The sequence below is a fragment of the Streptomyces sp. NPDC050264 genome (assembly GCF_040655895.1).
In the GTDB taxonomy this organism is placed as follows: domain Bacteria; phylum Actinomycetota; class Actinomycetes; order Streptomycetales; family Streptomycetaceae; genus Streptomyces.
Window position 1 is genome coordinate 1 of sequence record NZ_JBFAKV010000018.1, and the last position, 52,991, is coordinate 52,991.

The 52,991-nt window shown below is 71.8% G+C and carries 63 protein-coding genes and 1 pseudogene (1 of these 64 running past the window's edge); 22 read left to right on the forward strand and 42 right to left on the reverse strand.

Annotated elements, in window-relative coordinates:
- Positions 1-120 precede the first annotated feature (120 nt).
- From AB0J02_RS28130 to AB0J02_RS28150, 5 genes are all read right to left on the reverse strand, one after another.
- Entirely contained in the window at positions 121-339 is a 219-nt protein-coding gene (locus AB0J02_RS28130) for a DUF6479 family protein (RefSeq protein WP_363196575.1), read from the reverse strand.
- Between the two features lie 125 nt (positions 340-464).
- Complete coding sequence (locus AB0J02_RS28135; protein WP_363196576.1) at positions 465-782, reverse strand: hypothetical protein; 318 nt, start codon at positions 780-782, stop codon at positions 465-467.
- A 31-nt stretch (positions 783-813) separates the two neighbouring features.
- Positions 814-1,368, reverse strand: a complete 555-nt coding sequence (locus AB0J02_RS28140; RefSeq protein ID WP_363196577.1) for a DoxX family protein — start codon at positions 1,366-1,368, stop codon at positions 814-816.
- A gap of 58 nt (positions 1,369-1,426) precedes the next feature.
- Positions 1,427-1,813, reverse strand: a complete 387-nt coding sequence (locus AB0J02_RS28145; RefSeq protein WP_363196578.1) for an ATP-binding protein — start codon at positions 1,811-1,813, stop codon at positions 1,427-1,429.
- 81 nt (positions 1,814-1,894) lie between these two features.
- A complete protein-coding gene (locus AB0J02_RS28150; protein ID WP_363196579.1) occupies positions 1,895-2,059 on the reverse strand; it encodes a hypothetical protein in 165 nt (54 codons plus the stop codon).
- Between the two features lie 312 nt (positions 2,060-2,371).
- Between AB0J02_RS28150 and AB0J02_RS28155 the strand changes: the two genes are divergently transcribed.
- The 4 genes from AB0J02_RS28155 (at position 2,372) to AB0J02_RS28170 (ending at position 5,113) form a co-directional block, all read left to right on the forward strand.
- Complete coding sequence (locus AB0J02_RS28155) at positions 2,372-2,665, forward strand: hypothetical protein (protein ID WP_363196580.1); 294 nt, start codon at positions 2,372-2,374, stop codon at positions 2,663-2,665.
- A 152-nt stretch (positions 2,666-2,817) separates the two neighbouring features.
- Positions 2,818-3,642: an aldo/keto reductase gene (locus AB0J02_RS28160; RefSeq protein WP_363196581.1), complete on the forward strand. Its 825-nt coding sequence runs from the start codon at positions 2,818-2,820 to the stop codon at positions 3,640-3,642.
- Between the two features lie 41 nt (positions 3,643-3,683).
- Entirely contained in the window at positions 3,684-4,703 is a 1,020-nt protein-coding gene (locus AB0J02_RS28165) for an aldo/keto reductase (RefSeq protein ID WP_363196582.1), read from the forward strand.
- Complete coding sequence (locus AB0J02_RS28170) at positions 4,700-5,113, forward strand: SRPBCC family protein (RefSeq protein WP_363196583.1); 414 nt, start codon at positions 4,700-4,702, stop codon at positions 5,111-5,113. Before AB0J02_RS28165 ends, AB0J02_RS28170 begins: the two co-directional genes overlap by 4 nt.
- A gap of 74 nt (positions 5,114-5,187) precedes the next feature.
- Here AB0J02_RS28170 and AB0J02_RS28175 read toward each other — a convergent pair whose 3' ends face one another.
- The gene (locus AB0J02_RS28175; RefSeq protein ID WP_363196584.1) at positions 5,188-5,943 is read right to left on the reverse strand and encodes an SDR family oxidoreductase; all 756 of its coding nucleotides are present in this window, start codon (positions 5,941-5,943) and stop codon (positions 5,188-5,190) included.
- Between the two features lie 65 nt (positions 5,944-6,008).
- Complete coding sequence (locus tag AB0J02_RS28180) at positions 6,009-7,028, reverse strand: aldo/keto reductase (protein WP_363196752.1); 1,020 nt, start codon at positions 7,026-7,028, stop codon at positions 6,009-6,011.
- A 169-nt stretch (positions 7,029-7,197) separates the two neighbouring features.
- On the opposite strand from AB0J02_RS28180, the gene AB0J02_RS28185 reads away from it, so the two are divergent.
- Positions 7,198-7,797 (forward strand): TetR/AcrR family transcriptional regulator, encoded by a 600-nt coding sequence (locus AB0J02_RS28185; protein ID WP_363196585.1) that lies wholly within the window; start codon positions 7,198-7,200, stop codon positions 7,795-7,797.
- Here the strand turns inward: AB0J02_RS28185 and AB0J02_RS28190 are convergent.
- Complete coding sequence (locus AB0J02_RS28190; protein ID WP_363196586.1) at positions 7,784-8,440, reverse strand: maleylpyruvate isomerase N-terminal domain-containing protein; 657 nt, start codon at positions 8,438-8,440, stop codon at positions 7,784-7,786. The two genes, AB0J02_RS28185 and AB0J02_RS28190, sit on opposite strands and share 14 nt — an antisense overlap.
- 273 nt (positions 8,441-8,713) lie before the next feature.
- On the opposite strand from AB0J02_RS28190, the gene AB0J02_RS28195 reads away from it, so the two are divergent.
- Complete coding sequence (locus AB0J02_RS28195) at positions 8,714-10,078, forward strand: FAD-dependent oxidoreductase (protein WP_363196587.1); 1,365 nt, start codon at positions 8,714-8,716, stop codon at positions 10,076-10,078.
- Between the two features lie 89 nt (positions 10,079-10,167).
- Here the strand turns inward: AB0J02_RS28195 and AB0J02_RS28200 are convergent, their stop codons facing one another.
- The 11 genes from AB0J02_RS28200 to AB0J02_RS28250 form a co-directional block, all read right to left on the reverse strand.
- Complete coding sequence (locus tag AB0J02_RS28200; protein WP_363196588.1) at positions 10,168-10,578, reverse strand: hypothetical protein; 411 nt, start codon at positions 10,576-10,578, stop codon at positions 10,168-10,170.
- Positions 10,579-10,678: 100 nt separating this feature from the next.
- Positions 10,679-11,200 carry a peptide-methionine (S)-S-oxide reductase MsrA gene (gene msrA / locus AB0J02_RS28205; RefSeq protein ID WP_363196589.1) on the reverse strand — a complete coding sequence of 174 codons (522 nt, stop codon included), beginning with the start codon at positions 11,198-11,200 and terminating at the stop codon, positions 10,679-10,681.
- A 76-nt stretch (positions 11,201-11,276) separates the two neighbouring features.
- Positions 11,277-11,924 (reverse strand): bifunctional 4-hydroxy-2-oxoglutarate aldolase/2-dehydro-3-deoxy-phosphogluconate aldolase, encoded by a 648-nt coding sequence (locus AB0J02_RS28210; RefSeq protein ID WP_363196590.1) that lies wholly within the window; start codon positions 11,922-11,924, stop codon positions 11,277-11,279.
- Positions 11,921-12,184: an HPr family phosphocarrier protein gene (locus AB0J02_RS28215; RefSeq protein WP_363196591.1), complete on the reverse strand. Its 264-nt coding sequence runs from the start codon at positions 12,182-12,184 to the stop codon at positions 11,921-11,923. Before AB0J02_RS28215 ends, AB0J02_RS28210 begins: the two co-directional genes overlap by 4 nt.
- Entirely contained in the window at positions 12,181-13,281 is a 1,101-nt protein-coding gene (locus AB0J02_RS28220) for a DgaE family pyridoxal phosphate-dependent ammonia lyase (RefSeq protein ID WP_363196592.1), read from the reverse strand. Before AB0J02_RS28220 ends, AB0J02_RS28215 begins: the two co-directional genes overlap by 4 nt.
- Positions 13,282-13,310: 29 nt before the next feature.
- A complete protein-coding gene (locus tag AB0J02_RS28225; RefSeq protein WP_363196593.1) occupies positions 13,311-14,057 on the reverse strand; it encodes a DUF4310 family protein in 747 nt (248 codons plus the stop codon).
- A gap of 13 nt (positions 14,058-14,070) precedes the next feature.
- Complete coding sequence (locus tag AB0J02_RS28230; protein WP_363196594.1) at positions 14,071-14,859, reverse strand: DUF4311 domain-containing protein; 789 nt, start codon at positions 14,857-14,859, stop codon at positions 14,071-14,073.
- 4 nt (positions 14,860-14,863) lie between these two features.
- Entirely contained in the window at positions 14,864-15,199 is a 336-nt protein-coding gene (locus AB0J02_RS28235) for a DUF4312 family protein (RefSeq protein ID WP_363196595.1), read from the reverse strand.
- On the reverse strand, positions 15,196-15,564 hold the full coding sequence (locus AB0J02_RS28240) for an SFCGS family glycine-rich protein (protein WP_363196596.1): 369 nt from the start codon (positions 15,562-15,564) through the stop codon (positions 15,196-15,198). The genes AB0J02_RS28235 and AB0J02_RS28240 overlap by 4 nt, the downstream gene beginning before the upstream one ends.
- Positions 15,565-15,587: 23 nt before the next feature.
- On the reverse strand, positions 15,588-15,983 hold the full coding sequence (locus AB0J02_RS28245) for a hypothetical protein (RefSeq protein ID WP_363196597.1): 396 nt from the start codon (positions 15,981-15,983) through the stop codon (positions 15,588-15,590).
- A gap of 47 nt (positions 15,984-16,030) precedes the next feature.
- A complete protein-coding gene (locus tag AB0J02_RS28250) occupies positions 16,031-17,161 on the reverse strand; it encodes an amidohydrolase/deacetylase family metallohydrolase (protein WP_363196598.1) in 1,131 nt (376 codons plus the stop codon).
- 207 nt (positions 17,162-17,368) lie between these two features.
- Between AB0J02_RS28250 and AB0J02_RS28255 the strand changes: the two genes are divergently transcribed.
- Entirely contained in the window at positions 17,369-18,115 is a 747-nt protein-coding gene (locus AB0J02_RS28255) for an IclR family transcriptional regulator (protein ID WP_363196599.1), read from the forward strand.
- A gap of 78 nt (positions 18,116-18,193) precedes the next feature.
- Here the strand turns inward: AB0J02_RS28255 and AB0J02_RS28260 are convergent, their stop codons facing one another.
- Complete coding sequence (locus tag AB0J02_RS28260; protein ID WP_363196600.1) at positions 18,194-18,421, reverse strand: hypothetical protein; 228 nt, start codon at positions 18,419-18,421, stop codon at positions 18,194-18,196.
- A 112-nt stretch (positions 18,422-18,533) separates the two neighbouring features.
- Positions 18,534-18,737 carry a hypothetical protein gene (locus tag AB0J02_RS28265; RefSeq protein ID WP_363196601.1) on the reverse strand — a complete coding sequence of 68 codons (204 nt, stop codon included), beginning with the start codon at positions 18,735-18,737 and terminating at the stop codon, positions 18,534-18,536.
- Between the two features lie 102 nt (positions 18,738-18,839).
- On the opposite strand from AB0J02_RS28265, the gene AB0J02_RS28270 reads away from it, so the two are divergent.
- Positions 18,840-19,316: a peroxiredoxin gene (locus AB0J02_RS28270; protein WP_363196602.1), complete on the forward strand. Its 477-nt coding sequence runs from the start codon at positions 18,840-18,842 to the stop codon at positions 19,314-19,316.
- 12 nt (positions 19,317-19,328) lie between these two features.
- Here the strand turns inward: AB0J02_RS28270 and AB0J02_RS28275 are convergent, their stop codons facing one another.
- From AB0J02_RS28275 to AB0J02_RS28285, 3 genes are read right to left on the reverse strand one after another with little or no spacing between them, the layout of a single operon-like run.
- Positions 19,329-21,395, reverse strand: a complete 2,067-nt coding sequence (locus AB0J02_RS28275; RefSeq protein WP_363196603.1) for an iron ABC transporter permease — start codon at positions 21,393-21,395, stop codon at positions 19,329-19,331.
- 5 nt (positions 21,396-21,400) lie between these two features.
- Complete coding sequence (locus tag AB0J02_RS28280) at positions 21,401-22,375, reverse strand: iron-siderophore ABC transporter substrate-binding protein (RefSeq protein WP_363196604.1); 975 nt, start codon at positions 22,373-22,375, stop codon at positions 21,401-21,403.
- On the reverse strand, positions 22,372-23,244 hold the full coding sequence (locus tag AB0J02_RS28285; RefSeq protein ID WP_363196605.1) for an ABC transporter ATP-binding protein: 873 nt from the start codon (positions 23,242-23,244) through the stop codon (positions 22,372-22,374). The genes AB0J02_RS28280 and AB0J02_RS28285 overlap by 4 nt, the downstream gene beginning before the upstream one ends.
- Before the next feature lie 133 nt (positions 23,245-23,377).
- Here AB0J02_RS28285 and AB0J02_RS28290 point away from each other — a divergent pair, with 133 nt between their 5' ends.
- The 5 genes from AB0J02_RS28290 (at position 23,378) to AB0J02_RS28310 (ending at position 28,467) form a co-directional block, all read left to right on the forward strand.
- Positions 23,378-23,869, forward strand: a complete 492-nt coding sequence (locus AB0J02_RS28290; protein WP_363196606.1) for an HPP family protein — start codon at positions 23,378-23,380, stop codon at positions 23,867-23,869.
- Between the two features lie 235 nt (positions 23,870-24,104).
- The gene (locus AB0J02_RS28295) at positions 24,105-25,760 is read left to right on the forward strand and encodes an ABC-F family ATP-binding cassette domain-containing protein (RefSeq protein ID WP_363196607.1); all 1,656 of its coding nucleotides are present in this window, start codon (positions 24,105-24,107) and stop codon (positions 25,758-25,760) included.
- 209 nt (positions 25,761-25,969) lie between these two features.
- Positions 25,970-26,350, forward strand: coding sequence for a hypothetical protein (locus AB0J02_RS28300; protein WP_363196608.1), 381 nt, complete (start codon positions 25,970-25,972; stop codon positions 26,348-26,350).
- Positions 26,351-26,422: 72 nt separating this feature from the next.
- Positions 26,423-27,004, forward strand: coding sequence for a carbonic anhydrase (locus AB0J02_RS28305; protein ID WP_363196609.1), 582 nt, complete (start codon positions 26,423-26,425; stop codon positions 27,002-27,004).
- A gap of 8 nt (positions 27,005-27,012) precedes the next feature.
- Positions 27,013-28,467, forward strand: coding sequence for a SulP family inorganic anion transporter (locus tag AB0J02_RS28310; RefSeq protein WP_363196610.1), 1,455 nt, complete (start codon positions 27,013-27,015; stop codon positions 28,465-28,467).
- A gap of 59 nt (positions 28,468-28,526) precedes the next feature.
- Here the strand turns inward: AB0J02_RS28310 and AB0J02_RS28315 are convergent, their stop codons facing one another.
- The 7 genes from AB0J02_RS28315 to AB0J02_RS28345 form a co-directional block, all read right to left on the reverse strand.
- A complete protein-coding gene (locus AB0J02_RS28315; protein ID WP_363196611.1) occupies positions 28,527-28,937 on the reverse strand; it encodes a Rid family hydrolase in 411 nt (136 codons plus the stop codon).
- Positions 28,938-29,005: 68 nt separating this feature from the next.
- Entirely contained in the window at positions 29,006-30,331 is a 1,326-nt protein-coding gene (locus tag AB0J02_RS28320; RefSeq protein ID WP_363196612.1) for a lipase family protein, read from the reverse strand.
- A 204-nt stretch (positions 30,332-30,535) separates the two neighbouring features.
- Entirely contained in the window at positions 30,536-31,303 is a 768-nt protein-coding gene (locus tag AB0J02_RS28325) for an NPP1 family protein (RefSeq protein ID WP_363196613.1), read from the reverse strand.
- A gap of 136 nt (positions 31,304-31,439) precedes the next feature.
- Positions 31,440-32,594 carry a S1 family peptidase gene (locus tag AB0J02_RS28330; RefSeq protein ID WP_363196614.1) on the reverse strand — a complete coding sequence of 385 codons (1,155 nt, stop codon included), beginning with the start codon at positions 32,592-32,594 and terminating at the stop codon, positions 31,440-31,442.
- A 311-nt stretch (positions 32,595-32,905) separates the two neighbouring features.
- Complete coding sequence (locus AB0J02_RS28335) at positions 32,906-33,379, reverse strand: HIT family protein (protein ID WP_363196615.1); 474 nt, start codon at positions 33,377-33,379, stop codon at positions 32,906-32,908.
- A 104-nt stretch (positions 33,380-33,483) separates the two neighbouring features.
- On the reverse strand, positions 33,484-34,317 hold the full coding sequence (locus AB0J02_RS28340; protein ID WP_363196616.1) for a Cof-type HAD-IIB family hydrolase: 834 nt from the start codon (positions 34,315-34,317) through the stop codon (positions 33,484-33,486).
- 25 nt (positions 34,318-34,342) lie between these two features.
- Positions 34,343-35,467 carry an ROK family transcriptional regulator gene (locus AB0J02_RS28345; RefSeq protein ID WP_363196617.1) on the reverse strand — a complete coding sequence of 375 codons (1,125 nt, stop codon included), beginning with the start codon at positions 35,465-35,467 and terminating at the stop codon, positions 34,343-34,345.
- 137 nt (positions 35,468-35,604) lie between these two features.
- Between AB0J02_RS28345 and AB0J02_RS28350 the strand changes: the two genes are divergently transcribed.
- The 5 genes from AB0J02_RS28350 to AB0J02_RS28370 all read left to right on the forward strand — a co-directional run bounded on the left by AB0J02_RS28350 (position 35,605) and on the right by AB0J02_RS28370 (position 39,404).
- Complete coding sequence (locus AB0J02_RS28350; protein ID WP_363196618.1) at positions 35,605-36,417, forward strand: alpha/beta fold hydrolase; 813 nt, start codon at positions 35,605-35,607, stop codon at positions 36,415-36,417.
- Positions 36,418-36,427: 10 nt separating this feature from the next.
- Positions 36,428-37,195, forward strand: coding sequence for an IclR family transcriptional regulator (locus AB0J02_RS28355; RefSeq protein WP_363196619.1), 768 nt, complete (start codon positions 36,428-36,430; stop codon positions 37,193-37,195).
- A 93-nt stretch (positions 37,196-37,288) separates the two neighbouring features.
- Positions 37,289-38,311, forward strand: a complete 1,023-nt coding sequence (locus AB0J02_RS28360; RefSeq protein ID WP_363196620.1) for an aromatic ring-hydroxylating dioxygenase subunit alpha — start codon at positions 37,289-37,291, stop codon at positions 38,309-38,311.
- Positions 38,308-38,490 (forward strand): hypothetical protein, encoded by a 183-nt coding sequence (locus AB0J02_RS28365; protein WP_363196621.1) that lies wholly within the window; start codon positions 38,308-38,310, stop codon positions 38,488-38,490. The genes AB0J02_RS28360 and AB0J02_RS28365 overlap by 4 nt, the downstream gene beginning before the upstream one ends.
- Positions 38,487-39,404: a PDR/VanB family oxidoreductase gene (locus tag AB0J02_RS28370; protein ID WP_363196622.1), complete on the forward strand. Its 918-nt coding sequence runs from the start codon at positions 38,487-38,489 to the stop codon at positions 39,402-39,404. The genes AB0J02_RS28365 and AB0J02_RS28370 overlap by 4 nt, the downstream gene beginning before the upstream one ends.
- On the opposite strand, the gene AB0J02_RS28375 is transcribed toward AB0J02_RS28370, so the two are convergent.
- From AB0J02_RS28375 to AB0J02_RS28395, 5 genes and pseudogenes are all read right to left on the reverse strand, one after another.
- On the reverse strand, positions 39,388-40,923 hold the full coding sequence (locus AB0J02_RS28375; RefSeq protein ID WP_363196623.1) for an MFS transporter: 1,536 nt from the start codon (positions 40,921-40,923) through the stop codon (positions 39,388-39,390). The two genes, AB0J02_RS28370 and AB0J02_RS28375, sit on opposite strands and share 17 nt — an antisense overlap.
- Positions 40,924-40,982: 59 nt before the next feature.
- Positions 40,983-41,498: a GNAT family N-acetyltransferase gene (locus AB0J02_RS28380; RefSeq protein WP_363196624.1), complete on the reverse strand. Its 516-nt coding sequence runs from the start codon at positions 41,496-41,498 to the stop codon at positions 40,983-40,985.
- 33 nt (positions 41,499-41,531) lie between these two features.
- Positions 41,532-41,741 carry a hypothetical protein gene (locus AB0J02_RS28385; RefSeq protein ID WP_363196625.1) on the reverse strand — a complete coding sequence of 70 codons (210 nt, stop codon included), beginning with the start codon at positions 41,739-41,741 and terminating at the stop codon, positions 41,532-41,534.
- 125 nt (positions 41,742-41,866) lie between these two features.
- Positions 41,867-41,983: pseudogene (locus AB0J02_RS28390) on the reverse strand (RimJ/RimL family protein N-acetyltransferase); the annotation flags it as partial.
- Positions 41,984-42,103: 120 nt separating this feature from the next.
- The gene (locus AB0J02_RS28395; RefSeq protein WP_363196626.1) at positions 42,104-42,520 is read right to left on the reverse strand and encodes a tautomerase family protein; all 417 of its coding nucleotides are present in this window, start codon (positions 42,518-42,520) and stop codon (positions 42,104-42,106) included.
- Between the two features lie 179 nt (positions 42,521-42,699).
- Here AB0J02_RS28395 and AB0J02_RS28400 point away from each other — a divergent pair, with 179 nt between their 5' ends.
- On the forward strand, positions 42,700-42,861 hold the full coding sequence (locus AB0J02_RS28400; protein WP_363196627.1) for a hypothetical protein: 162 nt from the start codon (positions 42,700-42,702) through the stop codon (positions 42,859-42,861).
- Positions 42,862-43,049: 188 nt separating this feature from the next.
- A complete protein-coding gene (locus AB0J02_RS28405) occupies positions 43,050-43,925 on the forward strand; it encodes an SGNH/GDSL hydrolase family protein (protein ID WP_363196628.1) in 876 nt (291 codons plus the stop codon).
- 213 nt (positions 43,926-44,138) lie between these two features.
- Here AB0J02_RS28405 and AB0J02_RS28410 read toward each other — a convergent pair whose 3' ends face one another.
- Both AB0J02_RS28410 and AB0J02_RS28415 read right to left on the reverse strand, forming a co-directional pair.
- Positions 44,139-44,792 (reverse strand): hypothetical protein, encoded by a 654-nt coding sequence (locus AB0J02_RS28410; RefSeq protein ID WP_363196629.1) that lies wholly within the window; start codon positions 44,790-44,792, stop codon positions 44,139-44,141.
- On the reverse strand, positions 44,716-45,222 hold the full coding sequence (locus tag AB0J02_RS28415) for a hypothetical protein (protein ID WP_363196630.1): 507 nt from the start codon (positions 45,220-45,222) through the stop codon (positions 44,716-44,718). Before AB0J02_RS28415 ends, AB0J02_RS28410 begins: the two co-directional genes overlap by 77 nt.
- 203 nt (positions 45,223-45,425) lie before the next feature.
- On the opposite strand from AB0J02_RS28415, the gene AB0J02_RS28420 reads away from it, so the two are divergent.
- Entirely contained in the window at positions 45,426-47,048 is a 1,623-nt protein-coding gene (locus AB0J02_RS28420) for a penicillin-binding transpeptidase domain-containing protein (RefSeq protein WP_363196631.1), read from the forward strand.
- Positions 47,049-47,084: 36 nt separating this feature from the next.
- Here the strand turns inward: AB0J02_RS28420 and AB0J02_RS28425 are convergent, their stop codons facing one another.
- The gene (locus tag AB0J02_RS28425; protein WP_363196632.1) at positions 47,085-48,212 is read right to left on the reverse strand and encodes a glycoside hydrolase family 88 protein; all 1,128 of its coding nucleotides are present in this window, start codon (positions 48,210-48,212) and stop codon (positions 47,085-47,087) included.
- Positions 48,213-48,258: 46 nt separating this feature from the next.
- Entirely contained in the window at positions 48,259-48,501 is a 243-nt protein-coding gene (locus AB0J02_RS28430; RefSeq protein ID WP_363196633.1) for a hypothetical protein, read from the reverse strand.
- 267 nt (positions 48,502-48,768) lie between these two features.
- On the opposite strand from AB0J02_RS28430, the gene AB0J02_RS28435 reads away from it, so the two are divergent.
- The gene (locus tag AB0J02_RS28435; RefSeq protein WP_363196753.1) at positions 48,769-50,949 is read left to right on the forward strand and encodes an FUSC family protein; all 2,181 of its coding nucleotides are present in this window, start codon (positions 48,769-48,771) and stop codon (positions 50,947-50,949) included.
- 15 nt (positions 50,950-50,964) lie between these two features.
- Here AB0J02_RS28435 and AB0J02_RS28440 read toward each other — a convergent pair whose 3' ends face one another.
- The gene (locus tag AB0J02_RS28440) at positions 50,965-52,293 is read right to left on the reverse strand and encodes a S28 family serine protease (RefSeq protein ID WP_363196634.1); all 1,329 of its coding nucleotides are present in this window, start codon (positions 52,291-52,293) and stop codon (positions 50,965-50,967) included.
- A 205-nt stretch (positions 52,294-52,498) separates the two neighbouring features.
- A protein-coding gene (locus AB0J02_RS28445) for a peptidylprolyl isomerase (protein ID WP_363196635.1) crosses the window boundary here: on the reverse strand, positions 52,499-52,991 show its 3' portion. It continues 5 nt past the right edge of the window; only the last 493 of its 498 coding nucleotides appear in the window; its start codon lies off the right edge, out of view — the gene reads right to left on this strand; the stop codon is at positions 52,499-52,501.

The following is a 52,991-nucleotide window of genomic DNA, read 5'->3' on the forward strand; positions in this document are numbered from 1 at the left end:
GGCCCAACAACCACCGCGGCGAAGACCAGACCCCCGCGGAGGCGCCCGCCGCCCGACGGCCGCAGGTCTGAGACGCCGGCGCGGCCCCCCCCCCCGGCCGGGGGCGGGCGCCGCGGTGTGTCAGCGTGCGTCAGGGCCGTGACCGGTCCCGTGTTCGTCGTGCGGGTCCTCCCAGGAGTCGGCGCGGGGCTGTGGTGCCTGGGGCGGCTCGGGGCGACGCGCGAGGCGGCGCCGGCTGCTCCAGAGCAGGGCGAGCAGCGCGAGCACGATGAGGACACCGACGATGACGAACCACCACTGCGAACCGCCGCCGGCAGCCAGGACGTATGAAGGACTCATACGCTGCGTGTACCTCAAACCGGCACCGCGCACCGCCCCACGCCCGCACATCACCCGATCGGCGACCGTTCCGTGTGCGGAGCCGCGCCGGGGCGGCTCCGCGACGGGGCGGCACCGCGACGGTGTCAGGCGGGATTGTCGATACCGGTGACGGCCGGCGGCCCCAGCGGAGCCTCGTCCTCGGTGAATCCCGCGGCGCGCAGCGCGTCCGCGGCGGTGCGCTCGGCCTTGTGCTGGGCCTCTTCGCCCGCGCCCGCGGTCACTTCCAGGCGCATGCTGAAGGTGTTGTCGTCGTTGACGGTGAGCAGGTCGAGGTCCTCCTCGCGGCCCAGCTCCGTCTGGTTCGGGTCCGCCGGGCGCAGGCGTCGGGCGATGTCGGCCCGCGCGCGTTCGTCCGCCTCGCGCAGGAACGTGCCCGGGATGGTGATGACAAATGTGGTCACGAGAGAAACCTTCCTTTCTCGGCGGCCCGCCTCAGAGGTGCTCGGCGACGGCCTGTCGTGCGTTCGACGGAAGCGCGCGAAGGGTGTCGGACGCTCCTCGCAGTGTGTGTGCGGCCTCCCGCTGCGCGCGCCCCGCGTTCTTGCGGCCACTCGCCGCGGCGCCTCGGGCGCGATGGGCCACCGACGGCTTTCCGTGCGTGTCGGCCGCGGCGATGAGCAGGCCGCCGAACAGGGAGAGGTTCTTCATGAACTGCGTCCGCTGCCGCGCACGCTGCTCAGGGTCCTTCTCCTTCCACCAGGCGTGACCGGCGATCGTCGTCGGCACGAGAGAGCCGGCGAGGGCCAAGGAGGCGACGCGCGGCCACTTCCCGGCCGCCAGCATCACCCCGGCCCCGATCTGCACGGCCGCGTTGATCCTGACCAGTTGCTCGGGGTCCTCGGGGAGTCGCGGTACGCGGGCCGCCACGGGCACCGCCACCGGCTCCGCGGCGGGCGCGACGCGCGCCGGATCGCGCAGCGTGGACAGCCCGCCGGTGACGAAGACCGAAGCGAGCATCGGACGTGCGGCTTTCCTCAGTACGGTCATGCCCGCACGCCTTCCCCCGGTTCACGCGGTCACTCCGCGTCGTGGCCGCTCCATCGGGTCAGAGCGGCAGCACCGCGGTGATGGTCTTCCCGCCGCGGTGCGGGTGGACGTCGACCCGGTCCGCGAGCCGGCGCACCAGCGGCCAGCCGAAGCCGCCGGGGCGCGTCACGTCGTCGGGTCCGCGACGCGGCGTCTCATGGCTGTGGTCACGCACCGACACCTCCACGGTCCCGGGGCCGGTGCGGAGCCGGAAGCCGGCCAGGCCCCCCGCGTGCCGTACGGCGTTGGTGACGAGTTCGGAGACGACCAGCAGGACGTCCTGTGCGGCGACGCTGTCGTCGGGCGCGGCGTCCCGCAGGAATCTGCGGGCCAGGTCCCTCGCGTGGGCCGCGGTGTCCGAGCCGCTGCCCCGCAGCGCCTCGCCGCTCTCCTCACATGCGTGCACGATCCCCAACCTCCGGTGCGCGTTTCCTTCGTCCTGCACGAGTGCCCCGCGATCCGGGGGCACTCGCGTGTTCCGTCGGCCTCAGGCCGCCGTGGTGTGGTGCTCGGAGGCGGGCGTTCGGTGACGTCCCGTGCGTCCTCCTCCGGGAACGAGGCGCAGGTGCCAGACGCGTCGGCCGGTGTCCGGCCGCGCCTCCTCGTTCAGCAGGTCCTCGATGCGGTCCATGGCGATCATCAGGAGCCCCATGGCCGGCAAGAGCAAAAGAGCGACAACTAGCATCGGCAGCGTCCTCCTCGCGGCGTCCCTACTCGACTGCCCCTGAGCGTCACGTCCACCGTCCCGACGATGTGAAGAATCCGCAACGCCCTCTTCACCACATTTCATCCGCTTCGATCCGCCCGCGGCGGCCGTCGGCGTCAGGACTGCCCCGGCTCCCCTCCAGGAGCGTTGGGCCACTCGGGTGAGGCGAGGCGTCACCGCGCCGGTCGAGGGCAGGGGCCGAAGGCAAGAAACCCGCGTGGAACCGCGGTCCCGTCGCTGCACGGAAGGGCACACCTCATGACCGTTGAGAGCCATTCCCGTCCCCCGGCCGTACTGGAGGCCGTGGCGCTGCTGCGCGGCTCGCTGCAGGACGGCTACGACCCGGCGTCCGAGGCGACGCTGGCCGGCGCCGTCGCGCGGCTGCAGGCACGGCTGGAGGACGACGTGACGGCGTACTGGGCGCTGCTGTGGGCGATGACGCGCGCCGCCGAACTGGGGGTCGGCACCGCCGCGAAGGCGTACGACCTGGACCCCGACACCGTCCTCGACCAGCTGACTCTGGGGCTGCACCGCGTGGATCGCATGACGTGAGAGGGGCCCGGCGAGGCGCTGTCGCCGGATGAGGCATACGCCACTATCCCGCGTTTGCAATTAACCCGCGTGTGCAATTATTGTTGTCGCTTGTAAGGCCCTCCTCGCACTGTCGCGGCACGGGACGAACGACAAAGACAAGGGACGACCACATGCCCAGCATCCCCACCGTCACCCTCAACAACGGCGTCACCATGCCGCAGCTCGGCTTCGGTGTCTTCCAGGTCCCCGACGAGGAGACCACCGCCGCCGTGGCCACCGCCCTCGACGCCGGCTACCGCAGCATCGACACCGCCGCGATCTACGGCAACGAGCGCGGCGTGGGCCGGGCGCTCGCCGACTCCGGCATCGCGCGCGACGAGCTGTTCATCACCACCAAGCTCTGGAACGCCGACCAGGGCCACGACGCCACGCTCGCCGCCTTCGAGGCCTCCCTGGACAAGCTGGGCCTCGACCACGTCGACCTGTACCTCATCCACTGGCCGACCCCGGCCCGCGACCTCTACCTCGACACCTGGCGCGCGCTGGAGAAGCTGCTCGCCGACGGACGCACCCGCGCCATCGGCGTCTCCAACTTCCAGCCCGCCCACCTCGAGCGCCTGCTCGGCAGCGCCTCGGTCGTCCCGGCCGTCAACCAGATCGAACTCCACCCGGGCCTGCAGCAGCGGGAGTTGCGCGACTTCCACGCCCGTCACGGCATCGCCACCGAGGCCTGGAGCCCGCTCGCCCAGGGCGCCGTCCTGAAGGACGACGCCGTCACCGCGATCGCCGCGCGGCACGGCAAGAGCCCGGCCCAGGTGGTCCTGCGCTGGCACCTCCAGATCGGCAACGTGGTGATCCCCAAGTCGGTCACCGAGGCCCGGATCCGCGAGAACCTCGACGTCTTCGACTTCGAGCTCGACCCGCAGGAGATCGACGCCCTCGCCGCCTCGGACCGGGGCCTGCGCACGGGCCCGGACCCCGACACCCTCAACTGACCCCCCGAACACCCCCACGCAGTACAGATTGAGGCACCACCATGAGCATCCGCTCCCTGCTGCCCGGCCGCATCGGCTTCGGCACCGCACCGCTCGGCAACATGTTCCGCGCCATCCCCGACGAAGAGGCGGCCGCGACCGTCCAGGCCGCCTGGGACCAGGGCATCCGCTACTTCGACACCGCGCCCCTGTACGGCGCCGGCCTCGCGGAGATCCGCCTCGGCGACGTCCTCTCCCAGCAGCCGCGCGACGAGTACGTACTGTCCACGAAGGTCGGCCGGGTCATCCTCGACGAGGTCGAGAACCCCGCGAGCCGTGAACTCGGCGAGAAGGGCGCCCTGTTCGAGCACGGCCGCCCCAACAAGATCGTCAACGACTACAGCGCCGACGCCACGCTGCGCTCCGTCGAGGACAGCCTCAAGCGCCTCAAGACGGACCGCCTCGACATCGTCTGGGTGCACGACGTGGCCCAGGACTTCTACGGCGACGAGTGGGTGAACGTGTACGAGAGCGCCCGCACCGGCGCGTTCCGTGCCCTGACACGGCTGCGCGAGGAGGGCGTCATCAAGGCCTGGGGCCTCGGCGTCAACAAGGTCGAGCCGCTGGAGATGACCCTGGACCTGGACGAGCCGCGCCCCGACGCGTTCCTGCTCGCCGGCCGCTACACCCTGCTCGACCACGAGCGCGCCCTGCAGCGCCTGCTGCCCGCGGCCGCCGAGAACGACGTCGACATCGTCGTGGGCGGCCCCTACAGCTCCGGCATCCTCGCGGGCGGCAGCCACTTCGAGTACGCCGAGGCGCCCGCCCACATCGTCGAGAAGGTCGGCCTCATCAAGGCCCTCGCCGAGGAGCACGGCATCGGCATCAAGTCCGCCGCGCTCCAGTTCGTACTCGCCCACCCGGCCGTCGCCGCGGTCATCCCCGGCGCGACGCGGCCCGCCCGCATCGCCGAGGACCTCGGCGCTCTCGCCCAGGACGTCCCGTACGCCTTCTGGAAGTCCCTGCGCGACCGGAACGTCATCGCGCACCAGGCGCCGGTGCCCGTGAAGGACGCGTCGTGACCGCGGCATCCGTCACCCTCGACGTACCGCGCGACGCCGACCACGTGTGGCAACTCATCGGCGGTTTCGGCTCGTTGCCCGACTGGCTGCCGTACATCACGGAGAGCCTGCCGGGCGAGGGCGGCCGCGTGCGGACGCTGACGAACGCCGAGGGCGGCGTCATCGTCGAACGCCTCGAAGCCTTCGACGAGGCGGACCGCACCTACAGCTACTCGATCGAGCGGGCCCCGTTCCCCGTCCGGCAGTACCGGTCGACCCTGCGGGTCGTCGACCGCGGCGCGGACGGATCCCGGGTGGAGTGGTCGGGCACGTTCACCCCTGACGGCGTCACCGATGCCGAGGCGATCACGCTGTTCGAGACCATCTACCGCGACGGACTGGCCGCGCTGGCAAGGACGTTGTCCGGCTGACCGGCCCCGCACCACAGGGACCGGAGGCGAAAGAGGGGCCAGGAGATCCTGGCCCCTCTTCCCTGTCCCCCGGCTCAGCCGAGTGTGTGACCGCCGTTGACCCTGACCCGCTCGCCCGTGACGAAGGCCGCCTCCGGTGAGACGAGGTAGGCCACGGCGGCGGCGACATCGTCCGGGTCTCCCGTGCGGCGCAGGGGGACCTCGGCGGCGTAGGCGGCCAGTGCCTCGGGCGCGGCGCCGGCGTGCCGCTCGACCGGGATCCAGCCCGGGGCCACCGTATTGACGGTGATCCCCTCCGGACCGAGCGCGCGGGCCCAGCACTCGGTCAGGCTGTGCTGAGCGGCCTTGGCCGCCGTGTAGGCCGACATCTCGGGGAGCACGCGTTCAGTGACGTCCGAGCCGATCTGGACGATCCGGCCACCGCCTCGCTCCCGCATCGACGGCAGCACCGCCTGCATCAGCAGAGTGGGGCTCTTGACGAAGAAGGCCAGTTGGGCGAGGTGGTCCTGCCACGTCACCGCGGCCGGATCCTGCGTGGGCTGCGGGCCGGTGGCGTTGACGACGAGCGTGGCGACGGGGCCGAGGCGGGCGGTGACGTCCGCGACGAGTCCCGTGACCGCGGTCTCGTCCGTCACGTCGGCGGCGAACTCCCGCGCGGCCCCGCCCGCCGCGCGAATCTCCTTCACCACGGCGCGTGCCGCTTCGGCTCCCGACCGGTACACGACGGCGACGGAATGTCCGTCGGCCGCGAGACGCCGGGCGATCACGGCCCCGAGCCCGCGGGAGGCGCCGGTGACCACGGCTGCACCAGGGGTGTCCACGTGTCTCATACCGGAACCGTATGCGCGGGCTCCGTCGCCGGACCAGAGCCCCGAACACACCCGCACAGGTGCGGTCAGCGGCGCCGCAGCGACGCGTCGAGCAGAGCGGGCGGCGTGTCCGACTTCTCCTCCGGGGCGAGGTCGATGCCGGGAGCGACGATCTCGTCGATCGCGTCGAGTACGTCGGCCGAGAGCACGGTGTCCGCGGCGGCGAGCTGCGTGTGCAGGTGCTCCATCGTGCGCGGACCGACGAGCGCGCTGGTCACGGCGGGGTGCGCGGTCACAAATCCGAGCGCGAGCTGGATCATCGTCAGACCCGCCTCGTCGGCGACCCCGGCGAGCCGCTCGACGGCGTCGAGCCTGGCCCGGTTGGCCGGGACGGTGAGATCGAAGCGCTGCGGCATGAACGTCGAACGGTTGGTGGTGACGTCGCGGCCCGCGCGGACCGCCCCCGACAGCCAGCCCGATGCCAGCGGGCTCCACACCAGAACCCCGAGTCCGTACTCCTCGGTCACCGGCAGGACGTGGGACTCGATCCCACGCTGCAGGACCGAGTAGCTGGGCTGTTCGGTGACATAGCGGCTCAGGTGGTGGTCGCGGGCCGCCCACTGCGCCTGCACGATGCGGTACGCGGGGTAGGTCGAGGAGCCGAAGTACCGGATCTTGCCCGCCCGTTGCAGATCGGTGAGCGCCGACAGTGTCTCCTCGTCGCCGGTGGCCGGGTCCCAGCGGTGGATCTGGAAAAGATCGACATGGTCGACGCCGAGTCGGCGCAGGCTGTTGTCCAGCTCGGTGACGAGCCAGCGGCGCGAGCCGCCCCGGTGGTTGCGCCCGTCGTCCATCGGCAGGCCCGCCTTGGTGGCCAGCACGATGTCGTCGCGGCGGCCGGCGATCGCCTTGCCGACCATCTCCTCCGACTCGCCGCCGCTGTACACGTCGGCGGTGTCGATGAGGTTGATCCCGCTGTCGAGGGCGGCATCGACGAGGGCGGTGACCTCGTCCTGAGCGGTGCGTCCGATCGTGCCGAAGTTCATCGCGCCGAGCGCGAGAGAGCTGACCTGCACGCCGGTGCGGCCCAAGGTGCGGTACTGCATGAGGCATTCCTCCATGGCGAACCGGGGCACGACTTGGTCCTCGGGCCCCTGCTCTGACATCATCCGGTAAACGGAACCTTGCTCCGCTAACAATACGGAGCCGTGTTCCGTTTAGCAAGGACGATGATTTCGCAGTGGACGATCTCGCAGTGGCGGAGAGGACGGCGCGGTGCAGGACAGCGACGAAAGGTCAGAACGGACGGCCCGGCCCAAGCGGGCGGACGCGCGGCGCAACGAGGAGACCCTGCTCGACGCCGCCGCGGCGGCCTTCGTGGCCTCGGGGGTGGAGGTTCCCGTGCGCGCCATCGCCGCCAGGGCCGGCGTCGGGATGGGCACGATCTACCGGCATTTCCCGACCCGGGCGGACCTCATCATCGCCGTGTACCGGCATCAGATCGAGGCCCTGGCCGAGGCCGGCCCCTCCCTCCTGGCGAGCTGCCCCAGCCCCCACGCCGCACTGGCCCGCTGGGTCGACCTCTTCGTCGACTTCCTGGTGACCAAGCACGGGCTCGCCGCCGTGCTGCAGTCCGACGACACCGGCTTCGACGCGCTGCACGCCCACTTCCTCGACCGGCTCCTGCCCGTCTGCACCGAGCTGCTCGAAGCCGCGGCGGCCGCAGGCGAGATCCGCCCGGGCATGGACACGTACCAGCTGATGCGCGGCGTCGGGAACCTCTGCATCGGCGCGGACAGTGACGAGCGCTACGACGCGCGCCGCCTGGTCGAACTCCTCATCACGGGGCTGCGGCTCAACCTCAGCCGAGAATGAGCGGGAGCCGCGCCGCGTATGCGCCGAGCGCGGCCGCCTGCGCCTCCGTCGGCGCGCGGCGCCCCGTGCCGATCAGCAGGGCCTGCGCGTCGGAGAACGAGGCCGGGAACGCGGCGCCGCCGATCTCCTCCAGCGAGGCGCGGGCCGCCGCGAGGGTCTCGGCGGGCGGCTGCGGGGCGGACGGCAGGTGCGCGACGAGGTCGAGGTGGTGCAGGGCCCATTCGAGGACGTACGCCGACAGGTAGTCGCCGACGGTCAGCACCTTTTCCTGGGTACTGACACAGGCGGCGGGATCGGCGAGTTCGGCGGCACGGCCCGCGGCGGAACCGACATCGTCGAGGTGGAACTTCAGCCACCGCGGCTCGCCGTACGCCGCGGCCAGCCGAGGAATCAGCGCGTCGAGCGGGTCGTCACCGGTCGGGGGTTCGGCGGCGAGCTCCCAGTAGCCGGCCGCGTCCACGGTCGGGGCGGTGCCGGCGGGCGTGACCAGGGTGATCAGAACGTCCTGGGCGTCGATGACCAGGTGGCACACCAGGTCCCGTACAAGCCAGCCGGCACAGCCGGACGGCTGCTCGAACTCCGCATCGGAAAGACCGGCGACCGCCGTACGCAGAGCCGCCCATGAGCGCGAGAAGAGATGCACCTCGGCACGGTAGGCCCGGGGCGACGGCCCGGACAAGCACATTCGGCGCCGCCGAGTCCCGGCCGCTTCCCGGGTGCGACCGCGGACCTGCAACGCACGGGTGAACAGCCATCTGCGGACCAGGGCGAGCCGCTCCGAACCAGGCCAAGCCTCCCTATGGCACCCCATAACTCGGCCTTATGAGCCCATAGACCGGACCCGCCTGCAAACTAAGGCTTGCCTTACTTTAAGATTGTTCGGAGTACTCCGCTTTCCTTCGAAGGGAACCTGAACATGCCTCGCCCTCTGCGGGTCGCCATTGTCGGAGCGGGCCCCGCCGGCATCTACGCCGCCGACGCTCTGCTGAAGTCCGCAGTGGCCGCCGAACCCGGCGTGTCCATCGACCTGTTCGAGCGCATGCCCGCCCCCTTCGGCCTGATCCGCTACGGCGTGGCACCCGACCACCCGCGCATCAAGGGCATCGTCACCGCCCTGCACCAGGTTCTCGACAAGCCGCAGATCCGCCTCTTCGGCAACGTCGACTACCCCCGGGACATCGACCTCGACGATCTGCACAGCTTCTACGACGCCGTGGTCTTCTCGACCGGAGCCACCGCCGACCGCGCCCTGGACATCCCGGGTCTGGAACTCGACGGTTCGTACGGCGCGGCGGACTTCGTCTCCTGGTACGACGGGCACCCCGATGTCCCGCGGACCTGGCCGCTCGACGCGGAGAAGGTCGCCGTCCTCGGTGTCGGCAACGTCGCGCTCGACGTCGCCCGCATCCTGGCCAAGACCGCCGAGGAACTGCTGCCGACCGAGATCCCGCCGAACGTGCACGAGGGCCTGGCGGCAAACAGGGCCCGGGAGATCCACGTGTTCGGCCGGCGCGGGCCGGCGCAGGCGAAGTTCAGCCCCATGGAGCTGCGGGAGCTGGACCACTCCCCCACCATCGAGGTCATCGTGAACCCCGAGGACATCGACTACGACGACGGCTCGATCGCGACGCGCCGCGCCAACAAGCAGGCCGACATGGTCGCCAAGACCCTGGAGAACTGGGCGATCCGCGACATCGGCACGCGCCCGCACAAGCTGTTCCTGCACTTCTTCGAGTCGCCCACCGAGATCCTCGGCGAGGACGGCAAGGTCGTCGGCCTGCGCACGGAGCGCACGGAACTCGACGGCACCGGCAACGTCAAGGGGACCGGCGCCTTCACCGACTGGGACGTCGCCTCGGTGTACCGCGCCGTCGGCTACCTCTCGGACGAATTGCCCAAGCTCCCCTGGGACGTCGCCTCCGGCACCGTTCCCGACGAGGGCGGCCGCGTGATCCAGGAGACCGGCGAGCACCTGCGGTCCACGTACGTCACCGGGTGGATCCGGCGCGGTCCGATCGGCCTGATCGGCCACACCAAGGGCGACGCCAACGAGACCGTCGCCAACCTGCTGGACGACCACGCCCACGGCCGCCTGCACACCCCCACCGCCCCCGCCCCCGAGGCCGTCGACGCCTTCCTGGGCGAGCGCGGCGTCCGGTACACGACGTGGGACGGCTGGTACAAGCTCGACTCCGCCGAGAAGGCCCTCGGTGAACCGCACGGCCGCGAGCGCGTCAAGATCGTCGAGCGCGACGGGATGCTCGACGCGAGTGGTGCCTGAGCCGGCGGCGGTCGTGCGACCGCGCTGAAGAACCGGAAAACCCCCTGCCGAGGCAGGGGGTTTTCCGGTTCGAGGACGACGAACCGGCCTCAGGCCGGTTCGTCGAACGGCGTCACGCGACGGTACGCGGCCCGCGCGTGCAGCACCCGGCCCGTGATCGTCCCGATGATCGCCGCGGCGAAGAGGCATGCCATCCAGCCGGGGTCCCGGTGTCCGGCCCAGGAGAGTTCGCCGGTCGGCTCGGTGCCGAGCACGTTCAGGCAGGTCCAGCACAGGAGCGCGGTGCCGGGGGCCGCGGTGAAGCGGCCCCGCATGCCCAGGAGCCCGGCCAGCAGGGACAGCACCATCAGCGCGAAGCCCGTACGGTCGAGGAAGCCGAGCAGTCCCAGGAGACCCACGAGCGCGAACGCCCCCAGGTACGCCACGGTCCAGATGAGCGGTGTCGCCCAGGGTTCCGGAACCTGCCGGACACCCCGGCCGATCCGTCTCCACTCCACCATTGCCGGCTCCCTCCCGCGCACACCGTCCGACCGGGGCACACCGGCCGGCCCCCTCCGGCGGCTGCCCCGCAGAACGCTACCGCCCGGCGGGGCGGCGGGGTCAGCCGGCCGCCGAGTCCGCTCGCTTCGGCAGCTTCCAGTTCGGCCGCGGGAAGTGACAGGTGTAGCCGTTCGGGTAGCGCTCCAGGTAGTCCTGGTGCTCGGGTTCGGCCTGCCAGAAGTCGCCGAGCGGCTCCACCTCGGTGACCACCTTGCCGGGCCACAGCCCGCTGGCCTCGACGTCGGCGATGGTGTCCAGGGCCACGGCGCGCTGCGCCTCGTCGGCGTAGTAGATGGCCGACCGGTAGCTGCGGCCGATGTCGTTGCCCTGGCGGTCCCTGGTCGTCGGGTCGTGGATCTGGAAGAAGAACTCCAGCAGGTCCCGGTAACCGGTGGCCGACGGGTCGTAGACGATCTCGATGGCCTCGGCGTGGTCGCCGTGGTTGCGGTACGTGGCGTTCGGGGTGTCGCCGCCGCTGTAGCCGACGCGTGTGGACACCACTCCCGCCTGCTTGCGGATCAGGTCCTCCATGCCCCAGAAGCAGCCTCCGGCCAGCACTGCCTTCTCGGTTCCCACGGTCATGCGAAACTCCCTGCCCACGTTGGTACGTCCGTTCCATTGTGCTATCGGACGGCGCAGGGTGTAACGCTCGGCGGCGTCAGCCGATTCCCTCGATCCCCGCCATGAGCCGGGCCACGTTCGCCCGTACGTCGCCCTTGCTCAGGTCGCTGCCGATGCTGACGGTGAAGGCGCCGGCCGTCAGCCACTGCGCCGCGTTGTCGACCGTGACACCGCCGGTCGCCGCGACACGGGCGCCGGGCAGGACGGAGAGCACCGACTTCAGGTAGGCGATGCCCCCGACGTGGGCGGGGAACAGCTTGGCCACGCCGCGGTCGGCCGCCGTGCGCAGTTCGCTCGGGGTGAGACCGCCCTCGACCAGGAGGCGTCCCGCGGCGTCCGCGACGGGCCGCACCTCGGGGACATGGAAGGGGCTGACGAGGAACTGTGCCCCGGCCGCCAGGGCCCGTTCGGCGATCTCGGGCGAGGTGACGGTGCCGAGTCCGAGCGTCACCTGGGGCGCGTCGCGCGACCAGGTCTCGACGAGTTCCTCCCAGCCGGGGGTGGTGGCGGTGAACTCGAAGGCGGTGATGCCGCAGTCGACGAGGGTACGGGCGACGCGGTCGGCGGTCTCTGCGTCGGCCTCGCGCACGGTCGGGGTGACGCGGGCCAGGCGCAGCCGTTCGATGACGTCGGCGACGGCGGGGCTCATCGGGGCCTCCGGGAGGGTGGGGGCGGTGTCGGTCATGCGGGGGCCGCGATCCGGGCGAGCTCGTCCAGGGTGGACTCGGCGTCGGCGCCGCTGGCGCGCAGCACGATGGCGTCGCCGCAGCGGATGTTGAGGGTCATCAGCGACAGCACGCTGCGCGCGGGTACCTCGCGGCCGTCCTCGCGGGCGACGGTGACCTCGGCCGCGCTGCGGGCGGCGGTCTGGGCGAACGCGGCGGCCGGGCGGGCGTGCAGCCCGGCCTCCTCGGTGACGACCAGGCGGCGTTCGACGACGGTCATCGGCCTTCTCCCTCGAGCAGTGCGGTCAGCTGTCCCACGAGGCGCTCTTCCTCGTCGGGGCGCAGGGGACGCGGGTCTATGTACAGGCGGCCGGTGAGGGACTGGTGGTCCCGCAAGTGGATGCCGTGGGCGGCGAGTTCGGCCGCGAGGCCGGTCGCGTCGCGGCCGGCCTTCCCGGGGTCCACCGTGAGTTCGGTGCGGTGGATGTCGCGTCCGGCCTCGTCGGCGACGACCCGGGTCGTGATGCCGGGCAGCGCGGCGAGGCGTGCCGCGAGCTTCTCCATCCGCGCGCGGTGTCCGCCGGGGGTGGCGGTCCCGTACTCGCGCAGCGCCTGGACGAGGCCGAAGAGGGTTTCCTTGCCGACCTTCATCGGGCGGGCGATGCCGGCGTACTGGGCGCGGCACGCGGCCATCCGCTCGGCGCTGCCGCAGATCATTCCCGAGGTGGGGCCGCCCACTGCCTTGCCGCCGCTGTAGATGACGAGGTCGGCGCCGGTGGCGGGCCAGTGACGCAGGTCCTCCTCGGCGGCGGCGTCGACGATGACCGGGATGCCGTGGCGGCGGCCGACCTCGACGGTCTGCGCGAGGGTGACCATGCCCTTCTGCACGGCGTGGTGCGACTGGACGTAGAGGAGCGCCGCCGTGCGCGGGCCGATCGCTCCCGACAGGTGCTCGGCGGTGACCTTGTTCGCGGAGCCGACCTCGACGGGGCGGCCGCCGCCGAGGGCGATCATCTGCCGGATCGGCGCGCCGAAGTGGACGGAGTGACCGCGCGGCAGGAGCACCTCGCACGGTGCGTCGCCGGGGTCGGGCAGTGCCTCGACGCGGGACAGGTCGGTGCCCGCGATGACGGCGGCGACCGCGATGGCGACGCCGGACGCGGCGCCGGTGGTGGGGCAGCCGTCCTCGGTGCCGGTGGCGCGGGCGATCTCGCGGCCGACGGCGATGATCAGGTCGTCCATGACGACGTGCTGGCGGGCCGCGTCGCCCATGGCGGCGATGACGCCGTCGCCGAGGACACTGCCGCCGAGGGCCGTCATCTTTCCGCTGGCGTTGACGGCGGGCGGGACGCCGAGGGTCTGGTGGAGAGTCTGCACGCTGTGTCCTTGAACGGGGGTGGGGGCGCTCACTTGCCGGAGATGGGGAAGAAGAATCCGGCGAGCATCGCGCCGATGATGGCGCCGCCGGTCAGCGGCTTCTTCCACTTGTAGAAGAGGGCCGCGCCGATGGTGGAGCCGAGGCCCACGGGCAGCGACGCGGTAGCGGCGGAGATGATGACGAGCGGGCCCAGATAGCGCCCGGCGGAGTTGCCCGCGCCCATCATCACGTCGGCGCCGAAGGTCGAGGTGCCGCCCGTGGAGTTCACCGTGGCGCGGCGGATGACGAGGATGGCGACGCCGATCAGCGCGCCGAGCACGGCGCCCACGGGAATCGCGAGCCAGAAGTGCTGGAGCGGGGCGGTGAATCCGGCGGCCAGCAGCATGGCGGGGATGCCGATACCGACGCCGGTCTGCAGGGAGCCGCCGATGTCGAGGATGCCGACCATCGGGCCTTCGATGACCCGGGCGAAGAGGAATCCCGCGCCGAACGCGGCGGCGGCTCCGTAACTGCCGCCTTCCATACCGGCCTTGAGCATGGAGACGACGGCGACTTCGTTGAACACGCCTGTGTGGTAGACGTAGTAGAGGTGCGTGCCGGTGAAGATTCCCGCCGCGAGGCAGGCCACGAAGACGGGGAAGGCCCACTCGGAGAGCCAGAAGCTGCCCTCGCCCGGCACCCTGGTGAGGAAGCCGCCCTTGGCAGGCTGTGCACCGGAGTTCTGCGGGGGTATGCCGCCCGCGTCGGCGGTAGCGGTCGTTGATGGGTCGGTCATGTCGCTGCCTGCCTCACTGGGGCTTGGTGCCGGTCGCGTCGTGGAACTGCATGAGCCAGTGCGGGATGTCGACCTTCATCTGCTCGAGCAGGGTGAGATCGGCGCCGCGCAGGAAGGTACTGGCCGCGAACAGCACGATCACGGCGCCGGCCAGCGACTTGGTGACCTTGGTCCAGCCGAGGTCGTCGACGCCCTTGCCGATGACGATGCCGAGCACGATGCCGGGGACGGCGTTGCCCATCACGAGGTGGCCGAGACCGCCGAGGACCGTGCCCCAGGCTCCGGTGCGGCGGCCCGCGTCGACGGCGGCCATCCAGAAGATGATCGGCATGACGGGGTTGATCAGCCACTCCGACGCCGGTCCGAGCACCTTGGCCGCGACGTCCTGCAGCGAGTGCGGGATGGAGGCGGCGGTGGTGTTGAGCAGCGTGATCAGGACCATGCCGACGACGGTGCCGGTCAGGGCCATGCGGCGGGGGTTGTGCAGCGTCTCCGCGAGGTTGCGGTTCTTGGTCATCGCGACCGACGCGGTCCAGTGCGGCACGATGCGGTGGTCCACGTCGCCGGTCAGGGCGCCGGTGCCGACCGCGCTCGACCATGCGTTGAAGAGGAAGCCGAGGCCGAAGGAGAAGTGGGCGACGGGGTCGTTCTGGCAGGCGTTGAGTTCGCCGAGGGTGCGGAAGGCGCCCATGCCCTGGACCTTCGGCGCGTGGAACATCCGGGCCACGCCCGCGCTCGCGCCGAAGCCGATCAGGCCGCCGATGACCAGGGATTCCAGGAGGACGGTGAGAGTGTCGTTCATCGGGTCACCTCATGTGCAGTGCGTGCTGGAGCGGCGAGAGCCGTTCCTCGCGCAGTGCGAAGTCGAGGGCGTCCAGGTCGAGTGAGGCCACCTGCACCTCGATGCGCAGCGTGATCTCGAAGCGCTGGCGGGTGCGGGGGAAGAACAGGCCGAGGAACCGTTCGGTCCAGCGGTGTTCCACCGCGGAGACGACCTCCAGGTCGAGGGGTTCCACGCGGAAGGAGACACCGTCGGTGCGCTTGCCGACGGCGGACTGCACCTGGCCGATGGCCGTGGCGAACGCCTTCTCCCTGGTAGGTCCCGAGCCGCTGAGCCGCAGGGTGTGCCGGGACTGCTTCACGAGGCCTCCTTGCCGAGCTTCTTGAGCAGCGCCTGGGTGACCTTGAAGCCGAGCTCCTCGCTGTCGAGGAAGCCGAAGCCGAGGACGGTACGGCCCTGTTCGACGGCGGTCACGCCGGCCTGTGCGGAGCGCATGCCGAACTCGATGTCGTGGCCGTACTTGGCCTTGGCGGTGACGGCTCCCGCGCCGCCGCTGCCGCAGAAGGAGATGCCGAGGTCCGCGCTTTCGGCGGCCATCACGTCGCCCACCTTCATGTCGGCGCCGGGGCCGGGGATGAGGACGGGCTCGCCGCCCGCGGCGCGAATGCCGTCGGCGACCGCCTGGCCCTTGCCGAGCCGGTGTCCGATCACGATCTTGACTGTCATGGCGGTGCTCCCTGAGGGGTCGGTCATGCCTGCGCGGTGGACTGGTGCTGGAGCTGTGCCGCCGCCTCGAAGTGCAGGGCGAGCAGCAGGACTTCGGTGTCCCGGGCGGGGAAGTCGCGCGGGGTGCAGTAGGTGTCGATGAGGGACCGGACGGCGGCCATCCGGCCGGGGGCCACCTCGGCGGCGAGCTGGTCGTCGAGTGCGTCGAGGTGCTCGGCGGCGCGGACCCTGCGGACGAAGGCGAGCGCGTGCACGGCGAGGGCGAGGGAACGCGTCTCGTCGAAGGCGATGCCGCACGTCTCGGCGTAGACCTGGGCGAGCGGGAGGAACGCTGTCAGATCCGACCTGTCCTCGTCGGTGACAGGACGGGCGGTGTCCTCGACGGTCGTCGCCAGCCGCTCGATCAGGGGGGTGGTCATGCACGGGCCTTTCGGTGGTTCGGTTCGGTGGGGCGAACGACGGTGGGTTACGGAGCCTGGAGGGTCCGCGGGTCGCCGGCGCGCACGACGGCGACTGCCCTGAGCCGGCTGGTGCCGGTGCGGGTGGCTCCGTCGGCGTCGGTCAGCGCCGTGTTCTCCTCGGTGTGCCGCAGCAGCGTCAGATCGGCCGCTGACCCGGGCCGCAGTGTTCCCAACTCCTCTTCCACACCCAGGACCTGGGCGGCGTGCAGGGTCGAGCAGCGGATCACCTGCTGCGGGGTGAGACCCAGCACGAGCAGCTTGGTGAGGGTCATGACGAGGGAGTGCACGGGCCCCTCGACGTTGCGGTTGTGCAGATCGGTGCTGATGGTGTGCGGAGTGAAACCGGCGGCGAGGGCCCGCTCTGCGGTGGCGAAGCTGAGGCTGGCGCTGCCGTGGCCGACGTCGAGGCGGACACCGCGCGCCACGGCGGCGCGGGCCTGCTTCTCGCTGCCGAACAGGCCGCCGGGTTTGCCGTGGAAGGCGTGTGTGACGACATCGCCCTCCCCCAGCAGGTCGAGCACGTCGCCGAGGTGCGGGGGTTCGTTGCCGACGTGGACCATGACCGGCACGCCCACCCGGCCGGCGACGCGCTTCGCGGCCTTCAGGGGTGCGAGGCCGCTGTCGCCGAGGACCGAGGCGCTCATACGTATTTTGATGCCGCGGGCCCGTTCGGGGTGTGCGCGCAGCACCTTCGCGGTGGCCGCCTCGTCGATGTCGTCCGGGCCGCGCGAGAGTTCCTGGCGTCCGTGCACGAGTCCGTGCCGGGAGATGTTGAGCCAGCTCAGCACGCGGGTGGCGGCCGGCCCGACAACGTTTTCCGTGAAGTCGTCCCAGTCGTCACTGCCACAACTGCCCGCGTCCACGACCGTGGTGACACCCTGGTCGACTCCGATCGCGTCCACGGGGACGCCGAGGTCGGTGCCCGGCGCGTAGACGTGGGTGTGCAGATCGATGAGGCCCGGCGCGACGAGCAGTCCGGTGGCGTCCAGGCGCTCCGCACCGGCGAACGAGCCCGGGGCGCCGACCGCCGCGATCCGGCCGTCGACGACGGCGAGATCTCCCGGTACGGGCTCCGGCCGCAGGGGATCGGCCAACAGCCCTCCCGTGACCACGAGATCGAATCGTTGCGGGCTCACGGAGGAAGATCCGTGTACAGCCATGGACGGCCGCCTTTCACGAGCGTGAGAGTGGTGCATGTGAGGCGGCCGGTGTGACGACCGGCCGGATTCGCACCATGAGGAGAACCTGAGAAGCTGAGAATCCCGAGCGCGTTCCGTAGAGTAGAATGGCGTTCCGCTGTACGGATCGATTGGCAACATAGCCCGCTTCTCCTCGGAGGGTCAATGGAACCGAGCAAGCCCGCGAATTCCGTCGTCAAGGCGCTACGGGTGCTGCACGCGGTGGCCCGCGCCGACGGCCCGCACCGGCTGGGCGACATCGCGGAACGCTCCGGCGTCTCCAAGGCCTCCACCCACCGGGTTCTGGCCACGTTGGTCGAGGAGGGCTATGCCGCGCCCGACGGCGAGGGCCGTTACGGGTGCGGTGTCCAACTGCGTTCACTGGCCGCGCAGGTGCTCGCGGACGACGCGGTCGGCATCGACGCGGTACTGCGCGCGCTGCAGCAGCGGCTCGGGCAGGCCGTCCACCTGGCCGTGCTCAGCGGCGACCACGCGACGTACACACACAAGGTCGACCCGGGCCACGCCTACCGCATCGCCACGGATGTCGGCACGCCGCTCCCCCTGCACGCCACCGCTTCGGGCAAGGCGCTGCTGGCCCACCTCGCGCCCGAAGAGGTGGCCGACATCCTGAGCCGCACGGGGCTGCCGTCGCGCACGCCGCGCACCCACACCGACCGCGCCGCCCTCACCGACGAGCTGGCCAGGATCCGCGAGGCGGGGTACGCCACGGACTACGAGGAGGCGGACGAGTCCATCTGCTCCCTCGCCGCACCGGTGCTCGACGCGGACGGCACCGCGGTCGGCGCCGTCTCGGTCTCATCCCTCACCTTCCTCGTCACGGAAGGGCAGTTGGCCGCGTTCGCGCCGGCGGTCAAGCAGGCGGCGCAGGACGTCTCCCGCAGGTTGTGACACACGTGAAAACGGGATGCGGCCCCTCCCGAGAGGGGCCGCATCCCGTTTTGGGCGCTCCGTCCGCGGAGTCCACGCTCAGAGGATGTGGATGCGCTCCAGTTCGCCGTCCGCTCCGCGGATCATCAGCTCGTGCCCCTTGGCCCGCTCGCGCTCCACGAAGCCGAGCAGCAGCAGCGCGCGGTTGATGACGTCCGCCTTGCTCACGTTCCCGCTCTCGGCCAGCTCGTTGACCGCGAAGACGGCCGGGGGCGCCAGCGTGACGGAAAGGCGTTCACTGGGCGGGTGTTCCGGATGTCCTGCCATGGGTGCGGGCCTCCTGCTCTGCGTACCTGTCCCACCGAGTGAACCACAAGAGCATCACTTGCGCACCACATATGCACCGCCCGGGCGTTGATGGCGGTGCCACGGAAAGGGGTCACCCGTCGTCCGCCGCACCTGGCAGGCGGGTGTCGCCGTCGGACCAGTGACTGATCCACCCACAAGCACCGCACGCGTAACGGCCGTTGACCCCGGCGACGACCGTGCCGCACCCTCCGCACTGCTTCTGCGTGACCCGCTGCCCGGCCAGGAACTCCGCCGCGGCCGCCGCTGTCTGCACGTTCTGATCATGCGTGTTCATGGCCCGCGCCTACCCACTGGAGCGCCACGTCAACAACCGCTACCGCCGAGTAGGATCCCGCGTGTCCTGTCCTGCCCGGTACCAGCGTCCTCGGGAGCCCCTGTGTCCGCGTCCCCCCGCATCCAAGTCGGTTCTGTCGTAGAGGACTTCACCCTGCCCGACGAGACGGGCACCCCCACGTCCCTGTCCGCCCTGCTGGGCGAGGGCCCGGTGGTGATGTTCTTCTACCCGGCCGCGATGACGCCCGGCTGCACCGCGGAGGCCTGCCACTTCCGCGACCTGGCCGCCGAGTTCGAGGCGGTCGGCGCCCGGCCCGTCGGGATCAGCTCGGACGCCGTGGAACGGCAGCGGGAGTTCGCCGGGCGGCACACGCTCGGTTTCCCGCTGCTGTCCGATCCCGAGGGTGTGGTGCGCGGGCAGTTCGGCGTGGCCCGGGGTTTCGGACCGCTGCCGACCAAGCGGGCCACCTTCGTCATCGGCACCGACCGTCGTGTCCTGGAGATCGTGCGCAGCGAGTTCCGGATGAGCGCGCACGCGGACCGGGCACTGGCGGCGCTGCGCACGGCCGGCGCCCGGTAGCGGACGTACGTCTCACCGGCGGCTGCGGACCAGCAGATACACGAAGTACGGCGTGCCGATGACCGCCGTCATCAGGCCGGCGCCGAGCTGGGCCGGAGCGATGACGGTCCGGCCCAGCAGGTCGGAAGCGCACACGAGCGTCGCACCGAGCAGCATCGCGACGGGGACGACCCGCACGTGCCGGCGCCCCACCAGGGCGCGGGCCGCGTGCGGCGCGACGAGTCCGACGAAGCCGATCGTGCCGGCGGCGGCCACGGCCGTGGCGCTGAGCAGGACGCTCAGCACGAGGAAGCCGAGCCGGCCGCGCGCGAGGTCCAGGCCGAGCAGGCGGGGGGTGTCCTCGTCGAGGGAGACCAGATCGAGTTCCCGGCGCCGGGCGACCGCCACGACGGTGGCGATCACGAGCACGACGGCGACGGGCAGCACATCGGGGAAGGTGCGCCCGTACGTCGAACCCGACAGCCAGGTCAGGGCCTTGGTGGCGCTGAACCGGTCGGTCAGCACGATCAGCAGGCTGATCAGGGCCGCCGTGCCGGTGGCGACGCCCATGCCGATCAGGACGAGCCTGCTCTGCTGGAAACCGCCCTTCGCCGCGAGCCCGAACACGAGCGCGGAGCTGACGGCGGCGCCCACGAGCGCCACGCCCGCGATGGCCCACGACCCGGCGCCGGGCACGGTGGTGACGAGCAGCACGGCGCCGAACGCCGCTCCGCCGGAGACGCCGAGGACGCCGGGCTCCGCCAGCGGGTTGCGGGTCACGGACTGCACGAGCGTGCCGGACAGGGCGAGCGCGGCGCCCGCGCACAGGGCGGCGAGGACGCGGGGCACCCGGGTGTCGAGGACGAAGCCGACGGCCTGGCCGGCCCGCCCGCTCGCCCAGTTGACGACGTCGCCGAGGAGCAGTGTGCTGTCGCCCACGAGAACGGCGGCGATGGTCGCGCCGACCAGGACGACCGCCAGGACGATCACGGTGACGGTGAACACGGCCCGGCTCGGGATGCGCAGCCTGTCCTGCGCCGCGGCGGCGTCGCCGTCACGCATCCGCACCGCCATGACGACGAGGAAGACGGCACCGACGACGCTCGTGACGACGCCGGTGGGCACGGTCACCGCCGTCTCGGCGGAGGTCACCGTGCGCAGCAGGACATCGGCGCCGAGCACGAGGGCCGCGCCGACGAGCCCCGCGACCGGGATCCGGACGCGGTGGCGTACGAGCGGGCGGACGCGGCGCGCGAGCGGCCGGACGAGGGCGGGGGCGCACAGTCCGACGAAGCCGATGGGGCCGGCGAGCGTCACCGCCGCCGCGGACAGCAGCGAGGCGAGCACGACCGTGGTGATCCGTGTGCCGCGGACGGGCACGCCCAGACCGCTGGCGGCCTCGTCGCCGAGGGCGAGCGCGTCGACCCGGCGGGACAGGAACACGAGCCCGGCCAGGGCGGCCAGGACGACGGGGCCCATCCGGACGATCCCGTCGAAACCGTTCTGGCTGATGCTGCCCTGCGCCCACTGGTAGAGCCCGTCGGTGGACTCCGGGAACAGGAGAAGCAGCGCCTCGGTGATGGCGTTGAGGCCGAGGGTGAGGGCGCTGCCGGCGAGGACGAGGCGGACGGTTCCGGCGCCGCGTCCGGCGAGGGTGAGGACGATCGCGGCCGCGGCGAGGGCGCCGACGAACGCCACCGACGAGGACGCGAGCAGCGGCAGGCTGACGCCGCTGACGGTGAGGACGCCGAGCGCGAGGTAGGAACCGGCGTTGACGGCGAGGGTGTCGGGCGCGGCGAGCACGTTGCGGCTGATGGCCTGCAGGACGGCGCCGGCCGCGCCGAGCGCGACGCCGACGAGGATGCCGGCGGCCATGCGGGGCAGCCGGGAGGCGACGACCACGGAGGCGTCGCCCTGTTCGGCCCGGCCGGTGAGGGCCTTCCACACCTGGCTCGCGCCGACGGAGGCGGTGCCCTGCGTGATGTCGACGACGCCGAGGGCGACGACGAGGAGGACGAGCCCGACCGTCACCGCGACCGCGCCCGAGGGGGACGAGGCCGTGCGCTCGGGCGTGGCGGCGGGGGTTGCGGTGACGGTCATGGGCGCTACTTCGTGAGCGTGCTGACGACAGCGTCGATGTACTGCTCCATCGACTTCGGTCCGCCGAACATCCAGATGCCGTCGTCCAGTCGGTGCACGTCGCCGGACTTGACGAACGGCAGCGACTTCCAGACGGAGTTGCCGGCGAGATCCTTGGTGAAGACGTCGGTCTCGGACTTGTTGCCTATGTAGAGGAACTGCACGTCGTCGCCGAGCTCGGTGAGCCCTTCCACGTCGGTGGTGGCGAGGCCGTAGTCCTTGTCGCCCTTGATCTTCCAGGCGTTCTTCAGGCCGAGGTCCTCGTTGACGGTACCGAGCTGGGAAGCGCTGGTGTAGCCGCGCACGGACACCTGGTTGGAGGCGGAGTACCCATCGGCGAAAGCGATCTTCGAGCCGTCGAGCCCGGCCTTCTCCAGGGCCTTCCGGCCTTCGGCGACCTTGGTCCTGTAGGACGCCTCGGCGGTCTTGGCCTTGCTCTCCGTGCCGGTCGCCTTGGCGATGACGTCGAGCGTCTCGTTCATCTGCCCGATCTGGTCGGCGCCGTTGGCGGACTTGACCTGGAGGACGGGGGCGATCTTCTTCATCTGCTTGATCGCGGATGCCGACAGGTCGGTCGTGGCGACGATGAGGTCGGGGGTGAGCCCGGCGATCGTGTCCATGCTGGGCTCGCCGCGGGTACCGATGTCCTTGGGCGAGTTCGTCAGCGGGGCGGCGGTGTCCCACGTCGTGTAGCCCTTGACGTCGGCGACACCCACGGGGTCGACGCCGAGGGTGACCAGCGATTCGACGACGTTCCACTCGGTGCCGACGACCTTGGTGGCCGCGCGGTCCAGGGTGACCTTGGCGCCGCTCGCGTCGGTGACGGTGATCTTCTGGGACGTGCCGGCGTTGTCGTCCTTGGCGGGCTCGGACGTGCCGCAGCCGGTCAGGACGAGAGCGGCGGCGGTGCCGGCGGCCGCGGCGAGGAGGAGGCTTCTCATGACGTGCTGTGGAGCCTTTCGCTTCTGCTGTGGTGACGGCCCATCGCGCGAGTGCGCAGTCGGCCGGTGAGGGGGTCTGTGTCGACGTCGATGCGGATCCCGTACGTCTGGGAGAGGCGCTCCGGGAGCAGGACGTCCTCGGGCGGTCCGTCGGCGATGATGCGCCCGGCGCTGAGCAGGGCGATCCGGTCGGCGACGGCCGCGGCCTGGTCGAGGTCGTGCAGGACGACGCCGACCGCGATGCCGTCGTCGTCCGCGAGGTCGCGCATGAGGTCGAGGAGTTCGACCTGGTAGCGCAGGTCGAGATAGGTCGTGGGCTCGTCGAGCAGGAGCACTCCGGTCTGCTGGGCGAGACAGCCGGCGAGCCACACCCGCTGCAACTGGCCGCCGGAGAGCTGGTCGACTCCGCGGTCGGCGAGTTCCTCGACGCCGGTCATGACGAGTACGTGGTCCACGACGGCGGCGCCGTCGGGGTCCGTACGGCCCCAGCGGCCGCGGTACGGGTAGCGGCCGAATTCCACGACGTCTCGGACGGTCAGCCCGCCGGGCGTCGGGCGCCCTTGCGTCAACAGGGCGACGCGGCGCGCGAACTGACGGGCCGTGAGGTCGAAGCCGTCGGCGGCGTCAGCCGTTCCGGGGTCGAGGGTCAGGGTGCCCGCGCGGGCACCCTGCAGCCGTGCGATCGTGCGCAGCAGGGTCGACTTGCCGCTGCCGTTGGGGCCGACGAGGGCGGTCACTTCGCCGGGCCTGAGGACGAGGGCCGCGTCGTGCACGACGTCGACGCCGTCGTACGACACGGTCACTTGCGCGGCCGACAGCTCGTGACCGCGCGGACGTGGGGCGCTGCCAGCGCGTTCACCAGTTCTCACGGCGTGAAGGTTAGCCTAACCTTATTTGGCTTGGAACCACCCCCTCGCCACTTGCCTCAGAGACAGCCGATTCACCCGCAATTCAACAGTCTGTTTAGGGTGGGGCTTCTGCCCAGTCCTGCCCGGAGCACCGATGACCACGCCCCCGCCCACCGCCGCCGAGCGACCGCACCCCCTGCACGCCCTGCGGGCCACCGCCTTCGCGATCGGCGCCCTCCTCCTGCTGGTAGGCGTCGGTGTACTGCTGCACCAGCCGCTGCTGATCCCCCCGCTGGCGGCCAGCGCGGCCCTGGTGCACGGCGCCCCCGGACTGCCGATCTCCCAGCCGCGCAACCTCGTCGGCGGCCAGCTGATATCCGCCGCCCTCGGGTTCGCCACGCTCGCGGTCACCGGGAGCAACGGCTGGGGAGCCGCCGTCGCGGCGGGCCTTTCCCTGGGCGTCATGATGCTCACCCACCTCTCGCACTCCCCCGCCGCGGCCACCGCCGTGATCGTCGTGCTGCAGGCCCCGCACCCGCTCCCCTTCCTCCCCCTGCTGGCGCTCGCGACGGCGCTGCTGGTGCTGATCGGGCTGCTGCCGGGCCGCATCGGCGGCCACCCGGTGCGGTATCCGGTCTCCTGGTGAACGTCCGCCCGGCTGCGCCGAGGCCCCCCTTGCTGCTACCGTTTTTCGGACCTTCCGCGTGAGACGAGGAGACCGAACATGGCGGGTGACGACGACATCTCCGGGTGATACCCGGATCTGACAGGCCATCGGCCGATGCCACGGAGCATCGCCGTCATGGCCGCGCAGTCGTCCCCCTTTCCATGCTCCGGGCGGCCTCTCGTGCCTGCCCGTCTCTCACCCGAGGCCTGCGACGATGTCCGAACCTGCCCTGCTCGCCCACGATCTCGTCCGGACCCTGGGCGCCCGCCGCGTCCTGGACGGCGTCTCCCTCACCGCCTCCCCCGGCCACCGCATCGGTCTGATCGGCGAGAACGGTGTCGGCAAATCGACGCTGCTGCGGCTGCTCGCGGGGGCGGACACGCCCGACGCGGGCACCGTCGAACGCCCCCGCGACCTCGGCTTCCTCCACCAGGAGATGCCCTACGCCGCCGAACAGACCCTCTCCGACGTCCTGGACGACGCACTGCGCGAGGCCCGGCAGGATCTCGCGGAGCTCGAACGTCTCGGCGATCTCCTCGCCCGGACCGCCGAGGACCGGCCCGGACACGCGGAGTTGCTCGACTCGTACGGGCAGCGGCTCGAAAGTGCTCAGGCGCGCGAGGTCTGGGACGCGGACCGGCGTGCCGCGATGGTGCTGGCAGGGCTCGGCCTCGACGGCGTCCCGCGCAGTCGGCCCCTGCGCTCCCTCTCGGGCGGGCAGCGGGGAAGGCTGGCGCTGGTGGCGCTCCTCGTGCGGCGCCCCACGGCGCTGCTCCTGGACGAACCCACCAACCACCTCGACGACAGCGCCGCCGTCTTCCTGGAGGACCAGCTGCGCACGCTGCCGGGAGCCGTCGTGCTGGCCAGTCATGACCGGGCCTTCCTCGACGCCGTCTGCACGGACCTGATCGACCTCGATCCTGCCGTCGACGGACCGGTCAGGTACGGCGGCGCCTACAGCTCCTACTTGGCGCAGCAGCGGGCCGAGCGCGAGCGCTGGGAGCGGCGGTACGCCGAGGAGCAGCAGGAACTGGAGGCGTTGCGCACCTCGGCCCGGGTGACCGCGCACCGGGTCGCCCCCGACCGGGGGCCGCGCGACAGCGAGAAGATGGGGTACGGCCTGCGGGCGGGCCGGGTGCAGAGCCAGATCGCCCGACGCGTGCGCAACGCCACGCGGCGGCTGGACGAGTTGGAGCGCCGGCAGGTCGGCGAGCCGCCGCGCCCGCTGCGGTTCCGGCCGGTCGCACTCGGCACGCCGCCGCCCGATCCGCAGGACGCCTCGGACGCTTCTGACGCGGACGACGCGCTCGTCTCGTTGCGCGACGTGCGCGTGCCGGGCCGCCTGGAACTGGCCCGGCTCGATGTGTCGTCCACCGACCGGCTCCTGGTCACCGGGGCCAACGGCAGCGGCAAGTCGACGCTGCTGTCCGTGCTCGCGGGCCGGCTGCCCGCCGAGGGCGAGGTGTGCCGACGCGCGGGCGTCACGGTGGGGCTGCTCGCCCAGGACACGGAGTTCCCGCACCCCGAGCGGACCGCGCGGGACACGTACACGCGGGCGCTCGGCTTCGAGCGGGCCGACGCGGTGCCGCTGCGCTCCCTCGGCCTGTTGCGGGAGAGCGATCTGGGCAAACCGGTCGGCCAACTCTCCGTGGGACAGCGGCGACGGCTCGCGCTGGCCCTGCTCGTGGCGAGCCCGCCCGGGCTGCTGCTCCTCGACGAGCCGACGAACCATCTGTCGCCGCGCCTGTGCGACGAGTTGGAGGACGCTCTGGGCACGGGCCCCGGCGCGATCGTCGTCGCCAGTCACGACCGGTGGCTGCGTCGGCGCTGGCAGGGCCGCGCGCTCCGGCTGGGAACGGTCGCGCGCTGACCGGGTGGCCGGCATCGGCGGGGCGCGAGGGTCCCGCGCGCCCCTCCACCGCGTCGTTCGCGCCAATCGACCGCACTTTTCACGCTTCCTTCGAGCCGAAACGCGGTGTTAACCCGGCGATCACCTTTGCACAGCTAATCTTGCTCTTGACCATCGGTTGACCAACCGTTGGTTCTGTCTTGAAGTTCGGCCGACCGGGAGGAGGGCGCGTGTTCCGAGGTGGGCAGGGACGTACGTGGGTGACCCTCGTCGTCGCCGCCGTCATGGCCCTGCCATTGTTCACTTTCGTACAGGCGTTCACTCCCGCACATGTCTCGGATTCGTGGTCGGTGTCCGCGTCCAGCACGCCGGTCCCGACGGCCGCCCCCGGCGGCCACACCCACCCTCGGGACCCGGTCGAGGCGCTCCGCACCCGGGACAGGCACCGCACGGCCGCGGGCAACACCGATCTCCCCCGCCCCGCCCCGCTGTCACCGACGCCGCGCACCGCGGCCGTCGTCCCGCCCGGTCTCACCGGTGCACCGCCCGCCCGCCCGAGCAGATCCGTACCGGACCTCACGGCGGCGACCCTTCAGGTTTTCCGCTGCTGACAGGGACATCTCGGTCCCCTTTGTCCTGCCAGCCCGACGCGCCCCACGCGCGCCAGGAGGAATCACCACGACATGCAGCCCCTCATCGACAACGCCCGCACGTTCGGACAACGCCCTGAGGAGTTCGCCCGGCTGGCCGACGGCCAGTCCCCCCAGGTCCTGTTCATCACCTGCTCCGACTCCCGGGTCGTGCCGGCCCTGATCACCGGTGCCCGCCCCGGGGAACTCTTCGAACTGCGCACCGCGGGCAACATCGTGCCCGCCCACCCGGCCGGCCGCCCCAGCGGCGAAGCCGCCACCATCGAGTACGCCGTCGAGGTACTCGGTGTCCAGGACATCATCGTCTGCGGGCACTCGCACTGCGGCGCGGTCGGCGCGCTGGTGCGCGGCGACGACCTCGCGGCGGTGCCCGCGGTGCGCGACTGGCTCGCGCACGCCGCCGACAGCCCCACCACCCAGGACCCGGCGGACCCGACCGTCGCGGCGGCGGTCCAACAACACGTCCTGACCCAGCTGTTGCGGCTGCGCGCGTACCCGTGCGTGGAGCGCCGTCTCGCGGACGGCCGGGTACGCCTGCACGGCTGGTTCTACGAAGTCCACACCGGGTGCGTACGCCAGCACCGGCCCGAGACCGACACCTTCGAGGCCCTGTGAGCGCCGCGATGCGCAAATACCCCCATCTCCGGGCGGACTTCACCGCGTCCCTCGTCGTCTTCCTCGTCGCGCTGCCGCTGTGCGTGGGCGTGGCCGTCGCCTCGGGCGTGCCCGCCGAACTCGGCCTGGTCACCGGCATCGTCGGAGGCATCGTCACCGGGCTGATGCGCGGCAGCAGCCTCCAAGTGTCCGGCCCCGCCGCGGGGTTGACCGTGCTCGTGTACGAGGCCGTGGACGAGTTCGGCCTGCCCGTGCTCGGCGTCGTCGTCCTGGCGACCGGCGTGCTCCAGATCGGGATGGGGGCCCTGAAGCTGGGCCGCTACTTCCGGGCCATCTCCGTCTCGGTGGTCGAGGGCATGCTGGCCGGCATCGGGCTCGTCCTCATCGCGGGACAGCTGTACGCGGTCCTGGCCGCCGAGGCCCCGGAGTCGGGGCTCGGCAAGATAGCCGGACTGCCCAGGGCCCTGGTCGACTCCGTGGGCAGCGCCGGGTCGCTCGCCTCGCTGGCCCTCGGCGCGGGCACCGTCGCCGTCCTGGTCCTGTGGAAGCGACTGCCGGCGCGTGTGCGGGTGGTCCCCGGGCCGCTGGCCGCCATAGGGCTCGCGACCGCGGCCGCCGTCGTGTTCGACGCACCCGTGGCGACCGTCGAGGTCAACGGCCTGCTCGGGTCGATCCAGCCGCCGTCCCTCGACGCCTTCGGTGAACTCGCGGGCGTCGGCCTGATCGGCACGATCGTGGCGTTCACGCTCATCGCCTCCGCCGAGTCGCTGTTCAGCGCCGCGGCCGTGGACCGGATGCACGACGGACCCCGGACCTCCTACGACAAGGAGCTGGTGGCGCAGGGCGCGGGCAACGCGGTGTGCGGGGTGCTCGGCGCCCTGCCGATGACCGCGGTGATCGTGCGCAGCGCGGCCAACGTCCAGGCCGGGGCCCGCACCAAGGCCTCACGCGTGCTGCACGGCGTCTGGCTGCTGCTGTTCGCGGCGCTGCTCCCGGGCGTCCTCGCGCACATCCCGATACCGGCTCTCGCCGGTGTGCTGGTGCACGCCGGGGCCAAGCTCATCCCGGTGCGGGCGCTCGTGACCCTGTGGCGTGAGCACCGCGGCGAGGCCGTGATCCTGGTCGTCACCGCGGTGTCGATCGTCGCGGTGAGCATGTTCGAGGGCGTGCTCATCGGGGTCGGCCTGTCCGTCGTCAAGACGGCCTGGGACGCCTCGCACGTGAAGCTGGAGGTCATAGACAAGGGCGCCGGGCCGGTCCAGGCGTACCTGTCGGGCAACGCGACCTTCCTGCGGCTGCCGAAGATACTCGACAGTCTGGAGGCCCTGCCGCAGAACCGTCCCGTCGAGCTGCACCTGTCCGGACTGCACCATCTGGACCACGCGTGCCGGACCGCTCTGGAGAGCTGGGCGGAGCGGCACAGCTCCGCCGAGACGGAGCCGGTGAAGGTCACCGCGAAGTGAGCCATCGGGCCCGACTGCCTTGCGTGCAAGGCAGTCGGGCCCGTCGGCGTCGTGCGGTGTCAGTCGTCGAGAACGGCCGCGACCGCCTCGACCTCGACGAGCTGCTCGTGGTAGCCGAGCACCGTGACACCCATCAGGGTGCTCGGCACGTCGTGCTCGCCGAACGCGTCCCGGACCACTTCCCAGGCCGTCACCAGGTCCGCCTGCCGCGTCGACGCGACGAGCACGCGCGTGCTGATGACATCGTCCAGATCCGCGCCCGCCGCGGCGAGGGCGACCCGCATGTTCTCCACGCACTTCGCCGCCTGACCCGCATAGTCACCGATCGCCGCGGTCGCCCCGTCCTTCTCCAACGGGCAGGAGCCGGCGAGGAAGACGAGCCGGGCAGCGGCCGGCGCGGTCGCCGCGTACGCGTACTCGGCCACGTCGGACAGGGCGTCGGAGCGGATGAGGGTGACGGCACGGACCATGGGTCTGGGCATCCCTTCGGACAGCGGCAACAGGAACGACTGGGGCGGAGCCCGGTCATGCTGTCACATCACGGCTGAGTGGGCAGGGCCGCACAGTCGGAGCCGGCCGGCTCGCCGGAGAGACGGTCGGTCAGCCACGTGACGGCGCTGCCCTGGTCGGTCAGCAGCGGCGCGAAGTGGTTGAGCAGGGCGCGTCCCACGTCGGGCAGGCGCACCGGCTTGTAGGTGACCTGCGCACCGCGGCCGCACCAGTCGACGGCCAACTGGCGTGCCTGGCCGTGCGGGACGAGGTTGTCGCTGACGCCCGTGGCCACCCGGACGGGACTGGCCGGCTTCATCGTGCCGATCCGCTGCTCGGCGAGGAACGCCCGGAGCTTCGGCTCGGCCTGGATGATCTCCGCGAGCGTCTTGCCGTCGCTGGTCCAGGAGGAGCTGCGCGTCGAGTTGTACGCGAGGATGGTGTCGCCGACGCACATCGTCGACAGATCCTTCAGCGCCGCGCGACCCTTGTCACTGAGGTGGGCGTCGGCGATCGGCCTCAACTCGGGGTCGGACTGCAGGAATCCGTTGAGGGACCAGCCCAGGGCGCCCGCGAGGTCGGTGCCGTCGATGCCCTTCGTCGTCTCGGTCAGGTCGGCGGGCGGCGCCCCCGCGTACGTACCGGAGAGGGTGATGTCGGGCGCGTACGTCGGCTGCAGCTCGGCGGCCGCCGCGGTCGCGCCGCCGCCCTGGCTGTAGCCGAACAGGCCGACGCGCGAACCGGAGGTCACCGTGGCCCCCTCGAGCGCGCGGGCGGCGCGGACTGCGTCGAGTACGGCGTGGGCCTCGTCGAGCCGGTTGACGTAGGTGTGGAGGCGGTCGGTCGCGCCCAGGCCGATGTAGTCGGTGACGACGACCGCGACGCCCTTGGCGAGGAGCCGGTAGATCGCCAGGTCCTCGTAACCGACCGACACCGTCTGCCCGTTGAGCCGCAGCGGGTGCTCCAGGCCGAGCGAGGCCGCGCACTGGTCGCCCTGTCCCATCGTGCCGGGGGCGAGCGCGACGAGGGGCCGGGGGCCGTCGCCGCGCCACTTCGCCGCCGGCTCGATGTAGGCGCCGGTGACCGCGGCGGGGCTGCCGTTCGCATCGGTCGTCCGGTACATGATGCGGGTCGCGGTGCCGGGCAGCGGGCCGTGCAGAGTGGGCAGGCTCAGCGCCAGCGGCAGCGGTTCGCTGCGGATCAGCGCGCCGTTGGCGTCGGGCAGTTCGGCGGGCGGGTTGTAGAAGGCGGGGATCGTGACGCCTCGCGAGACCTCGTTCTGCGAGCCGGTCGCCGCGAAGGCGGGCACGGCCTGCGCGCCCAGACAGGCGGCGGCGGTGACGGCTGCGGCCAGCAGACGGGTGGGTGCGGGCATGGCAAACCTCCTGAGTGCAGGCGGAGTCGGACTCCGGACCTGGCGGCAGACGGCCGGGAAGCGAGCAGGCCGACGATGCGTGCGGCCGGTCGTCCCACCGGCCCCACGCGTCGCTCGGACGCTACCGAGCACACCGTTACCGCCGGTAGCACTCAGGAGGTTACGGTTCAGTAACTTACTTACGCGTACGTCTCGTTCGCCCGGTCATGCGTTGACGTCGAAGGGCACACCGGACGGAAGCGCGGCGGCGAGATGGCTCGCGAAGTTGCCGTCCTTCAGGCCGAAGGTGGCGCTGCCGAAGTCGTAGGCACTCAACTTGTCGCGCAGACCGGCCGGATAGCCGTTCCAGCCGACCAGGGTCGGGAACTGCCACGCGCCGCGGTGGTTCTCCGGCGGCTCGTCGCCGGAGTTCGCCGGACGGAAGCAGTGGGTGCTGATCCCGTCCTTGTGGTAGACGACCTTGGGGTGGGTGCCGTCCCAGCGGATCTGGTCGCGCGGGTAGATGTTGAAGTCTCCATGGGCGGAGGTGGCGACGTACGCGGCCTGGCCGTCGTGCACCCAGACGACCACGTGCTCCCAGTCGTTGCGGTGACCGCCGAGTCCACTGCCCGCCACCGCCTGGTCCTTCTCGAAGTACAGGCCGTACATGACGGCGCACCAGCCGTTGTTGCACTTGGAGCGGGCATAGCCGTTGGTGTTGTCCAGGTCCGACGCGTCGCGGCACTGCCCGTTGAGGGCGCCGCTCGGATTGAGACCGCCGTTGACGGTGCCGTCCGGCCCGATGGCGGGGGTCGGGTAGCAGCCGTCGGTGTCGTAGTCGAACGCGGGCTGGTACGTCCGCTCCGTCGCGTCGGCGTTGGCGGGCAGGGCCCCGGGCGGGGCGGCGAGGGCGGGGCCCGCGAGGCCGATCACGAGGGCAACGGCGCCGCCGGCGGCAAGGGAGGCTCTGCGGATGGCTCTGGTCGGATTCACTGTGGTCTCCTGCGTCACTGTGGGGGCATGACAGTCATGTCATGCCCCCGACAGCGGCAAGGGACTCACACGTGCAACGCGTATGAACCGCAAGCGAATTGACGGAGTGGCCGGGCGATGCCCGGACCGGCCTTGATCAGGCCGTGGTCAGGGTCAGGCCGTAGCGGCTCAGGATCTCGTTGATGGGCTGGAACCAGGTCTCGCCGCCGCTGGTGCAGTTGCCCCAGCCGCCCGAAGTGGTGCCCTGGGCCTGGTCGCCGCTGATGAACGAGCCGCCCGAGTCGCCGGGTTCGGCGCACACGTTCGTCTTGGTCATCTGGTGGACGGCGCCCTGGCTGTAGTTGACGGTCTCGTTCTTGGCGAGGACGGTGCCGCAGTGCCAGTGCGAGGTGGAACCCGAGCGGCAGATGGAGGCGCCGACCGGGGCCTCGGCGGAGCCGCGCACGAGCTGGTCGGAGACCGTGCCCCAGCCCAGGACGACCGGGACCGTCCACCAACCGCTGCCGACGTTGACCCACGCGTAGTCGTTGTCCGGGAACGACGAACCCTGGAAGTTCCCGACGTACGTGTTGTCCCAGCCGTTGACCGCCTGACCGGCGCCGCCGCAGTGGCCGGCCGTGACGAATCCGCCCTGGACGGAGAAGCCTATGGAGCAGCGGACGTTGCCGGTGTAGTAGGGGTCGCCGCCGACCGTGCCCGCGGCGAGGGTGGTCGGGGTGTGCGCGGTCGTCCGCACCGTCAGGGGGCCCGCCTTGCGCGCGTCGGCCAGGAACGCCTTGACATCGTTGTCAGCCTGCCGGGCGCTCTGCACCTCGACGACCACGCGGTTGGACTTCCAGTCGACGTTCCAACTGCTCACGCCGCTCGGGGCGTCGAGGGCGTCGATGCGCTTCTTCGCGGCGTCGAGCTGCGCGGCGCTGCGACCGACGAGCCGGACGGTCGCACCGGTGGCCCGTACCTCCGCTGCCTTGTCGCGGTCGGCGACGGCGACGGTCAGCTCCTGGTTTTTCGGGGTGTACCAGGATCCCGCGTAGGCGGATCCGGCGGCCTTCCGGGCCTTCTTCTCAGTGGCGGTCGCCTGCTTCTCGGAGGCCAGCCGCGCCTTCGCCTGAGTCGCGGTGAGGCCGAAGTCGCGCTGCATCGCGGTGAGTACGCCGTCGGAGGCGGCGGCACGCTCGGTTCGTGGGGTGTCCGCACCGGCCGCCTGGGCCGGGAGGAATCCGGCCGTGGCGCAGGCTCCGGTGACCAGCAGCGCGGTCAGGACGGCACGGATGGGTCTGGTACGTCGCATGGGTCGGCCCTTCGTTGTTCCCGTGTGGTGGGGGTGGAACATGGGTGGCACATGGGTGGAACGGCAAGGCTGGGAGCGCTCCCCTGGTACGTCGGTGGGGAGCCTAGCGATGGATCATGAACAGGTCCATGCCAATGACTCGGTGCGATCAGGGCATTGTCCGAACCCTCGGTCCGAGGCCGACGGGGATGAACTGCGCCTGCCTGTACGGTAGTTGTGCGTCCGGTTCGCCTCGCGGCACGGTCGGACGGTGTCTCGATCGCGGGTGTTGACAACGGTGAGAACGCGGGGGTGGCGGATCCGGACCGTGCTCACAGCCGGGTCCGCAGCGCGTGGGCCAGGTGGTCGGCCCGGGCGGCCGTCACCTGTTCCGGCTCGGGGCGGCGGAGCAACTCGAAGACGCCGGGCCCGCGATGGGCCGGTGCAAGACCTCCGGCGCGCGGCACGATGTGGAAGTGGACGTGCGCGAACCCCTCGGCCTCCGCGAACTGGACGACGTACGTCCTGACGCACCCGGTCACCTCGCGCGGCGCCCGGGAGAGTCGGACCTGCCAGGTGCCGAAGGTGGCGGCCTCCGCGTCGGTGAGGTCGTGCACGGCGGTGACATGGCGCCGGGGCAGCAGCACCAGCCAGCCCGGCAGCGCGGTCCCGAAGGCATGGGCGGCGCGCCAGTGCGCGTCGAAGGCGATGCGCTCGCGGGGCGGGAGAGTGTCGAACCGGGCCTCGGCCGCGCAGGCGTAGCAGTCGCGGCCGCCGTCGGATACCGGGGTGCTGTCAGGTGTCATGGATCCACGATCGGCCACCGCCGCACGCTCAGGGGCCGGCTCCGTGAATCCTGTCCGGCGCTTCACCGGGTCGGCCCGGGTCCGCTCGACTCACGGCCGCGCGGTCACTCCTCGGCGGGCAGTTCCAGGACCCGGCGGATCGTGCGGACGACGCCGTTCTCGGTGTGGGAGGGAGCCTGGTGGCGGGCGCGGCGGTGGACCTCCGGGTGGGCGTCGGCCATGGCGTACGACCAGTCGGCGGCGTCCAGCATCTGCAGGTCGTTGAGGTAGTCGCCGAACACCATGGTCTGGGCGGCGGTGATGCCGAGTTCGCGCTGCAGGCGGCGTACGGCCACGCCCTTGTCGGCGTCGGGGCTCATGACGTCGACCCAGTGTTCGCTGGAGACGACGACCTGATGGGAGTCGACGAGGGAGCTCAGGGCCGGGGCCGTGGTCTCCTCGGCGCGGCCGAAGTCGAAGAGGGCGACCTTGATCACGTCGTCGTCGACGGCGGAGGCGTCCTCGACGATCCGGTGCCGGTGGTAGTACTTGCGCACCTCTGTCATGAACGCCTCGTCCGAACGCTCCACGTACGCGGACCGCTTGCCGCAGACAACGGCGCCCGCGTCCACTCCGTCGTCCACGAGTCCGCGCACCGCCTTGACGAGCCAGGAGGCCACGGCGGGGTCGAGGGGGTCGGAGCTGAGTTCAACGCCGCCGCGGACGACGTAGGTGCCGTTCTCCGCGATGTACACCATGCCGCCGTCGTCCACGGCGGCGAACTGGTCGGCGAGGGTGGCGTACTGGCGGCCGCTGGCGGGGCAGAAGACGATGCCGCGGCGGTTCAGCTCGGCCAGGAGCGGCCACAGGGAGTCGGGGACGCGTCCGTCGGCGTCCAGGAGGGTGCCGTCCATGTCGGTGACGACGAGGCGGATGTCGGGACGGTGGTGCGTGGTCAAGGTGGTTCCTCGGTACGGGAGTCGGTCAGGGTGTGAGGGAGGGGTGCGCCGAGCGGACGACGAGGGAACGGAGTTCCTCGACGGCCCGGTTGCGGGCGCCGGTCGCCTCGGGGTCGGTCAGGGTGGCGGCGGTCACCGGGACGGGGCGCGGGTCGCGGGCGAAGTGGGCGTCGATCTCGGGGATCAGGTCGGGGCCCCAGGCGCCGCCGATGACGATCATCCGGGGGTCCAGGAGGGCGACCGCGGCGGCGAGGACCGCGCCGATCGCGCGGGCGAGCACGGTGCGGGTCTCCGCGCTGTCGGCCAGGCGGGCCCGGAGCGCGCTGACGTCGACGGCGGTGGAGCCGGCCTCGCGCAGGCCGAGCGCGCTGAGGACCTCGGTCAGCGGCATGGCGGCGTCGCCCGGACCTGTCGTGCGGAGGTGGGCGATCTCCCCCGCGAGGCCGCGGTGGCCGCGGCGCACCGTTCCGTCGCTCACGACGGCGCCGCCGAGCCCTTCGCCGAGGTGGAGGTAGACGAAGTCGTCGATGCCGCGTGCGCGGCCTTCGGCGTGTTCGGCGCGGGCCGCCCAGTTGACGTCGTTGTCGACGAGGACGGGCCCGGTGACGTACCCGGCGAGCACGGCCGGCGGATCGAGGTCGCCGATCAGGAACGGTGCGTCGGGCAGCCGCACCAGTCGTCCGGTGGTCCGCTCGACGGGGTCGGCGGCGCTGATCACAGCGGTCCGCAGGCCCCCGGTCAGCCGCTCGGCGAGACGGCCTGTCACCGCGGCCAGCGCGTCGGCGGCGGCCTCCGGTCCGGCGCCCGGTCCGAGCTTTGCCTCTTCCCGGCCCTGTACGCGGCCGAGGGCGTCGACCGCCTCGACGCCCACCCGGTGCTGGGTGATCCCGGCGACGAGCGCGGTGCCGAGTCCCGGCGCGAGCGCGTAGTACGAGCCGACTCGACCGCGGCCGGTGGTGCGCCGGCCGGTGTCGACGACGAACCCCGCCTCGCTCAGGCGGTGCACGCTGTCGGAGATCGTGGGCTTGGAGATGCCGGTGCGCGCGGCGATCTCCGCGCGCGTCAGACGGGCCTCGGACATCAGCGCACGCAGCACGTTCTCGTCGGTGAGCGCGCGCAGCATCTCCAGTGACGGTTTCGGCGGGGCCATGGCCACCATTCTAGTGAGCACCAGTAAGGACTCCTTCCCAAAGAGAGATGCGGCCTCAAACCCTCTTGATCGACCGGCGGGTCCCGCTTAGCGTTCGCCATCGGATCTGCGGCGGACGACCACGTCAGGAGTGCTCGATGGGCCAGCTCACGGTGGCCGGCGCCACCTTGCGGTACGACGACCTCGGGCCGCGGGACGGTGTCGTGGTCGTCCTGGTGCACGGGCATCCGTTCGACCGGACACTGTGGCAACCACAGGCGGCGGCGCTGACCGCGGCCGGATACCGGGTGCTCACGCCGGATCTGCGCGGCTACGGCGAGAGCGATGTCACGCCCGGCAGCGTGCCGCTGTCCCGGTTCGCGGAGGATGCCGCCGCACTCCTCGACCACCTCGGGGTCGAGCGTGCGGTGGTCGGCGGTGTCTCCATGGGCGGGCAGATCGCCATGGAGTTCCATCTGCGCCACCCGCGGCGGACCCGCGCCCTCGTCCTGTCCGACACCTCGGCGCCCGCCGAGACCGCCGAGGGCAGGGCCTTCCGCAACCGGCTCGCCGACCGGCTGCTCGCCGAGGGCATGGGTGGGTACGCCGACGAGGTCATCGACAAGATGCTCGCCGCCTACAACGTGACGGCACTGCCGGACGTCGCCGAGCGCGTCCTGGGCATGATGCGCGCCACCGATCCTCGGGGCGCGGCCGCGGCACTGCGCGGGCGGGCGGAGCGGCCCGACTACCGGGACAGCCTCGCCGCAGCCCGGGTGCCCGCGCTGGTCGTGGTCGGCGCGGACGACGTCTACACGCCGGTCGCCGAGGCCGAGTCGATCGCCCGGCTCGTCCCGGACGCGACCCTCGCCGTGATCGAGAAGGCCGGGCACCTGCCGGGCGCCGAGCGGCCCGAGCAGTTCAACAGCGTGCTGCTGGACTTCCTGCGCACCCACTGCCCGACCCCGTAGGGCGTCCGCGATGAACCGGTCCGCGGCCGACCGCCTCCTCGACGTGCTCGGCGCTTTCGACCAGGCCCATCCGGCGCTCACGCTCACCGAGATCGCCCACCGCGCCGAGCTGCCGCTGCCCACCGCGCACCGGCTCGTCGGCGCGCTGGCCGGGTGGGGTGCCCTCGAACGGGACGACACCGGCCGCTACCACGTGGGACTGCGGCTGTGGGAGATCGCCGCGCTCGCCCCCAGGGGGCTGGGGCTGCGGCAAGCCGCGCTGCCCTTTTTGGAGGACCTGTACGAGGCGACGCACGAGAACGTCCACCTCGCCGTGCGCGACGGCCTGGAGGTCGTCTACATCGAGCGTCTGTCGGGCCGTTCGGCGGTCGGCGTGCACTCGCGGGTCGGCGCGCGCTGGCCACTGCACGCCACCGGCGTGGGCCTGGTCCTGCTCGCCCACGGGGGCCGGGAGCTCCAAGAGCGCTACTGGGCCGACGAGTTGGCCGCCTTCACTCCGTTCACCGTCACCGATCCGGAGCGGCTGCGGCGGATCCTGGCCGACGTACGGCGCGGCGGTGTCGCGGTGAGCGACCGTCAGATCACCGACGACGCGCTGTCCGTGGCGGCGCCCGTGCACGGACCGCGCGGTGACGTCGTCGCGGCGGTCTCCGTCGTCGTCCCGGTCACCGGGGCGCGGACACCTGCCCTGATTCCGGCGGTCCAGCTGGCCGGACGAGGCATATCGCGTGCCCTGGGCTGGCAACCCGTCTCGCCCCGTCCCCCGGCTTCCGCCTGACGGAAGTCCCGTTGTGGCGCTGTGACCCCGGTCACCACTCTGGTCGACGACGCGCGGCGACGGTGCCGCGCGGTGACAGGAGGGACGCCTGCCATGACCGAACATTCGAGCCACTCGGCCTTCGCCCGCGACCAGTGGTACGTCGCGGCCTGGGGCTCGGAGGTCGGGCGCGAGCTGCTCGGCCGGACCGTGCTCGGCGAGCCGATCGCGCTGTACCGCACGGAGGCGGGTGAGCCGGTCGCCCTCGCCGACCGGTGTGTGCACCGCAGGTTCCCGCTCTCGGCGAGCGGACTCGACGGCGACCGGGTGGTGTGCGGCTATCACGGCTTCACGTACGACACGACCGGTACCTGTGTGTACGTGCCGGGGCAGAAACGTGTTCCCCGTACGGCGCGGGTGAGTTCGTACCCCGTGGCGGAGGTCGACGCGATGGTCTGGGTGTGGCTCGGCGATCCGGCGGCGGCCGATGTCACCGCGATCCCGCGTGCGCCGCATCTCGCCGAGGACGGCTGGGTCACCGTGCGGGGCATGGAACCGATCGACGCCGACTACATGCTCCTCGTCGACAACCTGATGGACCTGTCGCACGAGACGTATCTGCACGGCGGTTACATCGGTACGCCGGAGGTCGCCGAGACACCTATCACCACGGAGGTCGACGAGGCGGCGGGGATCGTCCGGGTATCGCGGCACATGCTCGACGCCGAGTGCCCGCCGTTCTACGCCCGTTCCACCGGGATCGAGGGGCGGATCCAGCGCCTTCAGGACATCGAGTACCACGCACCCTGCCTGTATCTGCTGCACAGCCGCATCAGCCCGGCGGGCACCGAGGCGCCCGTGTTCCGTACGGAGATCACGTACGCCATCACGCCGTCGGCGCCCGGCAAGGTCTACGACTTCTGGGCGGTCTCACGGAACTTCGCGGTCGGGGACGAGGAAGTCACCACGTTCCTGCGGGACTTCAACCACACGGTGGTCATGCAGGACGTGGACGCGCTCAACCTGCTGCAGCGCACCCTGGACACCGAACCCGCCGGTTACCAGGAACTGAGCATCAACATCGACACCGGTGGGCTCGCGGCCCGCCGCATCCTCGGGAAACTGGCCGCCGGATGAGCGACCAGGTCTTCCGCATCGAGTGGCTGCCCGGCACCGACCGGCTCAGCGGCCGCTGCCACTGCGGCGCGCCGCACACCGCCCAGGACCCCGTCGCGATGTGGGAGTGGCTGCTCGCCCACCCCGATCACCCCACCAGCGAAGAACACCCCACAACGGAAGAGGGCCGCGTCTCGTGACCGATCCGCTCGACACGCTCGACCTCGTCGTCGCCGAACACCGCCAGGAAGCCGCCGGAGTCGTCTCCCTGACCCTGCGCCGCCCCGACGGGGCGCCGCTGCCCCGCTGGGAGCCGGGCGCACATGTCGATCTGCTCCTGAGCGAGGGTGTGGAACGGCAGTACTCGCTGTGCGGGGGCGACGACCGCTCCTGGCGCATCGCCGTGCTGCGCGAGCCAGGCGGCCGGGGCGGCTCGGCCCACGTGCACGACGGACTCGGGCCGGGCAGCAGCGTGTCGGTGCGCGGCCCGCGCAATCACTTCCGGCTCGAACCCGCGCCCGCGTACCGGTTCGTCGCGGGCGGCATCGGCATCACCCCGATCGTGCCGATGCTGGCGGCGGCCGCGGAGTGGTCGCTCTTCTACGGTGGCCGGTCCCTCGGTTCCATGGCGTTCGCCGAGGAGTTGACGGCCTCGTACCCGGCCGATCGGCTCCATCTGTGCGAGGGACCACTCGATCTGGCGGCGCAGCTGGCCGGGCTGCGCCCCGGTGAACTCGTCTACGCCTGCGGCCCGGAGTCGCTCCTGGCCGCGGTCGAGGCGCTGGTCCCGCCCGAGGCGCTGCGGACGGAGCGGTTCGCGCCGACGGTGGCGGACACCGGCGGGGACACGCCCTTCGAGGTCGAACTGGCCCGGTCGGGGCGGACGGTGGCGGTGCCGGCCGACCGGACGATCCTCGCCGCGCTGCAGGAGGCCGGGGTCGAGGTCCTCTACTCCTGCGCCGAGGGCACGTGCGGCACCTGTGAGACCGACGTGCTGGCGGGCGAGGTCGAGCACCGCGACAGCGTGCTGAGCCCGCAGGAGAAGGCCTGCAACGACACGTTGATGGTGTGCGTCTCCCGGGCGAAGGGGTCCAGGATCACGCTGGATCTGTGAGGGCGGCGGGCGCGGTCGCGCGACCGCGCTCGGCCCGGCGCAGCAGCCCCGCCGCGACGAGGCCCCCGGTCAACACGGCTGCCGCGCCCACGAGTTGCCCCGTTTCGAGGGCCGAACCGAACGCCCGCGTCACCGTGCGGCGTTCGGCGGCCGAGTCCGCCGCGGCCAGAGCGGCGGGCAGTGAGGCCGCGGCCACCGGGGCGAGCGCGGAGAAGCGGGCGCTGAGCACAGCGCCGAGGACGGCGACCCCGAGGCCGCTGCCGAACTCGGTGACCGTGCCCTCGATTCCGGCGCCGGCGCCCGCCTTCTCGCGCGGGATGGCACTGAGGACGGCGACGGCCATCGCGGGGTTGGCGAGCGCGCAGCCCACGCCCATCAGGACGAGACCGGCGAGCAGCCCGCCGTATCCGTCCACGACGTGCCCGGCGAGGGCGACCGCGGCCAGGCCGCACGCCAGCAGCGTCATGCCGAGGGCCACGGAGCCCGGGATGCCGAGCCGTGTGCCGAACCGGGCCGACAGACCGGTGAAGTTGAGCAGGACGACGGTCAGGGCGAACGGCGCGGTGCGCAGCCCTGCCTCCAACGGGCCGTAGCCGAGCACGAGTTGGAGCTGCTGCGTCAGCAGGAACAGGGCGCCCCCGCTGCCGAACGTGATGAGGAGCGCCCCGAACACGGCCCCGCTGAAGGTCCGGTCGCGGAAGAAGCTCATGTCCAGCATCGGGTGCGGGAAGCGGCGCTCCCAGCCGACGAAGGCGGCCAGGGCGAAGCCGCCGAGGCCGACACCCGCCAGGACGTGGGGCGAGGACCAGCCGTGATCGGGGCCGGCGACGACGGCGTACACGAGCGCGGTCATGGAGACCGTCGACAGCAGGGCGCCGAGCAGATCGGGGCGGTGGCTCCGCCCGGCCTTGCTCTCCGGCACGAGGACGGCGACGGCGGCCAGGCCGAGGACGACCACGGGCAGGTTGACGAGGAAGAGGGCGCCCCACCAGAAGTGGTCGAGGAGGACACCGCCGACGAGCGGTCCCGCGGCGAAGCCGAGGGCGTTGACCGCGGCCCAGATGCCGATGGCGCGGACCCGTTCGTCCTCGTCGAAGACCTGCATCGCGACGGCGAGCGTGGTGGTCAGCAGCAGGGCGCCGCCGATGCCCATGCCCGCGCGCGCGGCGGTCAACTGGCTCGCGCTCTGGGCGAGTCCGGCCGCGAGGGATCCGGCGCCGAAGACGGCGAGCCCCGCGAGGAGCAGCCGCTTGCGGCCGTAGCGGTCGGCCGCGGCGCCCGCCGTGAGCAGCAGCCCGGCCTGCACGAGAACGTAGGCGTTGATGATCCACTGGATGTCGGCCGTGGTCGCGCCGAGGTCGTCGGTGAGGGTGGGAACCGCGACGTTCAGGATCGTGTTGTCGAGGATGACGACGAGTTGCGCGAGGCAGATCACGCCGAGGATCAGCCAGCGGCGCGGGTCCCGGGGCCCGGCGGACGCGAGAACGGGCGGCTGCTCGGCGGCGGGCGTCGCCGTCATGCGGGCTCCTTCTTGGGCAGGCGCGGAGAACCACGGGACACCCCGCGAGTTAGGCAACCCTAACCCGACGGGGTGGCCCCGGTGGAACCGCCCTGCAGAGCGCGGTGCATGATGTGCAGCCCGACCCTGCCGTGGCGCGGGTGGTCGTACGCGTCCGGCACGGTGCCGAGGATCGTGAAGCCGAGCGAACTCCACAGGCGTACGGCCGGGTTGGTCTCCACGACCGCGTTGAACACCATGGCGCGATAGCCGTCGGCCTCGGCCTCGGCCAGCACGTGCTCGGCCAGCGCCCGTCCGTACCCGTGCCCGCCGTGCGCGGGGTCGACCATGAACCCGGCGTTGGCGACAGCCGCGGCCGGGCCGCCGTAGTTGGCCTTGACGTACGCAGTGGCGACGATCGCTTCGGCGTCGTCCGTCACGACGAACACCCGTCGGCCCGGGCCCGTCCACAGCGCACGGGCCTCGGGCTCGGCGGTGTCCGGGTCCCAGGTGTACGTCTCGCCGGCCCGGACGATCCGCTGCCAGAACGGCCAGATCCGTTCCCAGTCACCGTCCCGGGCGTCTCTGATCTTCATGCTCCCGAGTCTGGCACGGGCCGCTCCTGGAGATCACGTGCCCCAGCCGGAGAGGGTGGTCGCGAACTGATTGACCCCGTTGGTGATCGCCTGCCCGAACGATGTGGGAGCGATGAGCACACCGAGCACCAGCATGATCGCCATGACGACCGCCGTGTCGCCCCGCTTTCTCGCGGCGGGCGCTCGGCGCAGCAGCAAGAAGGCGATCAGTCCGAGTATCAACGTGACACTGAGTGTGACCATGTGACGGCCCTCCCCTGTCCATCGCGGGGCCCCGCTTCCACCTTCTCTCTTATGTAGCGGGAACGCGGATTCGTGTCCGGGGGTTGTACACACTTGGCCCGAAGCGGCTCCGGGTGCGGGGGCCCTCAGGGTGTCTGCCTGCCCGCCCGCCACTCCGGTGCGTGTGCGGACCACACCTCCATGTCGAGTCGCCCGCCCCGGTAGGGGAAGCTCTCCCGAGGAGCCCCCTCCTTCGTCATGCCGCCTGGCTCCTTCACCACCGGGCCGACGGTGGCGCGGGCGGCGCGGGTCGCCGGGCCCGGCAGAGCGCCGCCGGTTCCAGCCAGGGGCCCTGCTCGGGCGGGCCCGGCGACCCGGAGTTGTTACGAGTTTTCCGGCTCGTCGTCGACCGGATCCGAGAGCTGGTACTGCGCCAGCCCGTGACCGAACGACCAGTCGATCGACGCGTTCTCGGTGAGGGTGACGAGCACGTTGCGTGGCTCCGTGCCCGCGTACTCCTGGGCGAGTTCGGCGATCCGCCGGTACAGCGCCCGCTTCGTCCGCGGCGAGCGGCCCGCGCGCAGGGTGATCCCGATGAACACGACGTCGCCGTCGCGCCGCACGCCGAGGTACTGGCCGTAGCGCAGGACGGTGCGGTCGCCGTCATGGCCGGCGAGCACCTGGAACAGGTCGTCCGGCGGGGAACCGATGGTCTCGGCGAGCGCGTCGTGCACGGCGCGCCCCAGCGCGTGGAGCCGATCGCTGTCGGCGTTCAGGGCATCGATCCTGACCAGAGGCATGGGCGTACTCCTACGACGGCTCCGCCATGACGGCCGAGCGGCGGACAGCGCCCGTACATACTAGTAGTTACATAGACGCCGACCCCCGGCTCACCCCGGCCGGATGCCGCCGCGTAGGGTCCCCCTTTGTCCCGAACCCCAGGCGGCACCCGTGCCGCGAAGAGCAGGAGCCCCGTACCGTGCCCGCACCGTCCACCGCCCCGGCGCCCATCTACGACCGTCTCGTCGACGAGCACGGCGACGTCCTCGCCGACGTACGCGAAGCGGCGCAGCACACCGAGCGCACCGCGGAGGACGTCCTCGACTTCGGCCACGCGCAGGACGCCCAGCAGGCGAGCTGAGGGGCGGGGTCCTCCCGGAGCGGCCCACCGAGGGTGAACACACGCGGCCCGCACTCCCCAGGTCACGACCCCGTGCACACCTATTGACGCGTATTCGAACTCGTCGGTAGCTTCAACTGACAGCGCTGAACTCCCCTGTCTCATCCGGAACTTGGCCATGCGCCGAGAAGGTTTCGAAGGAGCAACAGATGGTGATTCACGCGTTCAAGAAGCGGCTCGCGGCAGTGGCCGTGGCGACGGGTGCGGCGGTTTTCGGGCTCACCGTCCCGGCGCAGGCCGCGCCACAGCCCCTCCCCTATGTCGCGCTGGGCGACAGCTACAGCGCCGCCTCGGGTGTGCTCCCCCTCGATCCGACCGCGAGCCTGCTGTGTGCCCGCTCGACCGCCAACTACCCGCACGTCCTGGCCAAGCGCACCGGCGCCGCTCTGAAGGACGTGACCTGCGGCGGAGCCCAGACGAAGGACTTCGCCGGGTCGCAGTACCCCGGCGTCGCCCCGCAGCTGGACGCGCTCGGCACGGACACCGGCCTCGTGACCATGACCATCGGCGGCAATGACAACAGCACGTTCATCAACACGATCCTGGCCTGCGCGACGGCCGGGATCGCCTCGGCCGGCCAGGGGCATCCGTGTACGTCCCTCTACGGGGACAAGTTCGCCGACGACATCGACACCAAGACCTACCCGGCGGTGAAGGCGGCGCTGCAGGCGACCAGGGACAAGGCGCCGCAGGCCCGCGTCGCGATCCTCGGCTACCCGTGGATCATGCCGGCCACGGCGCAGACGGGCTGCTTCGTGAAGATGCCGATCGCGTCCGGCGACGTACCGTACGTGCGCGACATCCAGACCCACCTCAACCGCGCGGTGCAGCGGGCCGCGGCGGAGACCGGGGCGACGTACGTCGATCTGTCCCGGGCGTCCGAGGGGCACGACGCGTGCCAGGCGAGCGGGGTGCGCTGGGTGGAGCCGGCGCTGTTCGGCACGAACTTCGTGCCGGTGCACCCGAACGCGCTGGGTGAGTCGGCGATGGCGGACCTCACGCTCGACGCGCTCGGTCTGGGCTGACGGCCCCGGCAGCCTCTCTACGAAGACGGTCCCTGGACGAAGTCGACCTCGGGGAAACGCGTCGAGGGGCCGTCGAGGAGACCGCCGTCGCGGCCTCGGAGACAGCGGTCGAAGAAGGCGGTCAGGTACGCCCGTTGCGCCGCGACCGCGCAGGCCGTGGACACCGCGGGCCGTGGGCACTGCGGGCCGTGGGCACCGTGCCGACCCAGCCGGTCAGCGTCCCGTCGGGCAGGCCAAGGGGGCCGGCGATCTGCGGGAGCAGCGTCGCCGCGTCCGTGTACGTCGCGTGCCCCGGAGGGTCAGATCGCGGTGCCACCCGGTGCTGTGCCGCCACAGTTCACGCCAGGAGGGCACGGTGGTGTGGTCGTTGCCGTCGCCGCCCATCAGCAGCACCGGCCGGTCCGTGCTCTCGGCCGCCACGGTGGAGAGCCGTCCCTCGTCGTGGTCGTCCTGGACGTACGCGAGGACACCGTCGAGATTGGCCGCGGCGGCGAGCCGCCGGTCGTCGTGGAGCGCCTGGACGGCGGCGAAACCGCCGGCGGACTGGCCGAACGCGCCGATCGGCGCCCGGCTCAGGCGCCCGTCGTCGAAGTCCCGCGTCACGGTGTCGAGGACGAAGCGGAGGTCGTCGAAGCGGACCGCGGAGGTCTTCTTCAGGAGCGCGGTCACCGCCGCGGGCCCTTCCCGCTGTGCCGCGGCGAACTCCTGCGGCAGCCGGCTCGTGGCCACACGTCCGTCCGGGAACTCGACGGCCGGGACGTCGTAGGGGTGGTCGATCGCGATCACCACGTCACCCCACGAGGCGAGTTCGTCGGTCAGGGTCGTGCCGAGAGTGCGCGGGTCCAGGACGCCGGGCGAGTACAGCACCACAGGATGCGGCGCGCTGCGGTCCAGCGGCGCGGAGGTGCGGGGCGCGGACCAGTCGACCCGGCCGGCGGACAGCCAGCCCCTCGAAGTTGTTGAGCCCGTCGAAGGCCGCCGCTTCCCGCGCCGTCATCTGAGGAGCGCGGCGGTACCCGGTCACGGAGCGGGCCGGGTAGCGCACGTCCACCATCAACTCCCGTACGGGCCCTGCCGTCCAGGGGTCGCGACGGGACCGGTCCACCAGGTGCAGCGCCGTCGTGCCGACGGGGCAGGGGCCGGTCGGCGCGGGCAGCCGCGGCCGTACGCGGTCCGCCGGGGAGGTCCGAGGGGCGGCCGCGGCGGGTGTCACGGCGAGCGCCAACAGGGCGGATCCCACGGCGAGTACGGAGCGACGGGAGGGCCCGCCGGGTGCGGCGATCTCGTGATCGTGCATGGTCCGAGCCTGGCCTGGAGGGGGCGGGCCGCACCATCCGGCAGACCCGCCGTGGCGGGTGGGGGCATCCCCCGGAAGGCGTCCGTACGGGGCTGCCACCAGGACGACGGCGGCCCCTGAACGGCGCACTCCGACAGGGAGCGGGACCGTCGCCCGCCCTACTGTGAGGCGTCGGGACGAACCAGCGGCAGGGCGGAGACCCCGTGAGCGGCGAGCGCAGGAGACGGCATCTCTGGATCGCGGGCGCGGCCGCGCTCGGGCTCGCGGGTGCGGGCATCGGCGCCTGGTCCGCGTTCGGCGGCGAGGAGGCCCCGCGGACCGGACCGCTGTCGGCGTCCGAGGTCCGCTCGGCGGCGGACGGGTTCCTCGGCGCGTGGGCGGACGGCGACACCGGCGCGGCCGCGGACCGCACGGACGACGCGCGGGCGGCCGGTGCGGCGCTGCGCGACTACAAGGAGCGCGCCCACCTCGCGGCGCGGGAGCTGCGGCCCGGCGCGCGGGCCGGTGCGCGGGTGCCGTTCTCGGTGCGGGCCGAGTTCGCCTACGAAGGTGCCCGCGCGCCTCTGACGTACGGCACCGCGCTCACGGTGGTGCGCCGGGCCGGGGACGGGAAGCCCGTCGTGCGCTGGGAGCCCCGGGTGCTGCATCCGGGGCTCGGGCAGGGCAAGCGGCTGGTGGCGCGGCCGGCCGGAGCCGCGCCGGTCCTCGCCGTCGACCGGTCCGGGCAGGCGCTGGACACGCGGGCGCTCCCCTCGCTCGGCCCTGTCGTGGACGGGCTGCGGCGGACGTACGGGAAGACGGCGGGCGGCAGGCCGGGCGTCGAACTGCGCCTCGTGCCTCGGGCCGCGGCCGGTACGGACGCGGAGCCGCCGAACGGCACCGCCTTGCTGACCGTGCCGGAGGGTGCCCCCGGGCGGCTGCGGACCACGCTCGACGCGCGGGTGCAGAAGGCGGCCGAGCGGGAGGTCGCCCGGCGCACCGACGCCTCGATCGTGGTGCTCAAGCCGTCGACCGGGGAGATCCTCGCGGTCGCCAACTCCCGCACGGAGGGCCCGAACACGGCCTTGGAGGGACGGCTCGCACCTGGTTCGACGATGAAGATGATCACCGGGTCGCTGCTCCTGGAGAAGAAACTGGCCGATCCGGACAAGCCGCACCCGTGCCCGAAGACCGCCTCGTACGGCGGCTGGCAGTTCCACAACGTCGACGACTTCGACATCCCCGGTGGCACCTTCCGCGCCGATTTCGCGGCGTCCTGCAACACCGCCTTCATCACACAGGCGGGCAAACTGGCCGACGAGGACCTGTCACGGCAGGCCCGGGACGTCTTCGGAATCGGCGCGCACTGGTCGGTCGGCGTCGCGGCGTTCGACGGGGCGGTACCGGTCGAGCACGCCGCGTCGAAGGCGGCCTCGCTGATCGGTCAGGGCGGGGTCCGGATGAACCCGCTGACCATGGCGTCGGTCGTCTCGACGGCCCGGACCGGGCGGTTCGGTCAGCCGTATCTCGTCGCGCCGTCCGTCGACCACCGCACGCTCGCCTCGGCACGGCGGACCTTGGACGCCGCCGCGCACGCACAGTTGCGGGATCTGCTGCACACGACGGCGACGTCGGGGTCCGCGGCGGGTCCCATGGCCGGGCTGAGCGGGGACATCGGGGCGAAGACCGGTTCGGCGGAGGTCACCGGGCAGAAGGAACCCAACGGCTGGTTCGCGGCCTGGCACGGTGACCTCGCCGCGGCCGCCGTGATGCTGCGCGGCGGCCGGGGCGGGGAGTCGTCGGGCCCGCTCGTGGCGGCCGTGCTGCAAGCGGCGGACGGCCGGTGACCGGCCGGCCCCGGCCCCGTCCCTCTGTCCGTTGCGTCACCCGGCCAGCGCGGCGAGCTCCGTGCCGGCCAGGAGGAAACCGCCCACGCCGAAGTCCGCCGTGCTGTCGTACGTGACCGGCTGGCTGGACTCGGGCCGGTCCCCGACCTTCTGGACGTAGCCGAGGAACCCGTCGGGGTGCACGGCCGTGCTGACGAGCCCGTTCCAGGCACGCGCCGCGACGGGCAGCAGCGCGGCCCGGCCGACGAGTCCGGCGCGGATCGCGTACGCGGTGCCGTAGAGGAAGAAGCTCGTGCCGCTCGTCTCGGGACCGGGGAGGTGCGTGGGGTCGGCGAGGTTCACGTTCCAGAAGCCGTCGGAGCGCTGGACGGCGGCGACCGCCTTGATCAGACGCGTGAGCGTGGCGCGGTACTCGGGGACGTCGGGGTGCGAGCTCGCCAGCGTCTTGAGGGTTTTGACGTGGCCGCCCGCGACCCAGCCGTTGCCGCGCGACCACAGGACCGGCTTGCCCGAGGGGGCGGTGATGCCGCCGGGCAGGAAGCGCTTGTCGCGGTACCACAGGCCGGTCGTGTCGTCGTAGAGGCCGGGCCCGCCCTCGGTGTGCTTGGTGTGGGTGTAGAGGCGGTGCAGCTTCTGCGCGTACGCGGGGTCGCCGCGCAGAACGCCGAGGCGGGCGAACGGCGGCATCGCCATGTGCAGGGCGTCGTCCCACCACCAGTCGTCGTTCTTGTCGGGCTGGTCGGTGAAGGTCATGCGGTGCAGGTTGGCTTCGAGGGCGGCGAGTTTGGCCTCCTCGGGTTCGGCCGCGTACAGGTCGAGGTAGGCCTGGGCCGCGCACTGGTTGTCCGCGTGGCGGGTGGTGGCGCCGCCGTTGAGGGCGTAGTCGTGCCGCTCCGCCCAGTTCCGCGCGTACGTCAGATAGCGGGCGTCCCCGGTCAGACGGTGCAGGGTGAGCAGGCCGCTGAAGAAGGTGGCGTTGGCCCAGAGGTTGTCGCCGGGGTCGGTGTGGGCGCCGATCCAGTGGTCGGCGACGCGGCGCAGGACCGCGACGATCCCGGCGCGGGGCGGCAGCGCCGCGGGGCGTGGCGCGGCGTGGGCGAGGGGGGCGAGCGCGGTCGTCGCCGTGAGGGCGGCGCCGCCTGCGAGGAAGTGGCGTCTGCGCATGTGGGGGCCTTCTCTCGGGTGCGGGTGGGAATCGTTCGGAGTGCGGTCAGCCTGCTCCGGTCGTGCGGTGGACCACGTCGGAGCCCGGCCCCTGGCGGAACGCCCGGATGCGGTACCGCGCGTGGCGCTCCTCGGGCAGCGTGGTCAGGCCCACGGTGTCGATGCCCGGGCCGACGACGGGGAGTCGGAGGTCCAGCCGCCGGGCTCGACCTCCGCGTGCGCAGGGGGCCGCCAAGAGCAGCGCCCCGGTCGCCGCCATCGTTAAGTAGACGCGTCGCTTCATCGACATGCGTGCCTCACATCCTGTGGGGGCAATTCGACGCGAGAGAGCCGCAATTCAGGTCTGTGAACACCGCGTATCAATATGAACCACGGCAGGAGCAGTAAAGGACTAGGCCATGCTCACGTCAAGGCTTTGTTCGCATCCTCGTATGCTCGGGGGCACGAACGACGGATCGATCTTGGAGCGACGCAGGTGACCCAGGTGGCACGACGGCCGACCCCGACCCGGACGTGGGACCGCTTCGTGGCGTCCGACCCGGGACTGCTGCGGCTGATGGCCGGGCTGCGGACCATCACCGCGATCGGCCTGGCCCTCGCCGTGCTCGGCCTGCTCGGGACCCCTGTCACGTACATGGTCGCGGGTGCGATGGCCGCGATGGTCGGCACGTTCGCGATCCGCGAGAAGACCGTGCGCGGACAGGCGATCACCCTCGCGTTCAGCCTGCCGGTGGCGCTCACGGCGATGTCGCTCGGCGCCCTGCTGCACAGCCGGGTGATCGCCGGCGACCTGTTCTTCATCGCGCTGATCTTCGGCGCGGTCTACTGTCGCAGATTCGGCGACCGGGGAACGGCGCTCGGACTCATCGGTTTCCAGATCTACTTCGTGTCCCTGTTCGTGAACGCGACGGTCGACCAACTACCGCGTCTGTTCGGTACGTTGGCAATCGCCTTCGCGTGCAGCGCGGCGGCCCGTTTCCTGTTCGTACCGGAGACGCCGCAGCGGGTGCTCGGGCGGTTGCGCGAGGCGTTCCGGGCGCGGCTCGCCCAGCTGGTGACCGCCCAGACCCGACTCCTCGACGCTCCCCCCGAAGAGCTCGACGACGTCCTCGGCGACCTGCGCCGGGACACGGCGCGGCTGCACGAGACGGCGCTGATGATCCAGGCCCGCCTCGAGGACGGCGCCCGGGACGAGGCCACGGCCGCGCTGATCCAGCGCCGTGTCGCGGACGCCGAGGTCGCCGCCGAGCGCCTGGGCATGCTGCTCCTGAACGCCCGCAGCGCCGAGCGCGCCGACACGCTGACGCTGCACCTGCCCGGCGCGCCGGTGCCCGCGGCCGGCGCGCTGCTGCCCCGTGAGGACGAGGCGACGGCCACGCTCCGCCGCGACCTGGGCGCCCTGCACCTGATGGTGTCGCGCCCCGCCGACGCCAACCGGGGCACGGCCGTCGCCCACGTGCGCAACCGGCTGCTCGGCTACCGCGACGAGGAGGCCATCCCGCCGGGCGCCACGCTCGCCGCGCAGGATGTGTTCCGCGGTATCGGTGAGGCGGCCCGCGCCGTCATGGGTCTCAGGCTCGCGCTCGACGGGCCGCAGGACGAGTCCGACGACTCCCCCGCCACGACGCGTTCGCGCGAGGAGTTCGACGCGGAGGACGTGTCCATAACGGCGGAGAAGGAGGCGCCGGCCGAGGCGGAGGCAGCGGAGCCCGGCGGACTGCGGCGGCCCACGACACGCGCGGCGTTCCAGGTCGCCGTCGGGTCGGCGCTCGCCATCGTCGGCGGCGAATTCCTGTCCAGCCAGCGCTGGTACTGGGCGGTGCTGACCTGCTGGGTCGTCTTCCTGAACACGGCGTCCACGGGCGAGATCGTCGTGAAGGGCTACCGGCGGCTCCTTGGCACGGTGCTCGGCGTCGTCGCCGGTGTGGCGCTGGCCGGGGCGGTGGGCAACCACACCTGGCTCGCGTTCGTCCTCGTCCTGCTGTGCGTGTTCGCGATGTTCTTCACCGCTCCCCTGTCCTACGCGCTGATGTCGTTCTTCGTGACGGCGATGCTGGGCCTGCTGTACACACTCCTGAACACCTACAGCGTCGACGTGCTCGTGCTGCGCATCGAGGAGACGGCCCTGGGCGCGGCGTGCGGCATCTTCGCGGCGGTCCTGGTGCTGCCGGTGCGGACCGACCACCGCACCGACGAACTGCTCGGCACCGTTCTGGAGCGGCTCGGGGAGGTCGTGGCGGGCGCGGTGGAGCAGCTCAGCGGCGGCCCGGCCATGGACCTCCTGGACAAGGCGCGGGAGCTGGACACCGCGCTCGACGATCTCCGGGCGTCCAGCCAGCCGCTGACCCATCCGATCACGCCGCTGCGCGAGCGGCGCCAGACCGCCCGCTATCTGGTGGCGCTCCTGGAGACGTCGGCCTACCACGCACGGTCGCTGGCGGCGACCGCCGAACTCGTGCCGTACAGCAAGCGGGTGGGCGCCGATCCGCGCCTGGGCCGGGCCGCGCGCCGCATCGCCCACAACATCGACGTGCTCGTCGCGCACGTGAACGAGACGGACACGACGGGCAGCGTCGAGTCGGGGGCGAGCATCGCGGCGATGCTGGAGACCGACGGTCTGGGCGTCCCGGCCGCGAACACCGTCACGTTCCGCGTCCTGCGTCACCTGCAGCGACTGGACGAGGGCATCACGGGTCTGGCCAGGCCGCTGGACGTGCCGGTGGGGCAGCGCAAGTAGGGCGGGGCCGGGTGGCTACTGCCCGGCCCACCGCTCGATGGTCGCGGTGGCCGCGGACCGCTCGTCGGCCGGGAGCGCGGAGATCCGGGCGTTGTGGTTGGAGGCGGGCACGATGTACTTGTACGAGTCGCGCTTGCCGGGGGTGAACTGCTCGGCGCTCCACGGGTCGTTCTGCCCGTACACGAACAGCATGCGGGTCGACTCCGTCCGCACCCACTTGTCGACGCCCTTGACGACGGCGCCGTCGTAGCCGGTGCGCATCTCTGCGGGGAGCACCGAGTTCGGCTGGTAGATGTCCGGGTAGTGGCGTACGCCCTTGAGGTTCTTGAACCCCAGGTCGGCCCAGCCGAGTTGGGCCGCGGCCTGCCGGTAGTAGGGGCCCGATCCGTTGGCGCCGAGCGTGGAGTCCTCGTAGATGGACAGGCCGTGGTCGAGCGACCACTGGTACAGCGCGTCGTCGGAGACGGTCTTCGCGTCGGGCACGGTCGGGCAGTTGTCGACCGAGCCGGACTGCCAGAAGTTCCACACCTGGTCGAGGACGGCGAACTCGTAGGCGCGGTCGGTGGTGCCGAGCGTGTTCGTGAAGGTGTAACCGGCGTCCTTCGCGGTCTTCTCGAACTTCGGCAGGAGCGCGTCACGCCGTACGAGCATCTCGCGCTGGACGGCGTCGAGCGCGTCGCGGCACTCCTTCGTACCGACCGTTTTGAAGAAGCGGTCGTACGTGCTGTCGTCCTTGTTGTTCGCGTCGTTCGGGGCGACGTAGGCGATGACGCCGTCGTAGTCCCGCGGGTAGAAACGGTAGTGGTAGGTGGCGGTCATGCCGCCCTTGCTGCCACCGGTGGCGAGCCACTTCGAGGACTTCTCGTACAGCGGTCTGACGGCGCGCACGATGGCGTGCTCGTCGGCGGCCTCCTGCTGGACGGTCATCTTCTTCCACGCAGTGGCGCCGGCCGGCACGGACGGGCCGAAGAAGCGGTGCTCGACGCTGAGCTGGTTGGCGTCGAGGATCGTGGTGGGTTCGCGGGTGGCCGAGGACAGGCCGTAGCCGCCGGTGTAGACGACGACCGGCTTCGCCGCCGACTTGTGCCAGAGCGTGAACCGCTGCTGGAAGGTGCCGGTCCGGGGACTGTCGTGGTCGATCGGCTGGGTGATCGACAGGGAGTAGAGCGGAAAGCCTTCCTTGTCCGTGACACCGGTGACGGTGACGCCGGGTATCGCGCGCAGCCGGTCCTCGAAGGAGGCTGCCGCGGTGGTCGAGGCGGTCGCCGGTACCGCGGTGGCGGCCAGGGCTCCCGCTGTGAGGGCGGCGGACAACAGCAGCGTGGGCAGGGTGCGCAGACGCACGAAGGCCTCCCGGGTCGGGGTGGGTCGGGGGAACGGCGAGTTGGATCATCGCTCCGGTGCCCGAGACCCTAACCCGGGGCCCCTGCTCGGGAGTTGGGGTTCGCTTCTTACTGTCCTGTTACTGTCCGGCCGAACCGCGCAAGGTGACGACAAAAGCCGGGGCCCCCGCCTCTGTGGCGGGGGCCCCGGCTACGTGCGGAGTCGGTCAGAGCTGGCCGGACTCGGCGATCGTGATCTTGGCCGAGGTGGCACCGCTGCGAGAGCCGAGGGACTCGATCTTCTTCACGAGCTCCAGGCTCGACTCGTCCGCGACCTCGCCGAAGACGACGTGCTTGCCGTCGAGCCAGTCGGTGACGATGGTCGTGATGAAGAACTGCGAGCCGTTGGTGTTCGGGCCGGCGTTGGCCATCGAGAGCAGGCCCGGCTTGGTGTGCTTGAGCTGGAAGTTCTCGTCGGCGAACTTCTCGCCGTAGATGCTCTTGCCACCCGTGCCGTTGCCGGCGGTGAAGTCGCCGCCCTGCAGCATGAACTGCGGGATGACGCGGTGGAAGGACGAGCCGGCGTAGCCGAAGCCCTGCTCGCCCGTGCACAGCGCGCGGAAGTTCTCCGCGGTCTTCGGGACGACGTCCTCGAAGAGGTTGAACGTGATCCGCCCGGCGGGCTCGTCGTTGATCGTGATGTCGAAGTAGGTCTTGATT

Bases quoted from the DNA above. Each gene is read 5' to 3' on its own strand.
- AB0J02_RS28130 (WP_363196575.1), bottom strand. From the start codon at position 339: ATGAGTCCTTCATACGTCCTGGCTGCCGGCGGCGGTTCGCAGTGGTGG.
- AB0J02_RS28140 (WP_363196577.1), bottom strand. From the start codon at position 1,368: ATGACCGTACTGAGGAAAGCCGCACGTCCGATGCTCGCTTCGGTCTTC.
- AB0J02_RS28150 (WP_363196579.1), bottom strand. From the start codon at position 2,059: ATGGGGCTCCTGATGATCGCCATGGACCGCATCGAGGACCTGCTGAAC.
- AB0J02_RS28155 (WP_363196580.1), top strand. From the start codon at position 2,372: ATGACCGTTGAGAGCCATTCCCGTCCCCCGGCCGTACTGGAGGCCGTG.
- AB0J02_RS28160 (WP_363196581.1), top strand. From the start codon at position 2,818: ATGCCCAGCATCCCCACCGTCACCCTCAACAACGGCGTCACCATGCCG.
- AB0J02_RS28165 (WP_363196582.1), top strand. From the start codon at position 3,684: ATGAGCATCCGCTCCCTGCTGCCCGGCCGCATCGGCTTCGGCACCGCA.
- AB0J02_RS28175 (WP_363196584.1), bottom strand. From the start codon at position 5,943: ATGAGACACGTGGACACCCCTGGTGCAGCCGTGGTCACCGGCGCCTCC.
- AB0J02_RS28180 (WP_363196752.1), bottom strand. From the start codon at position 7,028: ATGCAGTACCGCACCTTGGGCCGCACCGGCGTGCAGGTCAGCTCTCTC.
- AB0J02_RS28195 (WP_363196587.1), top strand. From the start codon at position 8,714: ATGCCTCGCCCTCTGCGGGTCGCCATTGTCGGAGCGGGCCCCGCCGGC.
- AB0J02_RS28200 (WP_363196588.1), bottom strand. From the start codon at position 10,578: ATGGTGGAGTGGAGACGGATCGGCCGGGGTGTCCGGCAGGTTCCGGAA.
- msrA (WP_363196589.1), bottom strand. From the start codon at position 11,200: ATGACCGTGGGAACCGAGAAGGCAGTGCTGGCCGGAGGCTGCTTCTGG.
- AB0J02_RS28210 (WP_363196590.1), bottom strand. From the start codon at position 11,924: ATGACCGACACCGCCCCCACCCTCCCGGAGGCCCCGATGAGCCCCGCC.
- AB0J02_RS28215 (WP_363196591.1), bottom strand. From the start codon at position 12,184: ATGACCGTCGTCGAACGCCGCCTGGTCGTCACCGAGGAGGCCGGGCTG.
- AB0J02_RS28225 (WP_363196593.1), bottom strand. From the start codon at position 14,057: ATGACCGACCCATCAACGACCGCTACCGCCGACGCGGGCGGCATACCC.
- AB0J02_RS28230 (WP_363196594.1), bottom strand. From the start codon at position 14,859: ATGAACGACACTCTCACCGTCCTCCTGGAATCCCTGGTCATCGGCGGC.
- AB0J02_RS28240 (WP_363196596.1), bottom strand. From the start codon at position 15,564: ATGACAGTCAAGATCGTGATCGGACACCGGCTCGGCAAGGGCCAGGCG.
- AB0J02_RS28245 (WP_363196597.1), bottom strand. From the start codon at position 15,983: ATGACCACCCCCCTGATCGAGCGGCTGGCGACGACCGTCGAGGACACC.
- AB0J02_RS28255 (WP_363196599.1), top strand. From the start codon at position 17,369: ATGGAACCGAGCAAGCCCGCGAATTCCGTCGTCAAGGCGCTACGGGTG.
- AB0J02_RS28260 (WP_363196600.1), bottom strand. From the start codon at position 18,421: ATGGCAGGACATCCGGAACACCCGCCCAGTGAACGCCTTTCCGTCACG.
- AB0J02_RS28265 (WP_363196601.1), bottom strand. From the start codon at position 18,737: ATGAACACGCATGATCAGAACGTGCAGACAGCGGCGGCCGCGGCGGAG.
- AB0J02_RS28275 (WP_363196603.1), bottom strand. From the start codon at position 21,395: ATGACCGTCACCGCAACCCCCGCCGCCACGCCCGAGCGCACGGCCTCG.
- AB0J02_RS28280 (WP_363196604.1), bottom strand. From the start codon at position 22,375: ATGAGAAGCCTCCTCCTCGCCGCGGCCGCCGGCACCGCCGCCGCTCTC.
- AB0J02_RS28290 (WP_363196606.1), top strand. From the start codon at position 23,378: ATGACCACGCCCCCGCCCACCGCCGCCGAGCGACCGCACCCCCTGCAC.
- AB0J02_RS28295 (WP_363196607.1), top strand. From the start codon at position 24,105: ATGTCCGAACCTGCCCTGCTCGCCCACGATCTCGTCCGGACCCTGGGC.
- AB0J02_RS28305 (WP_363196609.1), top strand. From the start codon at position 26,423: ATGCAGCCCCTCATCGACAACGCCCGCACGTTCGGACAACGCCCTGAG.
- AB0J02_RS28310 (WP_363196610.1), top strand. From the start codon at position 27,013: ATGCGCAAATACCCCCATCTCCGGGCGGACTTCACCGCGTCCCTCGTC.
- AB0J02_RS28315 (WP_363196611.1), bottom strand. From the start codon at position 28,937: ATGGTCCGTGCCGTCACCCTCATCCGCTCCGACGCCCTGTCCGACGTG.
- AB0J02_RS28320 (WP_363196612.1), bottom strand. From the start codon at position 30,331: ATGCCCGCACCCACCCGTCTGCTGGCCGCAGCCGTCACCGCCGCCGCC.
- AB0J02_RS28330 (WP_363196614.1), bottom strand. From the start codon at position 32,594: ATGCGACGTACCAGACCCATCCGTGCCGTCCTGACCGCGCTGCTGGTC.
- AB0J02_RS28335 (WP_363196615.1), bottom strand. From the start codon at position 33,379: ATGACACCTGACAGCACCCCGGTATCCGACGGCGGCCGCGACTGCTAC.
- AB0J02_RS28345 (WP_363196617.1), bottom strand. From the start codon at position 35,467: ATGGCCCCGCCGAAACCGTCACTGGAGATGCTGCGCGCGCTCACCGAC.
- AB0J02_RS28350 (WP_363196618.1), top strand. From the start codon at position 35,605: ATGGGCCAGCTCACGGTGGCCGGCGCCACCTTGCGGTACGACGACCTC.
- AB0J02_RS28355 (WP_363196619.1), top strand. From the start codon at position 36,428: ATGAACCGGTCCGCGGCCGACCGCCTCCTCGACGTGCTCGGCGCTTTC.
- AB0J02_RS28360 (WP_363196620.1), top strand. From the start codon at position 37,289: ATGACCGAACATTCGAGCCACTCGGCCTTCGCCCGCGACCAGTGGTAC.
- AB0J02_RS28365 (WP_363196621.1), top strand. From the start codon at position 38,308: ATGAGCGACCAGGTCTTCCGCATCGAGTGGCTGCCCGGCACCGACCGG.
- AB0J02_RS28375 (WP_363196623.1), bottom strand. From the start codon at position 40,923: ATGACGGCGACGCCCGCCGCCGAGCAGCCGCCCGTTCTCGCGTCCGCC.
- AB0J02_RS28380 (WP_363196624.1), bottom strand. From the start codon at position 41,498: ATGAAGATCAGAGACGCCCGGGACGGTGACTGGGAACGGATCTGGCCG.
- AB0J02_RS28385 (WP_363196625.1), bottom strand. From the start codon at position 41,741: ATGGTCACACTCAGTGTCACGTTGATACTCGGACTGATCGCCTTCTTG.
- AB0J02_RS28395 (WP_363196626.1), bottom strand. From the start codon at position 42,520: ATGCCTCTGGTCAGGATCGATGCCCTGAACGCCGACAGCGATCGGCTC.
- AB0J02_RS28405 (WP_363196628.1), top strand. From the start codon at position 43,050: ATGGTGATTCACGCGTTCAAGAAGCGGCTCGCGGCAGTGGCCGTGGCG.
- AB0J02_RS28415 (WP_363196630.1), bottom strand. From the start codon at position 45,222: ATGCACGATCACGAGATCGCCGCACCCGGCGGGCCCTCCCGTCGCTCC.
- AB0J02_RS28425 (WP_363196632.1), bottom strand. From the start codon at position 48,212: ATGCGCAGACGCCACTTCCTCGCAGGCGGCGCCGCCCTCACGGCGACG.
- AB0J02_RS28430 (WP_363196633.1), bottom strand. From the start codon at position 48,501: ATGTCGATGAAGCGACGCGTCTACTTAACGATGGCGGCGACCGGGGCG.
- AB0J02_RS28435 (WP_363196753.1), top strand. From the start codon at position 48,769: ATGGCCGGGCTGCGGACCATCACCGCGATCGGCCTGGCCCTCGCCGTG.